This window comes from Synechococcus sp. WH 7805 (genome assembly GCF_000153285.1).
Classification (GTDB): Bacteria; Cyanobacteriota; Cyanobacteriia; order PCC-6307; family Cyanobiaceae; genus Synechococcus_C.
In genome coordinates this window covers 1911781-1969451 of sequence record NZ_CH724168.1, presented here as the reverse complement: position 1 = coordinate 1969451, position 57671 = coordinate 1911781, and the positions used below count along the sequence as shown (strand labels likewise).

The window sequence follows — 57671 nt, the reverse complement described above, 5'->3', positions numbered from 1 at the left end:
GGTCGTAGATCTTCTGGAACTCGCGCCGCGACTGATCGCAGAGCAGGCCCCAGGCCTTGAGCGACACCGGATCGCCACCCTGCAGCTTCACCACCTCCTCACGGGAGGTGAACTGGAAGGCTTCATCCTCATCGAAACGCTTCTTGGCCTCGCGGTAGAAGGCCACCAGATCACCGAGATCCACCGCATCGGCAGTCTCCAAAGCTTCCGGCGCCACCTGCTTGAGGTGGGTGATCAACATGCCGAACTGGGTGCCCCAATCGCCCACGTGATTGAGGCGCAGCACCGGATGGCCGCGGAACTCCAGCACCCTCGCCAGAGAATCGCCAATGATCGTGGAGCGCAGGTGCCCCACATGCATCTCCTTGGCGATGTTGGGGCTGGAAAAATCCACCACCACCGGTGCCTCGTTCACCACCGCCGGCACCCCCAACCGTTCGTCCCCAAGCCGAGCCGACACCTCGGCCGCCAGCCGCTCAGGGCGAATCGTGAGGTTGATAAAACCTGGGCCAGCGATCTGAGGCTCTAAACACAGGTCCGTGAAGGCGGGATCCGCCTGCAGCTGCTCCACAATCGCCGTGGCGATCTGCCGTGGGGCCTGCTTCAAGGGCTTGGCCAGGGGGAGGGCACCGTTGGCCTGAAAATCGCCGAACTCCGGCTTGCTGGCGGCGACCAGCTGGGGATCCAGCCCCGCATCCGCTTCAGGGAGGGCCCGCTGCATCGCATCGCGCAACTGGGTTTCAAGGGCCTGGGCGATGCGCAGCATGGAAGAAGCAGAAGGCTTGGCAGGCACCGATCATCCCGCGGCACTGTCAACCGCTGAATGACCACTGAGGCAAGAGCCTGTCTCCACAGCTAGAGCGAGGCAACGTTCACAGTTCCGCGATGGCGTCACCAGCGATTCCTTACTGGCGCGTCTGGGTGGATGCCGACGGCATCAGTCGGCAGGCACGGCATGCCCTGGAGGGCCATCAATTCACCCCTTTTGCTGAGGGTGCTGCTCCCCTTTGGTCAGCCCGCCATAGCAAGGAAACGACCACTCTCATCACCCTGGTACTGCCGGCGGGAAGCGTCTACGACTGGCACGAAAATCCCAAACCCCAATGGATCGTTCCCCTCCAGGGCTCCTGGGCCGTTGAAACCATGGACGGACAGACCGTGACGATGGGTGCCGGTGAGCTGTCCTTTGGAGGGGACCAGGGGACGCGCGCGGGTCGTGGTCACCGCTCATGGACGGTCGGTCCGGAGGACGCTGTGCTGCTGCTGCTTCAGGTGGACACCAGCCCGCCTTGGGCGCCCCTCTGCAACGAGGACTAAGACGCTCAAGCACAGAAGCGCATGCTGAGGTCGAGCCAGCGACTGCGGGTGACCGGTGCGCTCGTGGAGATCAGATCAATGCCAGTGACGGCATAGGCCTGCAACTGCTCGGGCTGAATGCCCGAGGCCTCCAGCACCACCCCGCAGGTGCTGGATTCCCGCAGACGCGGCACAAGGGCCATGAGCTGCTCAGGGGTGAACTCATCCAGCAGCACCCCATTGGCGCCCGCTCGCACCGCTTCAGTGGCCTGGGCCTCTGTCTCCGCTTCAACAATCACAGCCGTGGGCCATGGAGCCTGCTCGCGCACGGCCGCGATGGCCGCAGTGATGCCCCCCGCCCAGGCGATGTGGTTTTCCTTGAGCATGGCCGCGTCATCCAGCCCCATGCGGTGATTCACCCCACCGCCGCAGCGCACCGCGTATTTCTCCAGCACGCGCAACCCCGGCGTGGTCTTCCGGGTATCAGCGAGACGCGCACCGGTGCCCTGGAGCTGAGCCACCAAGGCCGCTGTGGCTGTGGCAATCCCGGACAAGCGCATGGCCAGGTTGAGAGCCGTGCGCTCAACGCCCACAAGGGCTGCAGCCGCACCTTCGACCTCCAACAGACGCTGCCCTGCCTCGACCCACTGACCTTCGCCCACCAGCAGATTCACCTCAGCCGCCGGGTCAAGCAGATGCACCAATGGCTCGAGCAACACACCACCGCAGAACTGGCCGTCTGCCTTGGCCATCCAATGAGCCGCACCACGACACCCCTGAAGTGCTGCAGCCGTGAGATCGCCTCGGCCGAGATCTTCCATCAGCCAGGCCTCGAGCTGCCTCTGGAGCTGCGGGGTGATCGGCAGAGCAGCCACCATCAGAGCCAGCTGGTGCCCGACGCCTCAAGGGCCGCGACCGAAGGCCAGGCTCCCCAGCCAAACAGCAATTGATTGAGACGATCGAGGAGAGCCGGCGTTTCCTTGAGAGCCTGGCGGGCAGCCCATTCCGCCTCCTGTACCTGGGCATCCGAGAGGTTGAGGACCTCTAGGAGGCGCCGATAAGCCACCCTCTCAGCGGCGTTGATGGCACTGTCATCGTCCGGCCCCTGGCTGCTGCAGGCCATCTGAAACGCCAGCGACACCATGGCCATCCGATCATCCGTGCCGTTCAGCTGGGCGACCCAGGCTTCCAGTTCGGCCTCCGACGACTCAGCCTGCAACGACGCAAGGGCATCCTCCGGATCTTCCAGAGGCAGCAGACGCTGCGACAGCTTGCTGAGGAGTGCCCGCTCTTCCGAAGCCACATCCCCATCCACACTTGCCAGCCAACAGAGCACTTTCAACTGGGCCCACTGCGAGGGCTTGAGAGCAGCCAGTGGATCAGTCACAGGACAGACCAAACAAGGAGATCTCATTCTGAAGGCACTTCGCTAGAGCCATCCCAATTGAAATGTCGGGGAGCAAGCTGAGGAAATTCCGACACAGGTTTGGTCATGGTTGGGTTCCCGGAACGCGTTCTCAAGGCCTGGCGCCCTGGTGATCTCGATGGGTTTCTCGCCCTGGCCCTCGACAATCTCATCAACATCCTGCTGATCCTCGGGCTGTGCAGAACCGTGCTCGGTTACCCCGACAGCCTTCTCTTCGGCGTGATCCTTCCAGCGACAGGAATCAGCCTGTTGGTGGGCAATCTTGCCTACGCCAATCAGGCCATGCAGCTGGCCCGGCGAGAGCAACGAACCGATTGCACGGCCCTGCCTTACGGCATCAACACCATCAGCCTGTTTGCCTACATTTTTTTGGTGATGTTGCCCGTCAAACTGGCTGCTCTCGGCGGTGGACTGAGCGAAGCGGAAGCGATCACGCGCTCCTGGCAGGCCGGGGTGATGGCATGCCTTGGCTCCGGCGTGATCGAGATAGCAGGGGCCTTCACGGTGACCCGACTGCAGCGTTGGCTTCCACGGGCAGCTTTGCTCTCCACTCTGGCGGGTATCGCGATGGGCTTTCTCGCCCTGGCCTTCTTTCTGCGCACGTACTCCTTTCCTTTGATCGGCCTGAGCAGCCTTGCGGTGATCCTCGTGGGCTATTTCGGCAACGTTCGCTGGCCCTTACCCACGGGATTGAGTGCCGTTCTGATCGGAGCGGTGCTGGCCTGGGGCAGCGGCATGATTCAGCCGGATTCAGACGCCATCAACAACGCTCTGACTGCGGTGAGCCTTCATCTCCCCACCCTCCAGCTCAGTACCCTCTGGCAGGGCCGTGGCGAGCTGATTCCCTGGATGGGCGTCATCCTGCCGATGGGCCTGTTCAACGTGATCGGATCTCTTCAAAATCTTGAAAGTGCGGCAGCCGCGGGAGATCGTTATCCGGCCAGGCCAGCCTTGCTGATCGATGGAATCGGCACCCTCTCTGCCGCGGTTCTGGGGTCCTGTTTTCCCACCACGATCTACATCGGCCATCCAGCCTGGAAAGCCCTCGGTGCCCGATCGGGATATTCCTTGCTGAATGGCTTGGTGATGGCAGCAGGCTGCCTGCTGGGTTTGTTTGGCCTTGTGGCCGAAGTGATCCCCATCGAAGCCGGAATGGCGATCATTTTGTATGTCGGCATCGCGGTCAGCGCTCAGGCCTTCCAGGCCACACCCCTGCGTCATGCGTCTGCTGTGGTGTTGGGACTGCTCCCTGGGCTCGCGGGCTGGGGAGCACAACTGTTGAAAGCTGGATTACGCGCCGGTGGTGCAGGCACGGTTCAAAACCCCTTTGGTCAAGATCTCGTGCAGACCCTGGCGAGGGCTGATATCTGGGCCGCCGGCGCCTTCGCCCTGGAACAGGGTCAAATCATCACCGCCATGCTGCTGGCCGCAATGCTGGTGTACGTGATCGAACAGCGATTCCTGGCAGCGGCAGCCACGAGCGCTCTTGCTTGCCTCCTGGCTTGGTTCGGTGTGATCCATGCCTGGACCTTCAGTGTGTCCGACACCACACTCGACCTTGGCTGGGGAACAGGGCAACAGTGGTCCGTCGGCTATGGAGCGGTCACCATCGTGATGCTGATCGCCCACTGGCTGCCGCAACACAGCGATGGTGGAGAGAGCACCTGACCCGCTTCACTTGCCGATGCAGAAGCGGGAGAAGATCCGATCGAGCACTGATTCGGTGAGCTCCTCGCCAGTGATCTCGCCAAGGCTGCGAATCGCCTGACGCAGATCGATCGTCCAGAAGTCCCAGGGCAACCCGTCGGCCGCCACCTGCGCACTGCGGGCCAGAGCATCGGCAGCCTGCTGAGCCAGATCCGCCTGGCGCTGGTTGAGGGAAAGCAGCAGAGAGCCGTCTGTGAGAGCCCCACAACGCTTCAGCATGGCCTGCACCAACTCAGCCTCCCCGGCGCCTGTATTGGCACTGAGACACACGTCGACAGCAGCGGAGCTGAGCCTCGCCAGAGCATCAGAACCAGCAAGATCCACTTTGTTGCCCACCAGCAGATGGGGCACAGCGTCGGGGACGCGCTGCCGAAGCGCCTCATCATCTGGCGTCCAGCCCACGCTCAGATCAAAAAGGAGCAGCACCAGATCAGCACTGGCCAGGGCGTCGTGACTGCGGGCAATGCCGAGCTGCTCCACCGCATCGGTCGTCGCCCGAATGCCCGCGGTATCGAGCAGGGTGATCGGCACCCCCTCAAGCACGATCTCGCTCTCCAGCAGATCACGGGTGGTGCCGGGCAGATCGGTCACGATCGCCCTCTCGCGCCGGCTGAGACGATTGAGCAAGGAGCTCTTGCCCACATTCGGACGTCCCACCAGGGCCACGCGCAGCCCCTGGCGCAGAGCGGCACCAACCTGCCCATCCTCCACCAGCTGCTGCAGCTGGCAGCGCACCATCTGCAACTCCTCGAGCAGGGCTGATCCATCCAGGGGCGGCAGGTCCTCCTCGAAATCCACCCGAGCCTCCAACTCGCTGAGCTGATCCAGCAGACGTTCACGCAGGGCTGTGATCCGTTTCTGAATTCCCCCATCCACGCCGGCCATCGCCAGCTGCGCAGCACGCTGACTGCGTGCCGCCACCAGATCACTGATGGCCTCCGCACGGGTGAGGTCAAGACGCCCATTGAGCACAGCCCGCTGGCTGAACTCACCAGGCAAAGCCCGTCGCACCCCAGGCTGATCCAGCACCCGGGCCAGCACCCGCTGCACGGCAATCACCCCGCCATGGCAATGGATCTCCACCACATCCTCCCCGGTGAAACTGCGCGGCGCCAGCATCAACAGCACCAGCACTTCATCAATCCGCTCGTCGCTCTCCGCCGCCAACACATGGCCGTAAAGCACGTGATGGCTCTCCCAGGGCTGCAGTCCTGGAATGCGCGTGACCGCCTTCACAGCGGACTGAGCCTGGGGGCCGGAGAGACGGATCACGGCGATCCCCCCCTGCGCGGGAGCCACAGCCGTGGCCACCGCGGCGATCGTTTGCGCGTCTCGATTGATCTCCTGCATCGAGCGGCTCTCCAGGCCCTGCGCTCCTTCCTACGATCGCAGTCCCACCACCTTGAAGAGACCGCTGTCAACTCCCATGGGCCGGATGCTGATCAAGGCAAGGGAACGCGTCCAAGACGCTTTGCAGTGGCTTTGGCAACAGGAGGGCACTCCCGGTCAGCGCGCCCGCGGGCTGGCTGCAGGGATCTTCTGCGGCTGCTTTCCGTTCTTTGGCTTCCAAACGCTTCTGGGCATCGCCCTGGCCAGCGTGGTGCGCGGCAATCACATCCTGGCCGCAGCGGGCACCTGGATCAGCAATCCCTTCACCTACGTGCCCCTTTACATGTTCAACTTCAAAGTCGGAGACCTCGTACTGGGTCCAGGACGTCCCTGGCCAGGGTTCGACACTCTTCGCCAGGAGGGCTTCAGCGAGGTGGGCTGGAGCGTTTTGAGCCGTCTGCTTCTTGGCTCCGCACTGACGGGTGCTGTCTGTGGTGCTGTCGGCTGGTGGCTGAGCCTGCGCTGGCTGCAGCGCTCCCAGTGATGACCATGAGCGCCGTGCTTCCGGCGGCCCTGATCGCCTCAGCACTGGCCCCCCAACCACTCGATCGACTCCCGGCTGATCTGAATCCTCTGATTCAGGCTTTGCAGAGCAAAGGGTTCAACGTGCGCATCGCCCTGCCTCCGGTGCGCGGCAGCTACGGACTGTTCCAGGCCAAAAGCAAAACACTGTGGATTTCTCCGCTCACCATTCCATTGGGCATCGTGCGGCAGACCGTTCTGCATGAAGCGGTTCATGCCGCTCAGAGTTGCCCCAGCGGCAGGCTCACGCCCCTCGGCTGGTCAGCCCAGTTGAATCCTGTGGTGGAGCGGGAAATCAGCGCCATCCTTCTCCGCAGCTACCACCACGGCGACCGCGTACTGGAACGGGAGGCCTTCATGCTGCAGGGCCAGCGGGATGCGGTTCCAAAACTTGTGAAAGCCATCCAGCAGCGCTGCAGTTGAACAGCAAGTCGAGGCCCTTGGTACACAACGTCAAACACCACTTCAATCGGATTTGCTCTGGAACGATTGAAGAAGGACATCATGCACGTCTTCAAAAGTATCGGGCTAGGCAATGCCAACAGCGAGCAACAAAGCTTCAACAGAAAAGGGCTTTGCTACCTACGGTGCATCACCTTGCAGCCTTACCGAGAGCGATTTTCCGAGAAGCCGGCCGCTTTACAGCATGCCTGCAAGCGCTGGGGCTCGCAGGCAAAGCCAGACTTCGCTGATGCAGCAAAAACTATCTCATTACAGCGAAGATTCATGCCCACAAACACCCTAAACAGAACAGACAAGAGCGACGCTTGTTCAACAATTATCGCGAGCGATTTACCACATGCCAACCACAACTCCTTGCGCACCAATCAACATTCAACCTCAACAGCGAAACGCTTCAACGCAAACCTTGCCACCCACGAAACCGGATAGCTCATTAACATCAAGCCTATCCTCGGCCAACCACCGATAGTCATCAAGGACAAATCGAATTGCAGCAGACTGGAATATACTCACTCTTCCAACGCTTTACGGCAGAATAGGAACAGGAACCCGGTCGAGTGATAATGCTTACCTGAAGCTGATAGAGAGATTAAACTCCGACAACCGTGCACGCAGAAGCTTCAAGAATACCCCTGCACTCAAAGACTTAGAAATAGAATAAAAGAGTTGAGATATCGCCATATCCAAGATGAGCCATCTTCATGAATCAGGCTCAAGTCAGCAGAACGCTGATCTGGTGCTAATTGTCTTTTGCATCGAGAACTCCAATCCGTAGAGACCCGACCAGATCATCACCAAGTGATCATGACCAAGCACCGATAAAACACCGATGGCGAAGTGAAGACGCTTTTTGGACCTCATTTCATCCGTTGCCGCAACCTCACTGACTGAACCTGGAACCCGCACCTGTGGATCGGTCGGATTCTGCTCCTGGGTGTTGGCTCGTCCTAAATCGCGCGCTGGGTTCTCAGTCCACAGCGCCATCGCAACTATGTGGCCGGCTGGCTGAAGGCCTTGCGCAACACCACTCGCTGGCTGCCGTGGGGGCGCCACAGGGTTCGCCGCTTCGGTCGACGCACCTTTATCGCGACCCTTAGTCGCTCGAACCGGCGCTGATGCGGCTCAGTTGGGAAAGAAGATCTGCCACTGGGTGCGGATCGTCCAGTCACCCAGCAACTCCTCACCCAACACCTGAGGCTTCACCGCGTTGTAGTAGCCCTCCACCGACACCTGCATGGGCTGACCGGCCAGTCGGAACGAGCGACCCACACCGCCGCCAACCGGCACGATCCAGCCTTTGCCATCCGGCTGGGTCCAATCGGCGGCGATGATCGGCGATGAAATCAGATACCAGTCGGGATTCAACTGGTAACGCAACAGACCTCGCACCACCATGCGGTTGACGTCGTCGCGATCGGACTGGCCACCCACCGACCACACATTGCGCATGCGAGCCCCCACGACCCAGGGGCCGCGATGAAAAAAGGCCAGGAGTGCAGGGCCGACGGACAACTTGCCGCTGTCAATCGCGCCATCACCGACCGGCACCACCAGCGATGAGCCCAGGCCGACGGTGAAGTCAGGGCCGAGATCCGGCACCAGAAAGGCGGTGGGGCTGATGTCGGCCAAGCCGGCCTGACTGCGCTGATCCCAGCCAAGCAGTACGGGCCCACCCTCTGGCGACAGCCCAATAAGGGGATCCGCCGTGGGCAAGGAGATGAAGCGAAAGATCGTGCGCGTCAGCACGGTCCAGTCGTCGTTGAGGCGGAAGGGAACGACGGGCTGAAATTTGAAGATCTGGATCGAGCGATCGGGCTGCGCCGATGGATCCACGGCCTTGGGAGCCCATTGCGTGTTCGGGACCACATCCCATTCACCCCACATGCGTGTGAAGGACGTGATCGGATTTGGCTGGGCAGAAGCCGACTCGGCGATCAACAGGCTGGCCGCAAGGCCAACAAGAAGAGAACGAGCAACCACTGGAAACGAACAGCGTGCAACGCGCGACACCAGTGTCTGTCCAAAACCTCAACAGCAGCCTCAACCACGCAGCCGCCATCCAGGAATGAACACAATCGCGTACGCATCGGCTCACCATCGCGAACGATCGGGCGCGTGAATAGCAACAGTTCCAGTAGGTCTTCAGCTCGTCGGTGATCCAGTTGGACAGCACGTTTTCCAGCTGTCAGGGCTTGCAGGAGCTCTTCCAACCACTGTCGCCCGATCTTGTGGCCCTGCAGATGAGCCCCGGCCCCTTGCAGGGTCGGCTGCGCAGCTTTCACCTGGGAGCAGTTCGCTGCAATCTGCTGGAAACCAACCAATGCCTGTTTCTCAGCGGAACCCGCCGGCCGAAACCCTGCACGGTGGCCATCCCTCTGGAAGAGCCCCAGGCGTCATCGCTGTATCGGGCACAGGGCATTTCCGTGGAGTGGCCTGCCTTGATGGGATACAACCGCCACCTCACCGACTTTGATCTGAGGCTGCCCGCCGGTGCCCGGCTGGCCACAATCGTGATTGGCAAGGAAGTGCTGCTGGAGCAGCTGAACCACCGAGGAGGAAGCCAGCGCACCCTGGAACGCTGGGAAGGCACCAATCAACTGGAACTACTGCCGGAGTTGCAACAACGCTTGCGGAATCAACTCCACCAACTGATTCAACGCAACGAACAGGGATGGAATCCCGAAGACCCCGATCAACTGATCGACAGCGTGATTCGCTGCTTTGAAGAACCCCAGGCACGCACAAAGCTCATCGCCAAACGCGAAGCACGCCATGAAGCCGCCATCGACCTGCTGCACTGGTGCGACAAAAACCCCACGAAGACAGTCACCGTTGAAGCACTCAGCGCCGAGCTGTTCCAATCGCGTACGTCGTTGTTCCGCGGATCCCGAGAACATTTCGACCGCACACCCCTAGAGCTGCAACGCGCGATCCGCATGGATCGCGTCAGGGAACTGCTACTAGACCCAGCTCGCCTCGCCAGCCAAGGCCTCACCGGTGTTGGCGACAGCGCTGCATCCATGGGCTTCACCAGCCGCAGCCACTTCGCTCGACGGTATCAGGACTACTACGGAGAACTACCGCAGGACACACTCAAACACGATCCCAAAAGAACACTCTGAGCAGGCTCGGGAGACGCGTACCAATGGGCTCTGACCCCTTCAAAAATCGCTGCTTTGTTCCTGAGAATTCGATGAGAAGCATCTAAGGGAATGGGTGGGTTCGACCTCTTGATGCCTGGCGGTGGTCTCATCGTGGTACCTAGCGGTGATCTGGGTGATGTCTTCATTGGATCCGATCGCTTCTCAGACATTGGCCAGGCAAGGTTTAACAACGCTGTCCTCAGACTCAATATTGACGACGTCCTCTTTGCTGACTTTCAAATCAACCTCAAAGGAGTCAACGACTTACCCGACAACTCCTTGATCCTCTGATCCACCCAAGCCAAAGAAGGAAGGAACAACATCACAATCGATCAACAGGAAAATTTCCATACCAAAGTTTTAATTGTTTCATTGATTGAGCGACCAAAACCGTTTCCAAAAAAGCGCACAATCACAAATCCACCCACCATTATCACTACTAGGAGCCTGCACAATCCTCATCATTGCCATAACATTCATACGATCGATCGCAGGTGCAGATCATTCACAACGCTGATCTCTCGATCCACATCGTCAGCGCCAGCCGATTTGCACCGGAAGACTTTGCCCAGAAGTCGTTACTCGGACGATGCCTAACCCGGCCAGAGCACAAGTCTTACGAGAGCACCATTCGTTGCGGCAACCACGAATCGCTCGCAATCACGTACAACACTGCGATCGAAAGTTCATCGCCAACCACGGTGCTGGTGTTTTGCCACGACGATGTGGACCTTGGCCCTGAACACCTCGGCTCACAACTGCAGAAGGCCTTAGCCCGCTTTGATGTGGTTGGGGTATGCGGCAACCAACGTCATCAACGGGGACAAGTTGCCTGGTGGCTGGACCCCACCAGCGGCCAGTGGGACCATGCCTACTTGAGCGGCGCCATCCGCCACGGATCGCTCGGGTCAGCGGTACCGACCGTCTTTGGTCCCACACCCATGCCGGTTGAATCCCTTGACGGCGTGTTCATCGCAGCGCGGGCCGACACGCTTCAGCGTTCAGGCGTGCGCTTTGACCCACGCTTTGCATTCCACCATTACGACCTGGATTTCTGCCGCTCGGCCCTCCAGGCGGGCCTGTGTCTCGGGACATGGCCGTTTCCGTTGATCCATGCCAGTGGCGGAATGGCCGCCGGTGCGCTCTGGGATCGTTCGGTGCAGGCTTATCTCGGCAAGTGGAGCGAGCCTCAAACCTTGTTTCGCTCGGCGCGGGCTCTTGAAAAGGCGCAGGCCTGGCCAGAGGCCGAACAGCTCTATCGCCAACTGCTGCAGCTCACACCGAACCATGGTCCTGCTCAGCTGCAGCTGGCCAACGTGCTGCACCGACAAAACCGACCACTCGAGGCCATCAGGAGCCTCGATGCCCTGCTGCAGACCACAGACAGTTCATGCTCCAACGGCCTGCGTGCCCGCGCCCAGACCAATCGCGGCGCCCTGCGTCAGCTCCAAGGTGATCTCGATGGCGCGGTCGCTGACCACAGCGAAGCACTGCGACTGGAGCCCAGCCTCACCATCGCCGGCGACAACCTGCTCGCGCTCGCCCTGCAACTGCGCAGCCTGGGGTTCACCCGCCAGGCCCTTGAAGCCTTACGGGTGATCCTGCGTGCCACGCCACAGCGTCCTGATCTGCTGCTGCAGCTGGGCAGCACCTTGATGGAACTGGGCCGAGTGGAGGCTGCCGTGCCCTGCTTTCGTCGCCTGCTGCGCCAGAGACCGGAGCTGCCAGAAGGTCACTACCAACTTGGGCAGGCCCTCGCGGCCCTGGGTCACACCGAAGCCGGTCTTCACGCACTGAACACAGCCCACACCCTCGCTCCAGAGGCCACCGACGTGCTCACAAGCCTCGAATGGCATCGCCTCAGCCTCTGCGACTGGGATGACTACGACCGCCGTGCTGCTCGGATGCTCAGGCAGTTGCAGCGCTACGCCGAGAGCAGTGATGGCCCCCTGGTTGCCCCCCTCACCGCATCTTTGTTTGCACTTCCACCCGCCCTTCACCGTCGCCTGGGTGAACGCTGGAGCGAACCCACCCGCGCCCGCATAGCCGGCCGGCACCTACCGCCACCACCCCGTCTAAACAGCCAACGCCTGCGCATCGGCTACCTCTCAGCCGATTTCCGCGACCATGCCATGGGCCATCTGATCCATGGCGTGTTCTCAAAACACGACCGAAGACGCTTCGAGGTGTTCGCCTATTCCCTCAGCGACATTTCCGATGCGGTCAGCGCTGCGATCCGCAAGGGCGTGGACCATTTCAAGATCGTGGCGGCAGACAGCAGCGAGGCGATCGCCCAGCAGATCCGGGCCGATGGCATCGATGTGCTGATCGACCTGATGGGCCATACCCACCATGGGCGTCCGGACGTGCTGGCCCGCAGGCCCGCGCCCTTGCAACTCCATTACCTCGGATACCCAGGCTCACTGGGGGCCGACTGGATCGATGGGCTGATCGCCGATACCTGGTTGATCCCACCAGAGCACGACTCCCACTACAGAGAAACAGTGCACCGCCTGCCTTGGGCATTCGTGAGCTCAAGCTCATTGAAGGAGTGCAGCGATGCAGCCCAGCCAGCACTGACTCGCAACGACATCGGCCTGCCGGAGGACGCCGTGGTGTTCGCCTGCTTCCACCGAGCCGAGAAGATCACACCGATGCGATTTCATTGTTGGCTGGAGATCCTGCAGCAGGTGCCGGATGCGCTGCTTTGGATCATCAATGATCAGCCTTTGGTGGAAGAGCGCCTGCGCAAGAAAGCCAGAGCAGCGGGGTTGGGGCCTCAGCGCCTGGTCTTCAGCCCAAAGCTGGAGAGCGCCTTGTTCTCTCAGGCCTGCAGCCTCGCCGATTTACTGCTCGACACCAGCCCTTACAGCTCTGGGGCCACGGCGGTGACTGCACTGGCAGCCGGCCTTCCCCTGTTGAGTTGCCCAGGCGAGAACTTTGCCTCGCGCATGGGCGCCAGTCTCTGCGCCGCCACAGGGCTCAATGAGCTGATCTGCTCAACACCCGAGGCCTACCAGCAAAAAGCCATCGCCCTGGGCCGTCAACCTGCCGAACTGAGGCGCCTGCGCCGCCATCTGCTTGATCAGCAACACAACCTGCCTCTGTTCAACACGGCTGCCTGGGTTGGGCACTTGGAAGGCCTGCTGGAACAACTCGTGCACTGAATGAGCAGACATCACCTTTGCCGAAAGATTCGCTTACCACGACAAATCATCAAAATGAGAGCCAAAAGAATTTCACCTCGCTAGAAGAAGTTGTTGATTGCAGGTTCGGCTCAACACCTGCAATGCGGAATCACCAAGCCTCTGAGTCTGTTTCGATCGCTTCCTCGTCGGGACTCGCCAGCTGGCTGCGAGAAGCCAACATCTCACTGGCCTTCAGCACGTACCGCGCCAATCGCCTGCTGCTGCTCGGAACCGACGCAACCGACCAGCCGCAGATCAAGCTGAACGAACGGCTCTTTGATCGGCCGATGGGACTGTTCGTTGCTGGCGAAAGCCTCTGGATGGCTGCTCGTTGCCAGCTCTGGCGCCTCGACAACCTCCTGGCGCCAGGCCAGCTCCATGAGGGCGGTGATCGCCTTTATGTACCCGCTGCCAGCTTCACCACCGGTGAGGTGAATGCGCACGAACTCGTGCTCGACGCCGACGACCAACCGATCTTTGTGAACACAGCCTTCAGCTGCCTGGCCACCATCAAGCCACGCTGCAGCTTTGCGCCCACCTGGGCTCCACCGTTCATCACCCAATTCGCTGGCGACGACCGCTGTCACCTCAACGGCCTTGCCCTCAAAGACGGCCTCCCCACCTGGGCGACCGCCTTCTGCAGCAGCGGGGATCCCTCCTCCTGGCGCAACCAGCGCAGTGAAGGCGGAGTGGTGATTCACATTCCATCGGGTGAGCTGGCGGCCACCGGTCTGGCCATGCCCCATTCTCCCCGCTGGCGCGATGGCAAACTCTGGCTGCTCAACTCCGGCACTGGCGAACTCGGCTGGATCGAGGACGGCCAATTTCGAGCACTCTGCTATCTCTCCGGCTTTGTGCGCGGACTCGCCTTTGCCGCAGGATTTGCCGTGGTGGGCCTCTCCAAGCTGCGTTCACCCGAGTTCACCGGCCTGCCGCTCGAGGAGCGATTGAATGCCGAGGGCAACCCCGGTGGCTGTTGTGGCTTGCGTGTGATTGATCTGGCCACTGGCGAGATCGTGCACAGCCTGGACCTCCCCGACCCCATTGATGAACTCTTTGATGTGGCCGTGCTGCCAGGAGTGCGCCAACCGCGGGCTCTTGGCCTGCAAGGCGAGGAGATCGATTGTCTGGTGAAAATTCCCGATCAGCCAGAACTGTTGCATGTGCGCCCCATGGCGCCCAGCGGCAAGCCACACCAAGGACCAACCCTGAGGCCCTTCGGGTTGCCGCAACCCTCCACTCCCACTGCCACAACCGACTCCCACCACGACACACCTGCATCACCCGGCACCCCGATCCGCTACCAGCGGGTGTTTCACCTCACCCCCGCCAACCTCGCCCCATACGCCGAGCTCACCTTCCCTTCCCTCGCACCAGGCAGCACGGCCATCACCCGCATCAAGGGTGAACTGCTGGGCCTTTCGGCCATGGCCTCTGGTGTGATGGTGGGATTGGCGATTGCCGAGCGCCAGGCTGATGGATCAGCCCAGCTGCTCTCCCTCAAGGTGGATGTGCCTTGGCGACGACGCGGCATCGGCACCGGCCTTTTGCGCCGGCTGATGGTCTTTCTGGCCAAGGAAGACATTGCCCCCCTCACCCTCCGCTACAAGGCCAGCCCGGAACTCAGCACCTGCTTTGAGCCGATCCTTGCCAGGCTCGGATGGAGTACGCCCCGCACTGATTTCGTGCTGCTCGAGGGCCGCAGCCACCAGATTGATGGCATCAACTGGGCTGATCGCTTTCCTATTGCAGCTCCCTACAGCCTCCTCCCATGGCACCAGCTCAGCGAAACGCAGGTCAACCAAGCCCGCGCCCTCGACGCTCCCACTGAACTGCAACCCCCTGTTGATCAACGCGAGCTCGAACCGTCCATCAGCCTCGCCCTGCTGCATCACGACGCCCCGGTGGGCTGGGTGCTGGCTCACCGCACCGGAGCTGGCAGTGTTCGCTACTCCAGCCTGTTCGTCGCCACGGGCCACCGCAGCCGCGCTCGCGCTCTGAGCCTGCTGGCTGAGGGCTTCCGCCGCCAGAACGCTGCTGCCATCCCCACCGGTCGTGCCGCAATTGATCACCGCAACACGGCAATGTTGCGCCTGCTCAAACGCCATCTCGGCGTTCACCTGCTCGCCATCGGCCGTTCCCGCCGATGTCAATCACCCCCGCTCAAGTCGCTTCAAGCCACACCCAACACAAGCGGATCGACTGAGCGATGACTCAACTACTCCTCACAGCCACCTCCACATCCACCAACGCCAACCTCCACGAGGCTCTGCTGCGGCTGGAAGATCGCCTGGCGACCTGGAGCAGCAATCAAGACGCCTTCAACAGCCTTCTTCTCAAGGTGTTTGGGGTGCCGCCCGGCACCAACCGCGATGCTCTGCTGGCCAACATCAGCGGACCAGGTCTTGGGATCAGCGTCCAGATCCTCGATGCCACAACGATGGATGGCCTGATTGCTGCTTACACCAGCGCAGCGCCGGAGGGTGGCGAACGCATCTACCTCAATGCCGCCTGGCTGGAGCTGGCCACCGCTGAGCAGATCGAGGCCGTGCTGCTCGAGGAACTCGGCCATGCCATCGATCGGCGCCTCAACGACTCAACCGACACGGCTGGTGATGAAGGCGCAATCTTCTCGTCCCTGTTGCGCGGAGAAACTCCCGATCCCTCCGCTGATCGAGAAAACGACCAACGCATCCTTATTCTTGATGGCATCGCCGTTGCGGTTGAGGCCTCACTCGACACCACCAGGCCCACCGGCAGCCTCCTGCGCGCGACAGCCCCTGATTTCGCACCAGCTGAAATCGATCCCTTCGGGATCGAGCGTGGTGTCGAACTCGCCAGACCTGAATTTGCCGATATCGACGGCGACGGCGATCTTGATCTTTTTATTGGCACTGTAGGTGGATCCGGCGACACCGTCTTCTTCCTTAACACCGCCGCCACACCCGTAGCCCCGGTCGAGTCAGCCACCGCTGATGGCTCCTACGGCATTGGCTCGGTCATCAATCTCACCGTTGCCTTTTCAGAGGCTGTTGTTGTCGACACCACAGTCGGCACACCCACCCTTCAGCTGGAAACCGGCAGCATCGATCGCAAAGCGATCTTCGTCTCCGGCTCAGGCACCAACACCCTCACCTTCCAATACACCGTTCAAGAAGGGGATACTTCCGCTGATCTTGATCAGCTGTCCTCAACAGCACTCGAACTCAATGGCGGCTCCATCGCCGATGCTGCAGGTAATAACGCCATCCTCACCCTCGCTGCTCCAGGCGATACGGGATCACTTGGCACCAATGCGGCTCTGGTGATCGACACCACCAGACCGACAGGCAGCCAGGGGAGTTTTGCGACAGCTCCCGCTTTCGCCGCAGCTGCAACCAATCCCTTCGGGATTACGGGTGTTGGCTCCTTCGCCAGCCCTGCCTTTGCTGATGCCGATAACGACGGTGATCTTGATCTCTTCATCGGCAATGAAGGCGGCGACACCGTCTTCTTCCGCAACACCGCCGCTCCAGGCAGCACCTCACCCGCTTACGCCGCAGCAGTCACGAATCCCTTCGGGATTACGGGTGTTGGCTCCTTCGCTAGCCCTGCCTTTGCTGATGCCGATAACGACGGTGATCTTGATCTCTTCATCGGCAATGTATTCGGCGACACCATCTTCTTCCGCAACACCGCCGCTCCAGGCAGCACCGAGCCCGAATTCGCCGCAGCTGAACCCAATCCCTTTGGGATCACGGTTGTAGATCCCGCCGCCAGTCCGGCCTTGGCTGACGCCGATGGCGACGGTGATCTTGATCTCTTCATCGGCAGCATCGACGGCGACACCATCTTCTTCCGCAACACCGCAGCTCCAGGCAGCACCGAGCCCGAATTCGCCGCAGCTGCATTCAATCCCTTCGGGATTACGCGTGTTGATGACTTTTCAACCCCGGCCATTGCTGATGCCGATGGAGACGGCGATCTTGATCTCTTCATCGGCAACAGACCCGCCAACACCCTCTTCTTCCGCAACACCGCCGCTCCAGGCAGCACCGAGCCCGAATTCGCCGCAGCTGAACCCAATCCTTTCGGGATCACGGAGCTTGATTCCAACGCCAGCCCGGCTTTGGCTGACGCCGATAACGACGGCGATCTTGATCTCGTCATCGGCAATGTCTCCGGCAACACCCTCTTCTTCCGCAACACCGCGCCCACACCCGTAGCACCGGTTGACTCCACAACCCAAGACGGCTCCTACGGCATCGGCGACGTCATAACCCTCACCGTTTCCTTCTCAGAACCCGTTGTTGTCGACACCTCAGGCGGCACACCCACACTTCAGCTTGAAACCGGCACCATCGATCGCAAAGCGACCTTTACCTCTGGCTCAGGCAGCACCACTCTCACCTTCCGATACATCGTTCAAGAAGGGGATACTTCCGCTGATCTTGATCAGCTTTCCTCAACAGCACTCGAACTCAACGGCGGCACCATCGCCGATGCCGCAGGGAACAACGCCATCCTCACTCTCGCTGAACCAGGCGAAGCCGGATCTCTAGGCTACAATGCCGCTCTAGTGATCGACACCACCAGACCTACCGGAAGCCAGGGGAGTTTTGCGACAGCTCCCGCTTTCGCCGCAGCTGAAATCAATCCCTTCGGGATTAGGGACATTGGGTTAGTCGCTAGCCCTGCCTTTGCTGATGCCGATAACGACGGTGATCTGGATCTTTTCATAGGCAATCTCGACGGCGATACCGTCTTTTTCCGCAACACTGCCGCTCCAGACAGCACCACGCCCGCTTACGCAACAGCCGTCACCAATCCCTTCGGGATTACAGATGTTGACGAAGCCAGCCCTGCCTTCGCTGACGCCGATAACGACGGCGATCTTGATCTCTTCATCGGCAGTGGCAACGGCGACACCGTCTTCTTCCGCAACACCGCCGCTCTAGGCGCCACCTCACCCGCTTACGCCGCATCTGAAAACAATCCCTTCGGGATTACGAATGTTGGCGGCCTTACGGGGCTTGGCGGCCGAGCCAACCCGGCCTTTACTGACGCCGATAACGACGGCGATCTTGATCTCTTCATCGGCAGTGGCAAAGGCGACACCGTCTTCTTCCGCAACACCGCCGCTCTAGGCGCCACCTCACCCGCTTACGCCGCATCTGAAAACAATCCCTTCGGGATTACGGGTGTTGGCTCCTCAGCTAGCCCGGCCTTTGCTGATGTCGATGGCGACGGCGATCTCGATCTTTTCATCAGTAATTTCGACGGCAACACCCTCTTCTTCCGAAACACCGCCGCTCCAGGCGCCACCTCGCCGGTTTACGCCGCAGTTGTCACCAACCCCTTCGGGATTGCGAGTGTTGTCTCTTCCGCAAACCCCGCCTTTGCCGATATCGATGGCGATGGCGATCTCGATCTCTTCATCGGCAGTGGATCCGGCGACACCGTCTTCTTCCTTAACACCGCCGCCACACCCGTAGCCCCGGTCGAGTCAGCCACCGCTGATGGCTCCTATGGCATCGGCGATGTCATCAACCTCACTGTTTCCTTCTCAGAAGCCGTTGTTGTCAACACCTCTGGCGGTACACCCACTCTTCAGCTGGAAACAGGAACCATCGATCGCAAAGCGATCTTTGAATCCGGCTCAGGCACCAACACCCTCACCTTCCAATACACCGTTCAAGAAGGGGATACTTCCGCTGATCTTGATCAGCTTTCCTCAACAGCACTCGAACTCAATGGCGGCTCCATCGCCGATGCTGCAGGTAATAACGCCATCCTCACCCTCGCTGCTCCAGGCGATACGGGATCACTTGGCGACAATGCGGCTCTGGTGATCGACACCACCAGGCCCACCGGCAGCCAAGGCAGCTTCGCGACGGCTCCCGCTTACGCCGCAGCAGTCACGAATCCCTTCGGGATTATGGATGTTGGCCAATCCTCCAGCCCTGAATTTGCCGATATCGACGGCGACGGTGATCTTGATCTTTTTATTGGCAATGAAGACGGCGACACCAACTTTTTCCGCAACACCGCCGCTCCAAGCGCCACCACTCCCGCTTTCGCACCAGCTGAAATCATTCCCTTCGGGATTACGAATGTTGGCTCCTCCGCCAGCCCTGAATTTGCCGATATCGACGGCGACGGTGATCTTGATCTTTTTATTAGCAACAGAACCGCCAACACCCTCTTCTTCCTTAACACCGCCGCTGCAAGCGCAACAGCTCCCGCTTTCGCTGGAGCTGCAACCAATCCTTTCGGGATTACGAATGTTGGCTCCTCCGCCAGCCCTGCTTTTGCTGATATCGACAATGACGGTGATTTTGATCTCTTCATCGGCAACAGACCCGCCAACACCCTCTTCTTCCGCAACACCGGTTCTGCGAGCGCTCCCGCTTACACCCAACAAGAAGGAACCACTCCCTTCGATATTCCGGATGTTGGCTCCTACGCCAAACCTGCTTTTGCTGATATCGACAATGACGGTGATTTTGATCTCTTCATCGGAATTGAGGATGGCGACACCCTCTTCTTCCGCAACACCGGTTCTGCAAACGCTCCCGCTTTCACCCAACAAGAAGGAACCACTCCCTTTGGGATCACGGATGTTGGCTTCATCTCCAGACCTGCCTTTGCCGATATCGATGACGACGGCGATCTCGATCTCTTCATCGGCAACAGTGGCGGCCTCACCAACTTCTTCCGCAACACCGCCGCCACACCCGTAGCCCCAGTGACTTCAGAAACGGCCAGTGGCACCTACGGCATCGGCGACGTCATAACCCTCACCGTTTCCTTCTCAGAACCCGTTGTTGTCGACACCTCAGGCGGCACACCCACACTTCAGCTTGAAACCGGCACCATCGATCGCAAAGCGATTTTTACCTCTGGCTCAGGCACCAACACCCTCACCTTCCAATACACCGTTCAAGAAGGGGATACTTCCGCTGATCTTGATCAGCTTTCCTCAACAGCACTCGAACTGAATGGCGGCTCCATCGCCGATGCTGCAGGTAATAACGCCATCCTCACCCTCGCTGCTCCAGGCGATACGGGATCACTTGGCGACAATGCGGCTCTGGTGATCGACACCACCAGGCCCACCGGCAGCCAAGGCAGCTTCGCGACGGCTCCCGCTTTCGCCGCAGCTGCAACCAATCCCTTCGGGATTACGGATGTGCGCTTGCAAGCCAGCCCAACCCTCACCGACATTGATGGAGACGGTGACTTCGATCTCTTCATCGGCGGTGCAGACGGCGAGATCCTCTTCTTCAGCAACACCGCCGTTCTAGGCGCCACTTCACCCGCTTTTGCAGCAGCTGAAACCAATCCCTTCGGGATTACGGAGGTTGCAGATAGATCTATCGCCAAACCTGAATTTGCCGACATTGATCGGGATGGCGATCTTGATCTCTTCATTGGTGACACCTTCGGAAGCACTTTCTTCTTCCGCAACACCGGCTCAGCCGACACTCCGGCGTTCATACAAGAAGGTGGAGACACCCCCTTCGGAATCCCCATTGTCATCAATGCCAGCCCTGCCTTTGCTGACGCCGATGGAGACGGGGATCTTGATCTCTTCATCGGCAACAGTGTTGCGAATAGAGGCGACACCTTCTTCTTCCGCAACATCGCCGCTCCAGGCAGCACCGAGCCCGAATTCGCCTCAGCTGTCACCAATCCCTTTGGAATTACAGATGTTGGCTTTTCTGCAACCCCGGCCTTTGCTGACGCCGATGGAGACGGCGACCTTGATCTCTTTATCGGCAACAGCGCCGGCAACACCCTCTTCTTCCGCAACACCGCCGCTCTAGGCGCCACCTCACCCGCTTACGCCGCATCTGAAAACAATCCCTTCGGAATCTCCAAAGAGGGCTTTGCTGCTAAGCCCGCCTTTGCGGATGCCGATAACGACGGTGATCTCGACCTCTTCATCGGCAATTTCAACGGCGACACCGCCTTCTTCCTCAACACCGCTGCAACACCCGTAGCCCCGGTCGCCTCCACCACACCAGATGGCACCTACGGCATCGGCGATGTCATCAACCTCACTGTTTCCTTCTCAGAACCCGTTGTTGTCGACACCTCAGGCGGCACACCCACACTTCAACTTGAAACCGGCACCATCGATCGCAAAGCGACCTTTACCTCTGGCTCAGGCACCAACACCCTCACCTTCCAATACACCGTTCAAGAAGGGGATACTTCCTCTGATCTTGATCAGCTTTCCTCAACAGCACTCGAACTCAATGGCGGCTCCATCGCCGATGCTGCAGGTAATAACGCCATCCTCACCCTCGCTGATCCAGGGGAACAAGGATCGCTTGGCGACAATGCCGCTCTGGTGATCGACGGCAACCAGCCCACTGTCACGGGCGTCGACTCCACCAACGCCGACGTCTCCTACGGCATCGGCGATTTCATCAACCTCACTGTTTCCTTTTCAGAAGCTGTTGTTGTCGACACCACAGTCGGCATACCCACTCTTCAGCTTGAAACCGGAACCATCGATCGCAAAGCGATCTTCGTCTCCGGCTCAGGCACCAACACCCTCACCTTCCAATACACCGTTCAAGAAGGGGATACTTCCGCTGATCTTGATCAGCTTTCCTCAACAGCACTCGAACTCAATGGCGGCTCCATCGCCGATGCTGCAGGTAATAACGCCATCCTCACCCTCGCTGCTCCAGGCGATACGGGATCACTTGGCGACAATGCGGCTCTGGTGATCGACACCACCAGGCCCACTGTCACGGGCGTGAGTTCAACCAACGCCGACGTCTCCTACGGCATCGGCGATTTCATCAACCTCACTGTTTCCTTTTCAGAAGCTGTTGTTGTCGACACCACAGTCGGCATACCCACTCTTCAGCTTGAAACCGGAACCATCGATCGCAAAGCGATCTTCGTCTCCGGCTCGGGCACCAACACCCTCACCTTCCAATACACCGTTCAAGAAGGGGATACTTCCGCTGATCTTGATCAGCTTTCCTCAACAGCACTCGAACTCAATGGCGGCTCCATCGCCGATGCTGCAGGTAATAACGCCATCCTCACCCTCGCTGCTCCAGGCGATACGGGATCACTTGGCGACAATGCGGCTCTGGTGATCGACACCACCAGGCCCACTGTCACGGGCGTGAGTTCAACCAACGCCGACGTCTCCTACGGCATCGGCGATTTCATCAACCTCACTGTTTCCTTTTCAGAAGCTGTTGTTGTCGACACCACAGTCGGCATACCCACTCTTCAGCTTGAAACCGGAACCATCGATCGCAAAGCGATCTTCGTCTCCGGCTCAGGCACCAACACCCTCACCTTCCAATACACCGTTCAAGAAGGGGATACTTCCGCTGATCTTGATCAGCTTTCCTCAACAGCACTCGAACTCAATGGCGGCTCCATCGCCGATGCTGCAGGTAATAACGCCATCCTCACCCTCGCTGCTCCAGGCGATACGGGATCACTTGGCACCAATGCGGCTCTGGTGATCGACGGTGTGGCGCCCACCATCTCTGTTGCCATCAATAACGGCGGCGATGGTTTCCTCAACGCAACAGAAGATTCCTCCGTCACCATCTCTGGCTCCACCACCGGCGCAGAAAACGGCCAGACCGTTTCCATCAACATCACCTCCTCTGGTGGTGGCACTCCCATCAACACCACCGCAACCGTCAACAGCAACAGCTATTCCGTCTCTGGCCTCGATCTCTCTTCCTTAAACGACGGCACCCTCAACATCACCGCCGATGTCAGCGACTTAGCCGGTAATTCAGCAACGCAAGCCACTGATTCCACCACCAAAGACACAACAGCCCCTCAAACCTCTCCGTCATTCGCCGCAGCTGTCACCAACCCCTTCGGGATTACGGGTGTTGGCTCCTTCGCAGGCCCAACCTTTGCCGATGTCGATAAGGACGGTGATCTCGATCTCTTCATTGGCGAGGGAGACGGCAACACCCTCTTCTTCCGCAACACCTCCCCTTCAGGCGCCACCACTCCTGCTTTCGCCGCAGCTGAAATCAATCCCTTCGGGATAACGAATGTTGACGCCACCGCAAGCCCTGCCTTTGCTGATGCCGATAACGACGGTGATCTTGATCTCTTCATCGGCAATGAAGACGGCGACACCTTCTCCTTCCTTAACACCGCCGCTGCAAGCGCAACAGCTCCCGCTTTCGCTGGAGCTGCAACCAATCTCTTCGGGATTACTGAGGTTGGCCTCTTCGTAAGCCCTGCCTTTGCTGACGCCGATGGCGACGGCGATCTTGATCTCTTCATCGGCAATGAAGACGGCGACAACCTTTTCTTCCGCAACACCGCCGCTCCAGGCGCCCCCACTCCTGCTTTCGCTGCAGCTGAAACCAATCCCTTCGGGATTACGGATGTTGGCTCCTTAGCTAGCCCGGCCTTTGCTGATGCCGATAACGACGGTGATCTTGATCTCTTTATCGGCAATCGAGATGGCAACACCCTCTTTTTCCGTAACACCGCCACTCCAGGCGCCACCACGCCCGCTTTCGCCGCAGCTGAAACCAATCCCTTCGGGATTACACAAGTTGCCTCCACCGCAAGCCCTGTCTTTGCTGATGCCGATAACGACGGTGATCTTGATCTCTTTATCGGCGATGAAGACGGCAACACTCTCTTCTTCCGTAACACCGCTGCCATCGCCCCGGTCAACTCTGCCACCGCTGATGGCACCTATGGAATCGGCTCGGTCATCAACCTCACCGTGACCTTCGATGAGGATGTTGTCGTCACAGGCACCCCAGCTCTCCAGCTCGAAACCGGAACCATCGATCGCAAAGCGATCTTCATTTCCGGCTCAGGCAGCACCACTCTCACTTTTCAATACACCGTTCAAGACGGTGACACCTCCGCTGATCTTGATCAGCTTTCCTCAACAGCACTCGAACTCAATGGCGGCTCCATCGCCGATGCTGCAGGTAACAATGCCATCCTCACCCTTGCTGAACCAGGCGATACCGGATCACTTGGCACCAATGCCGATCTGGTGATCGACGGCAACCAGCCCACTGTGACGGGCGTGAGTTCAACCACCGCCGACGGCTCCTACGGCATTGGCTCCGTCATCAACCTCACCGTGACCTTCGATGAGGATGTTGTCGTCACAGGCACGCCCACTCTTCAGCTCGAAACCGGAACCATCGATCGCAAAGCGATCTTCATTTCCGGCTCAGGCAGCACCACTCTCACTTTTCAATACACCGTTCAAGACGGTGACACCTCCGCTGATCTTGATCAGCTTTCCTCAACAGCACTCGAACTCAATGGCGGCTCCATCGCCGATGCTGCAGGTAACAATGCCATCCTCACCCTTGCTGAACCAGGCGATACCGGATCACTTGGCACCAATGCCGATCTGGTGATCGACGGCAACCAGCCCACTGTCACGGGCGTCGACTCCACCACCGCCGACGGCTCCTACGGCATCGGCTCCGTCATCAACCTCACCGTGACCTTCGATGAGGATGTTGTCGTCACAGGCACCCCAGCTCTCCAGCTCGAAACCGGAACCATCGATCGCAAAGCGATCTTCACCTCCGGTTCAGGCACCAACACCCTCACCTTCCAATACATCGTTCAAGACGGTGATTCCTCCGCTGATCTCGATCAGCTCTCCTCCTCCGCACTCGCCCTCAACGGCGGAACCATTCAGGATGCCGCAGGTAACAACGCCATCCTCAATCTCCCCAACCCAGGCGCAGCAGGCTCTCTCAGCAGCAATGCCGATCTGGTGATCGACGGCATCGCGCCCTTCGTCAGCACGGACACCCGCACATACGTTTTAGAAGCCAGCAATCCTTTCGGAATTTCCGATGTCGGCCTCTCCGCCAAACCCACCTTTGCCGACATTGATGGCGACGATGATCTTGATCTCTTCATCGGCAATCGAGCCGGCAACACCCTCTTCTTCCGCAACACCGCCGCTTCAGGCTCCACCGCTCCCGCCTACGCACCAGCAGTCACCAATCCTTTCGGGATTACTGATGTAGGTCGCGCCGCCAGCCCAACCCTCACCGACATTGATGACGATGGTGACCTTGATCTCTTCATCGGCAATCGAGCCGGCAACACCCTCTTCTTCCGCAACAACGCCCCTCCAGGCTCCACCGCTCCCGCCTACAGCCAAGAACGCGGGGCCAACGGTGAACCCAATCCTTTCGGAATCACCGACGTGGGCCGTTTCGCCAAGCCCGCCTTTACAGATACCGATAACGACGGCGATCTTGATCTCTTCATCGGCAACCTACGCGGTAAAACCCTTGTCTTCCGCAACAACGCCACTCCAGGAGCCACCACTCCCGCTTACGCACCAGCTGCCACCAATCCCTTTGGAATCAACGATGTAGGACTCTCCGCCGCCCCCGCCTTCACCGATGCCGATGGCGACGGTGATCTTGATCTCTTCATCGGCAATCGAGACGGCAACACCCTTGTCTTCCGCAACAACGCCCCTCCAGGCTCCACCGCTCCCGCCTACAGCCAAGAACGCGGGGCCAACGGTGAACCCAATCCCTTCGGAATTACTGATGTGGGCTTCAACGCAAGCCCGGCCTTTGCCGATCCTGATAACGACAGCGACCCTGATCTCTTCATTGGCAATGCCGCCGGTGACACCCTCTTCTTCCGCAACACGGGGGCTGCTCCTGGCGTGAACTCCTCCACCGTCAATGGCGTCTACACCATCGGTGCTGTCATCAACCTCACCATCGGCTTCTCAAAACCCGTTGTCGTTGACACCACTGGCGGCACACCCACTCTCCAGCTCGAAACCGGCACCACCGATCGCAAAGCGATCTTTACCTCCGGCTCCGGCACCAACACCCTCACCTTCCAATACACCGTTCAAGACGGTGACACCTCCGCTGATCTCGATCAGCTCTCTTCCACAGCACTCGCACTCAACGGCGGCAGCATCACTGATGCCAACGGCAATCCAGCCATCCTTTCACTCCCTCAGCCCGGAACTCAGGGTTCCCTCAGTGACAATGCTGATCTCATCATCGATACCAACGATCTCATCACCTCAACGATCAGGTCCTCCGAAAGCGTGACCCTTCCAGACGGTCTTGCAAACCTGATCCTCACGGGCACTGACAATCTCAATGGCACTGGCAATGACCTGGACAACAGAATTGAAGGCAATTCAGGTAAAAATCGCCTCAACGGCAAAGGCGGCAACGACACACTCATCGGCAAAGAAGACAAAGACAAACTCACCGGCGGCAGCAATGCCGATACTTTTCTCTTTCAATCCATCAATGACTCCGGCATAACCAATGCAACAAGAGATCAGATCACTGATTTCACAGCAGACGACACCATCGACCTCTCACGGATTGATGCCGATCCAAACACGAACGGTGATCAAGCCTTTGTCTTCATTGGATCCGATCGCTTCTCAGACATTGGCCAGGCAAGGTTTAACAACGCTGTCCTCAGACTCAATATTGACGACGACCTCTTTGCTGACTTTCAAATCAACCTCAAAGGAGTCAACGAACTATCCGCGGACTCCTTGATCCTCTGATCCGTCCAAACCACAACGGGCAGGGTCAGCGCAACCTTCAAAGCTGCGAATCACCCCTGACCCGTTCGCGCGATATCGAGCACATCCGCCATCGAACGGATCTGATCCATGGTGCGCTGCAACAGGTCGGCACCAGCCAGCTCCACGCGCAAATCGATCCGGGCTGGTTTGCCATAGGTCGTTTTCACACGCGCATCACTGACGTTGATCGATCCATCCGAAAGACGCATCAGGATGTCCTTGAGGATGCCCACTCGGTCGATCACCTCAATGCGCAACTGCACCGGGAAGCGCTGTCCATTGCGGGCATTGGCTGGATTCCAACGCAACGGTCGCCAAGCGCGAAGCTCGCCATGAAGCCGCCATCGACATGCTCCATTGGTGCGCCAGGCGCCCGATGAAAACAGTCCCCGCCGACGAGCTCAGCACTGAGCTATCTGAATCGCGAAGGTCATTGTTCAAGAGCTGCCAAGAGCATTTCGGGGTGACGCCCACACAGCTGCAAGGGTCCATGCACCTAGACGGAGTGCGCATTGACCGCAACCAATTCGGGGAGCTTCCCAAAAAAACGGCTTCAAAAGCGAAATACAGGCCGCGATGCAGCCTGCACTCACGCCAGCCAAAGCAGATTCGCGTACCGAGCGAGCACAAATCGTGCACTATCGGGCTCACACGGGGGCTAACCGCAACTGAAAAACCTTGAAAATTGGTGAGAGTTTTCTGAGAACTGGGTGTTAGCTGGTTCCTACCAAGCACAAATACCTAGCGAACAACGCATTGCGCGCCCTGAGGAGGTTCAGCAATGTCGATGACTCAGCTTGGTCCTGACGTCGATCGGAAAGCTGTCGACAACGACTTCTTGCGACCAGTCGGCCTCACCATCTTCGACACCACGGCTGCCACAGGTGCAATCAACAATCAGGGCACTGGCTCCAGCTCAGGTCACAAGCAAATCCAGTGGGATACAGCCACCTCCCGTAGCCGACTCGCCCTGGCAGACGATGCCGCTTCCCTAACAGCTGGCGAAACCACAACGCTCAGCTTCTTCCACTCAGGATCATCAATCAACTTCGCTGCTGAAGGCCACAAAGCATCTGACGGCACACTTTCCAATTCCTTTGAATCCAGCAGCCCCTATTCCACCATCCTCACTGCAATCCTGAGCAGGATAATCGTCGCTTTCATATCTGCAGCAACTAAGAACAGCGCAGCCGGGCAAACAGATTAGCAGCAATATTTACCAACATGTCAACGATTACGGCCGCCAATTTAATCAACACCCGACTTCTAAACGGCGGAACATTTGATGCAACTTTTGTAACCCGCATCACCGGGTCACTTTTCGATATTAATTCGATCTATGGCCTATCGGGAATAACCGGTCTTGGTGATGAAGACATCACCATTTCAGACACCTCGGTTGATGTTACGGGGCTCAACACTCTCGATAACAAAACCACAGGAAGCATCGATGCCAGCACCCTCAACACGCTCACTGGTGCAGCCGTCGATCTCAACACCGCCTTCGACTCAGGCGGCATCAGCAATCTCAGTGATCAGGACGTCACTCTCACTGACACATCTCTCACGGCTTCAGTCCTCAACGCCCTCAACGGCAAGACCACAGGAAGCATCGATGCCAGCACCCTCAACACACTCACTGGTGCAGCCGTCGATCTCAACACCGCCTTCGACTCAGGCGGCATCAGCAATCTCAGTGATCAGGACGTCACTCTCACTGACACATCTCTCACGGCTTCAGTCCTCAACGCCCTCAACGGCAAGACCACAGGAAGCATCGATGCCTCCTCCATCACCGCACTCACTGGTTCCGCCACGGACCTCATCGAGGCTGTTACAGCCAACGGCATCACAGGCTTAGGCGACGAGGCCATCACCGTCGACAGCGGCACCGCCACCACGGCTCAGGCCAATGACCTCGCTGCTGCCACATCCGGCATCGTCACCGCCACCATCGCTGAGGGCGATCTCGCCACACTCGCAGGCCTCACCGGAACAGGCAATGCCTATTCCATCACCATCGACGATGCCGCCGCTGATGCAGCAGCCCTCAACACGCTCGACGCAAAAACCACTGTTGCCATCGACGCCGCTGCCATCACCACACTCACTGGTGCAGCCGTCGATCTCAACACCGCCTTCGACTCAGGCGGCATTAGCAATCTCAGTGATCAGGACGTCACTCTCACTGACACCTCTCTCACGGCTTCAGTCCTCAACGCCCTCGATAACAACACCACAGGAATCATCGATGCCAGCACCCTCAACACACTCACTGGTGCAGCTGTAGATCTCAACACCGCCTTCGACTCAGGCGGCATCAGCAATCTCAGTGATCAGGACGTCACTCTCACTGACACCTCTCTCACGGCTTCAGTCCTCAACGCCCTCGATGACAACACATCCGGCACCATCAACGCCAACACCCTCAACACACTCACTGGTGCAGCTGTAGATCTCAACACCGCCTTCGACTCAGGCGGCATCAGCAATCTCGGTGACGAGGACGTCACTCTCACTGACACCTCTCTCACGGCTTCAGTCCTCAACGCCCTCAACGGCAAGACCACAGGAAGCATCGATGCCTCCGCCGTCACCACACTCACAGGTACAGCCGCGGAGCTCATTGAGGCTGTCACGTCAGACGGCATCACCGGCTTAGGCGACGAGGCCATCACCGTCGACAGCGGCACCGCCACCACTGCTCAGGCCAATGACCTCGCTGATGAAACATCCGGCATCATCACCGCCACCATCGCTGAGGGCGATCTCGCCACACTCGCCGCACTCAACGGAACCGGCAATGCCTATTCCATCACCATCAACGATGCCTCCGTTGATGCAGCAGCCCTCAACACGCTCGATGGAAAAACCACTGTTGCCATCAACGCCGCTGCCATCACCACACTCACTGGTGCAGCCGTCGATCTCAACACCGCCTTCGACTCAGGCGGCATCAGCAATCTCAGTGATCAGGACGTCACTCTCACTGACTCCTCCCTCACGGCTTCAGTCCTCAACGCCCTCAACGGCAAGACCACAGGAAGCATCGATGCCAGCACCCTCAACACACTCACTGGTGCAGCTGTAGATCTCAACACCGCCTTCGACTCAGGCGGCATCAGCAATCTCGGTGATCAGGACGTCACTCTCACTGACACCTCTCTCACTACTTCAGTCCTCAACGCCCTCGATAACAACACCACAGGAAGCATCGATGCCAGCACCCTCAACACGCTCTCCGGTGCAGCCGTCGATCTCAACACCGCCTTCGACTCAGGCGGCATCAGCAATCTCAGTGATCAGGACGTCACTCTCACTGACACCTCTCTCACGGCTTCAGTCCTCAACGCCCTCGATAACAACACCTCAGGAAGCATCGATGCCAGCACCCTCAACACACTCACTGGTGCAGCTGTAGATCTCAACACCGCCTTCGACTCAGGCGGCATCAGCAATCTCAGTGATCAGGACGTCACTCTCACTGACACCTCTCTCACGGCTTCAGTCCTCAACGCCCTCGATGACAACACATCCGGCACCATCAACGCCAACACCGTCAACACGCTCACTGGTTCCGCCGCGGAGCTCATTGAGGCTGTCACGTCAGACGGCATCACCGGCTTAGGCGACGAGGCCATCACCGTCGACAGCGGCACCGCCACCACTGCTCAGGCCAATGACCTCGCTGATGAAACATCCGGCATCATCACCGCCACCATCGCTGAGGGCGATCTCGCCACACTCGCCGCACTCAACGGAACCGGCAATGCCTATTCCATCACCATCAACGATGCCTCCGTTGATGCAGCAGCCCTCAACACGCTCGATGGAAAAACCACTGTTGCCATCAACGCCGCTGCCATCACCACACTCACTGGTGCAGCCGTCGATCTCAACACCGCCTTCGACTCAGGCGGCATCAGCAATCTCAGTGATCAGGACGTCACTCTCACTGACACCTCACTCACGGCTTCAGTCCTCAACGCCCTCGATAACAACACCACAGGAAGCATCGATGCCAACACCGTCAACACGCTCACTGGTTCCGCCGCGGAGCTCATTGAGGCTGTTGCCTCCAATGGCATCAGCAATCTCGGCGATGTAGACATCACCGTCGACAGCGGTACCGCCACCACTGCTCAGGCCAATGACCTCGCTGATGAAACATCCGGCATCGTCACCGCCACCATCGCTGAGGGTGATCTCACCACACTCGCCGGTCTCACCGGAACAGGCAATGCCTATGCCATCACCATCGACGATGCCTCCATTGATGCAGCAGCACTCAACACGCTCGATGGAAAAACCACTGTTGCCATCGACGCCGCTGCCGTCACCACACTCACTGGTGCAGCCACAGACCTAATCGAGGCTGTCACCTCCAACGGCATCACAGGCTTAGGCGACGAGGCCATCACCGTCGACAGCGGCACCGCCACCACTGCTCAGGCCAATGCCCTCGCTGATGAAACATCCGGCATCGTCACCGCCGCCATCGCTGAGGGCGATCTCACCACACTCGCCGCACTCAACGGAACCGGCAATGCCTATTCCATCACCATCGACGATGCCTCCGTTGATGCCGCAGCCCTCAACACGCTCGACGGCAAAACCACTGTTGCCATCGACGCCGCTGCCGTCACCACACTCACTGGTGCAGCCGCCGATCTCAACACCGCCTTCGACTCAGGCGGCATCAGCAATCTCAGTGATCAGGACGTCACTCTCACTGACACCTCTCTCACGGCTTCAGTCCTCAACGCCCTCGATAACAACACCACAGGAAGCATCGATGCCAACACCGTCAACACGCTCACTGGTTCCGCCACGGACCTCATCGAGGCTGTCACGTCAGACGGCATCACCGGCTTAGGCGACGAGGCCATCACCGTCGACAGCGGTACCGCCACCACTGCTCAGGCCAATGCCCTCGCTGATGAAACATCCGGCATCGTCACCGCCACCATCGCTGAGGGTGATCTCGCCACACTCGCAGGCCTCACCGGAACAGGCAATGCCTATTCCATCACCATCGACGATGCCTCCGTTGATGCAGCAGCACTCAACACGCTCGATGGAAAAACCACTGTTGCCATCGACGCCGCTGCCGTCACCACACTCACCGGTGCAGCCGTCGATCTCAACACCGCCTTCGACTCAGGCGGCATCAGCAATCTCAGTGATCAGGACGTCACTCTCACTGACTCCTCCCTCACGGCTTCAGTCCTCAACGCCCTCGATGGCAACACCACAGGAAGCATCGATGCCTCCGCCGTCACCACACTCACTGGTGCAGCCGTAGATCTCAACACCGCCTTCGACTCAGGCGGCATCAGCAATCTCGGTGATCAGGACGTCACTCTCACTGACACCTCCCTCACTACTTCAGTCCTCAACGCCCTCGATAACAACACCACAGGAAGCATCGATGCCAGCACCCTCAACACGCTCTCCGGTGCAGCCGTAGATCTCAACACCGCCTTCGACTCAGGCGGCATCAGCAATCTCAGTGATCAGGACGTCACTCTCACTGACACCTCTCTCACGGCTTCAGTCCTCAACGCCCTCGATAACAACACCTCAGGAAGCATCGATGCCAGCACCCTCAACACACTCACTGGTGCAGCTGTAGATCTCAACACCGCCTTCGACTCAGGCGGCATCAGCAATCTCGGTGACGAGGACGTCACTCTCACTGACACCTCTCTCACGGCTTCAGTCCTCAACGCCCTCGATGACAACACCACAGGAAGCATCGATGCCTCCTCCATCACCGCACTCACTGGTTCCGCCACGGACCTCATCGAGGCTGTTACAGCCAACGGCATCACAGGCTTAGGCGACGAGGCCATCACCGTCGACAGCGGTACCGCCACCACTGCTCAGGCCAATGACCTCGCTGATGAAACATCCGGCATCGTCACCGCCACCATCGCTGAGGGTGATCTCACCACACTCGCCGCACTCAACGGAACCGGCAATGCCTATTCCATCACCATCGACGATGCCTCCGTTGATGCAGCAGCACTCAACACGCTCGATGGAAAAACCACTGTTGCCATCGACGCCGCTGCCGTCACCACACTCACTGGTGCAGCCGTCGATCTCAACACCGCCTTCGACTCAGGCGGCATCAGCAATCTCAGTGATCAGGACGTCACTCTCACTGACACCTCACTCACCGCTTCGGTCCTCAACGCCCTCGATGGCAACACCACAGGAAGCATCGATGCCTCCTCCATCACCACACTCACAGGTACAGCCGCGGAGCTCATTGAGGCTGTCACGTCAGACGGCATCACCGGCTTAGGCGACGAGGCCATCACCGTCGACAGCGGCACCGCCACCACTGCTCAGGCCAATGCCCTCGCTGATGAAACATCCGGCATCGTCACCGCCACCATCGCTGAGGGCGATCTCGCCACACTCGCAGGCCTCACCGGAACCGGCAATGCCTATTCCATCACCATCAACGATGCCTCCGTTGATGCAGCAGCCCTCAACACGCTCGATGGAAAAACCACTGTTGCCATCAACGCCGCTGCCATCACCACACTCACTGGTGCAGCCGTCGATCTCAACACCGCCTTCGACTCAGGCGGCATCAGCAATCTCGGTGACGAGGACGTCACTCTCACTGACACCTCCCTCACGGCTTCAGTCCTCAACGCCCTCGATAACAACACCACAGGAAGCATCGATGCCAACACCCTCAACACACTCACTGGTGCAGCCGTCGATCTCAACACCGCCTTCGACTCAGGCGGCATCAGCAATCTCAGTGACGAGGACGTCACTCTCACTGACACCTCTCTCACTGCTTCAGTCCTCAACGCCCTCGATAACAACACCTCAGGAAGCATCGATGCCAGCACCCTCAACACACTCACTGGTGCAGCTGTAGATCTCAACACCGCCTTCGACTCAGGCGGCATCAGCAATCTCGTTGATCAGGACGTCACTCTCACTGACACCTCTCTCACGGCTTCAGTCCTCAACGCCCTCGATGACAACACCACAGGAAGCATCGATGCCTCCTCCATCACCGCACTCACTGGTTCCGCCACGGACCTCATCGAGGCTGTTACAGCCAACGGCATCACAGGCTTAGGCGACGAGGCCATCACCGTCGACAGCGGTACCGCCACCACTGCTCAGGCCAATGACCTCGCTGATGAAACATCCGGCATCGTCACCGCCACCATCGCTGAGGGTGATCTCACCACACTCGCCGCACTCAACGGAACCGGCAATGCCTATTCCATCACCATCGACGATGCCTCCGTTGATGCAGCAGCACTCAACACGCTCGATGGCAAAACCACTGTTGCCATCGACGCCGCTGCCGTCACCACACTCACTGGTTTAGCCACAGACCTAATCGAGGCTGTCACCTCCAACGGCATCACAGGCTTAGGCGACGAGGCCATCACCGTCGACAGCGGCACCGCCACCACTGCTCAGGCCAATGCCCTCGCTGATGAAACATCCGGCATCGTCACCGCCGCCATCGCTGAGGGCGATCTCACCACACTCGCCGCACTCAACGGAACCGGCAATGCCTATTCCATCACCATCGACGATGCCTCCGTTGATGCCGCAGCCCTCAACACGCTCGACGCAAAAACCACTGTTGCCATCGACGCCGCTGCCGTCACCACACTCGCCGGCGCAGCCATAGATCTCGACAATGCCTTCTCCTCAGCAGGCATCACAGGCCTCGGCAACGAGGCCGTCACTCTCTCCGACACCTCCCTCAACGCCGCTGTCCTCAACACGCTCGATGACAAAACCACAGGAATCATCGATGCCGGCTCCATCACCACACTCACTGGTGAGGCCTCAGAACTCAACACTGCCTTCGACTCCTCTGGTATCAGCAATCTCGACGATGTAAACGTCACCGTCGACATCGGTACCGCCACCACTGCTCAGGCCAATGCCCTCGCTGATGAAACATCCGGCATCGTCACCGCCACCATCGCTGAGGGTGATCTCGCCACACTCGCAGGCCTCACCGGAACAGGCAATGCCTATTCCATCACCATCGACGATGCCTCCGTTGATGCAGCAGCACTCAACACCCTCGATGGAAAAACCACTGTTGCCATCGACGCCGCTGCCGTCACCACACTCACCGGTGCAGCCGTCGATCTCAACACCGCCTTCGACTCAGGCGGCATAAGCAATCTCGGTGACGAGGACGTCACTCTCACTGACACCTCACTCACCGCTTCAGTCCTCAACGCCCTCGATAACAACACCACAGGAATCATCGATGCCAGCACCCTCAACACACTCACTGGTGCAGCCGTCGATCTCAACACCGCCTTCGACTCAGGCGGCATCAGCAATCTCGGTGACGAGGACGTCACTCTCACTGACACCTCTCTCACGGCTTCAGTCCTCAACGCCCTCGATGACAACACATCCGGCACCATCAACGCCAACACCCTCAACACACTCTCCGGCGCAGCCGTCGATCTCAACACCGCCTTCGACTCAGGCGGCATCAGCAATCTCGGTGACGAGGACGTCACTCTCACTGACACCTCTCTCACGGCTTCAGTTCTCAACGCCCTCGATAACAACACCACAGGAAGCATCGATGCCTCCTCCATCACCGCACTCACTGGTTCCGCCACGGACCTCATCGAGGCTGTCACCTCCAGCGGCATCACAGGCTTAGGCAACGAGGCCATCACCGTCGACAGCGGTACCGCCACCACTACTCAGGCCAATGCCCTCGCTGATGAAACATCCGGCATCGTCACCGCCACCATCGCTGAGGGTGATCTCGCCACACTCGCAGGCCTCACCGGAACAGGCAATGCCTATTCCATCACCATCGACGATGCCTCCATTGATGCAGCAGCACTCAACACGCTCGATGGAAAAACCACTGTTGCCATCGACGCCGCTGCCGTCACCACACTCACCGGTGCAGCCGTCGATCTCAACACCGCCTTCGACTCAGGCGGCATCAGCAATCTCAGTGATCAGGACGTCACTCTCACTGACACCTCCCTCACGGCTTCAGTCCTCAACGCCCTCGATGACAACACATCCGGCACCATCAACGCCAACACCGTCAACACGCTCACTGGTGCAGCCGTCGATCTCAACACCGCCTTCGACTCAGGCGGCATCACAGGCTTAGGCGACGAAGCAATCACTGTCGATAACAGAATTCGCGCTTCAGAAGCAAACACACTGAACAGCTTCACGTCGGGAATAATCACCGCAACAATCACGAACTCGGATGGGACGGGCAATCTCAACGTTTCCAATGCTCTGACCATAGAAGGAACAGGAAATGCTTATTCAATTCGCATTCGAGAAAGAACCGTCAGCGCTTCAGACCTACTGACCATTGATGGAATCACAACGACCACAGTTAATGCACAAAACATAAGAACACTCACGGGAAGCAATGCGGACATCAATTCCGCATACGCAGCCGAAACAGCCGGCTCGATTTCAGGGCTAGGCGGAAACGTCAATTTCGACGTCAGCGGATCAATTACCGTTGCAGAAGCCAATACACTATCTTCGCTAATTACGTCCAACAACCGAATACTTACCGCCACAATTTCGGACGGAGATTTATCTACATTAGCAGGCATTAGCGAGAGCGGAAACAGTCTAAGTGTCACAATCAGCGATACATCTGTTGATGCTGCAGCACTCAACACGCTCGACGGCAAAACCACTGTTGCCATCGACGCCGCTGCCATCACCACACTCACTGGTGCAGCCGTCGATCTCAACACTGCCTTCGACTCAGGCGGCATCAGCAATCTCGGTGACGAGGACGTCACTCTCACTGACACCTCTCTCACTACTTCCGTCCTCAACGCCCTCGATAACAACACCACAGGAAGCATCGATGCCAACACCCTCAACACACTCACTGGTGCAGCCGTCGATCTCAACACCGCCTTCAACTCAAGCGGCATCAGCAATCTCGGTGACGAGGACGTCACTCTCACTGACTCCTCCCTCACGGCTTCAGTCCTCAACGCCCTCGATAACAAAACCTCAGGAAGCATCGATGCCAGCACCCTCAACACACTCACTGGTGCAGCTGTAGATCTCAACACCGCCTTCGACTCAGGCGGCATCAGCAATCTCGGTGACGAGGACGTCACTCTCACTGACACCTCACTCACCGCTTCAGTCCTCAACGCCCTCGATAACAACACCACAGGAAGCATCGATGCCAGCACCCTCAACACACTCACTGGTGCAGCCGTCGATCTCAACACCGCCTTCGACTCAGGCGGCATCAGCAATCTCAGTGATCAGGACGTCACTCTCACTGACACCTCCCTCACGGCTTCAGTCCTCAACGCCCTCGATGGCAACACCACAGGAAGCATCGATGCCAACACCCTCAACACACTCACTGGTGCAGCCGTCGATCTCAACACCGCCTTCGACTCAGGCGGCATCAGCAATCTCAGTGATCAGGACGTCACTCTCACTGACTCCTTACTCACGGCTTCAGTCCTCAACGCCCTCGATAACAACACCACAGGAAGCATCGATGCCAACACCCTCAACACACTCACTGGTGCAGCCGTAGATCTCAACACCGCCTTCGACTCAGGCGGCATCAGCAATCTCAGTGATCAGGACGTCACTCTCACTGACACCTCTCTCACGGCTTCAGTCCTCAACGCCCTCGATGACAACACATCCGGCACCATCAACGCCAACACCCTCAACACGCTCACTGGTGCAGCCGTAAATCTCAACACCGCCTTCGACTCAGGCGGCATCAGCAATCTCGGTGACGAGGACGTCACTCTCACTGACACCTCTCTTACGGCTTCAGTCCTCAACGCCCTCGATAACAAAACCTCAGGAAGCATCGATGCCAGCACCCTCAACACACTCACTGGTGCAGCTGTAGATCTCAACACCGCCTTCGACTCAGGCGGCATCAGCAATCTCAGTGATCAGGACGTCACTCTCACTGACACCTCCCTCACGGCTTCAGTCCTCAACGCCCTCGATAACAACACCACAGGAATCATCGATGCCAGCACCGTCAACACACTCACTGGTGCAGCCGTCGATCTCAACACCGCCTTCGACTCAGGCGGCATCAGCAATCTCGGTGATCAGGACGTCACTCTCACTGACACCTCTCTCACTACTTCAGTCCTCAACGCCCTCGATAACAACACCACAGGAAGCATCGATGCCAGCACCCTCAACACGCTCTCCGGTGCAGCCGTAGATCTCAACACCGCCTTCGACTCAGGCGGCATCAGCAATCTCGGTGACGAGGACGTCACTCTCACTGACACCTCACTCACCGCTTCAGTCCTCAACGCCCTCGATGGCAACACCACAGGAAGCATCGATGCCAACACCCTCAACACACTCACTGGTGCAGCCACGGACCTCATCGAGGCTGTTACAGCCAACGACATCACAGGCTTAGGCGACGAGGCCATCACCGTCGACAGCGGTACCGCCACCACTGCTCAGGCCAATGCCCTCGCTGCTGCCACATCCGGCATCGTCACCGCCACCATCGCTGAGGGCGATCTCGCCACACTCGCCGCACTCAACGGAACCGGCAATGCCAATTCCATCACCATCGCCGATGCCTCCGTTGATGCAGCAGCTCTCAACACGCTCGATGGAAAAACCACTGTTGCCATCGACGCCGCTGCCGTCACCACACTCACTGGTGCAGCCGTCGATCTCAACACCGCCTTCGACTCAGGCGGCATCAGCAATCTCGGTGACGAGGACGTCACTCTCACTGACACCTCTCTCACTACTTCCGTCCTCAACGCCCTCGATAACAACACCACAGGAAGCATCGATGCCAACACCCTCAACACACTCACTGGTGCAGCCGTCGATCTCAACACCGCCTTCAACTCAAGCGGCATCAGCAATCTCGGTGACGAGGACGTCACTCTCACTGACTCCTCCCTCACGGCTTCAGTCCTCAACGCCCTCGATAACAAAACCTCAGGAAGCATCGATGCCAGCACCCTCAACACACTCACTGGTGCAGCCGTCGATCTCAACACCGCCTTCGACTCAGGCGGCATCAGCAATCTCAGTGATCAGGACGTCACTCTCACTGACTCCTCCCTCACGGCTTCAGTCCTCAACGCCCTCAACGGCAAGACCACAGGAAGCATCGATGCCAGCACCCTCAACACACTCACTGGTGCAGCTGTAGATCTCAACACCGCCTTCGACTCAGGCGGCATCAGCAATCTCGGTGATCAGGACGTCACTCTCACTGACACCTCTCTCACTACTTCAGTCCTCAACGCCCTCGATAACAACACCACAGGAAGCATCGATGCCAGCACCCTCAACACGCTCTCCGGTGCAGCCGTCGATCTCAACACCGCCTTCGACTCAGGCGGCATCAGCAATCTCAGTGATCAGGACGTCACTCTCACTGACACCTCTCTCACGGCTTCAGTCCTCAACGCCCTCGATAACAACACCTCAGGAAGCATCGATGCCAGCACCCTCAACACACTCACTGGTGCAGCTGTAGATCTCAACACCGCCTTCGACTCAGGCGGCATCAGCAATCTCAGTGATCAGGACGTCACTCTCACTGACACCTCCCTCACGGCTTCAGTCCTCAACGCCCTCGATGACAACACATCCGGCACCATCAACGCCAACACCGTCAACACGCTCACTGGTGCAGCCGTCGATCTCAACACCGCCTTCGACTCAGGCGGCATCAGCAATCTCGTTGATCAGGACGTCACTCTCACTGACTCCTCACTCACGGCTTCAGTCCTCAACGCCCTCGATGGCAACACCACAGGAAGCATCGATGCCTCCGCCGTCACCACACTCACTGGTGCAGCCGTCGATCTCAACACCGCCTTCGACTCAGGCGGCATCAGCAATCTCAGTGATCAGGACGTCACTCTCACTGACACCTCTCTCACGGCTTCAGTCCTCAACGCCCTCGATAACAACACCACAGGAAGCATCGATGCCTCCTCCATCACCGCACTCACTGGTGCAGCCGTCGATCTCAACACCGCCTTCGACTCAGGCGGCATCAGCAATCTCAGTGATCAGGACGTCACTCTCACTGACACCTCCCTCACTGCTTCAGTCCTCAACGCCCTCGATAACAACACCACAGGAAGCATCGATGCCTCCTCCATCACCGCACTCACTGGTGCAGCCGTCGATCTCAACACCGCCTTCGACTCAGGCGGCATCAGCAATCTCAGTGATCAGGACGTCACTCTCACTGACACCTCCCTCACTGCTTCAGTCCTCAACGCCCTCGATAACAAAACCTCAGGAAGCATCGATGCCTCCTCCATCACCACACTCTCCGGTACAGCCACGGATCTCATCGAGGCTGTCACCTCCAGCGGCATCACAGGCCTCGGGAATGAAGCCATCACCGTCAACAGCGGTACCGCCACCACTGCTCAGGCCAATGCCCTCGCTGATGAAACATCCGGCATCGTCACCGCCACCATCGCTGAGGGTGATCTCGCCACACTCGCCGGCCTCAACGGAACAGGCAATGCCTATTCCATCACCATCGACGATGCCGCCGTTGATGCCGCAGCCCTCAACACGCTCGACGCAAAAACCACTGTTGCCATCGACGCCGCTGCCGTCACCACACTCACTGGTTTAGCCACAGACCTCATCGAGGCTGTCACCTCCAACGGCATCACAGGCCTCGGGAATGAAGCCATCACCGTCAACAGCGGTACCGCCACCACTGCTCAGGCCAATGCCCTCGCTGATGAAACATCCGGCATCGTCACCGCCACCATCGCTGAGGGCGATCTCGCCACACTCGCCGCACTCAACGGAACCGGCAATGCCTATTCCATCACCATCGACGATGCCTCCGTTGATGCAGCAGCACTCAACACGCTCGATGGAAAAACCACTGTTGCCATCAACGCCGCTGCCGTCACCACACTCACTGGTGCAGCTGTAGATCTCAACACCGCCTTCGACTCAGGCGGCATCAGCAATCTCAGTGATCAGGACGTCACTCTCACTGACACCTCTCTCACGGCTTCAGTCCTCAACGCCCTCGATAACAACACCTCAGGAAGCATCGATGCCAGCACCCTCAACACACTCACTGGTGCAGCTGTAGATCTCAACACCGCCTTCGACTCAGGCGGCATCAGCAATCTCAGTGATCAGGACGTCACTCTCACTGACACCTCTCTCACGGCTTCAGTCCTCAACGCCCTCGATGACAACACATCCGGCACCATCAACGCCAACACCGTCAACACGCTCACTGGTTCCGCCGCGGAGCTCATTGAGGCTGTCACGTCAGACGGCATCACCGGCTTAGGCGACGAGGCCATCACCGTCGACAGCGGCACCGCCACCACTGCTCAGGCCAATGACCTCGCTGATGAAACATCCGGCATCATCACCGCCACCATCGCTGAGGGCGATCTCGCCACACTCGCCGCACTCAACGGAACCGGCAATGCCTATTCCATCACCATCAACGATGCCTCCGTTGATGCAGCAGCCCTCAACACGCTCGACGCAAAAACCACTGTTGCCATCAACGCCGCTGCCATCACCACACTCACTGGTGCAGCCGTCGATCTCAACACCGCCTTCGACTCAGGCGGCATCAGCAATCTCAGTGATCAGGACGTCACTCTCACTGACACCACACTCGCGGCCGCAGTCCTCAACGCCCTCGATAACAACACCACAGGAAGCATCGATGCCAACACCGTCAACACACTCACTGGTGCAGCCGTCGATCTCAACACCGCCTTCGACTCAGGCGGCATCAGCAATCTCGGTGATCAGGACGTCACTCTCACTGACACCTCACTCACGGCTTCAGTCCTCAACGCCCTCAACGGCAACACCACAGGAAGTATCGACGCCTCCTCCATCACCACACTCTCCGGTACAGCCACGGACCTCATCGAGGCTGTTACAGCCAGCGGCATCACTGGCCTCGGGAATGAAGCCATCACCGTCAACAGCGGCACCGCCTCCATTTCTCAGGCCAACACCCTTGCTGATGAAACATCCGGCATCGTCACCGCCACCATTGCTGAGGGCGATCTCGCCACACTCGCCGCACTCAACGGAACCGGCAATGCCTACGCCCTCACCATCACCAATACGCTGGTAAACGCAGCTGAATTAAATGCATTAAACATCAAAACAATCACCAATATTAATGGGGAAAACATAATTCAGATCTCAGGTGCAGTCGAAGACATCGCCGCAACATACACAGAGGGCGGAATTGACGGACTTGGTGATGAAGAAATTATTTTCACATTCTCGAATATCAACGCAGATAGCTTGGCTGCAATTGACGCGGCGAACAGCCGTGTCATCAATGCCATTGGCATTGAAGCTTTAACAGGTTCTGCTACAGACCTCAATACTGTCTACGAATCCGATGGAATCTCCGGCCTTGGCGATGAACCGGCAACTCTCACAGACACGTCACTCTCCGCATCAACACTGAATGCTCTCGATAGAAACACCTCAGGAAACATCGACAGCTCCAGCCTGACCACACTGACTGGCACAGCCACAGAGCTCAACACTGCCTTCTCCTCTACCGAGATCACAGGCCTCGGCAACGAAGACGTCACGCTTTCTGACACCACACTCGACGTCTCTATTCTCAACACCCTTGGTGATAAAACTTCGGGAACGATTGATGCTTCCGCAATCACCACGCTCACCGGCGCTGCGGCAGACCTCAACGACGCTTACGCAGTAGCCGGGCTCAGTACTACACCCCTTGATGGAGCAGCTCTCAACAACTCACTCATTCCAGTTGGCATTACCGGCCTAGGGAATGAGGACATCATCCTCTCCGACACCACCCTCGACGCTGCCATCCTCAACATCCTCGATGGCAACACCACAGGGACCATTGATGCCTCCTCCATCGCCACACTCACCGGCTTAGCCGCAGAGATCCACTCGGCATTCGCATCACCGGGCATCTCGGGGCTTCGTGATCAGGACATCATCCTCTCTGACAACACACTCGATGCCACAGACATCAACGCCCTCAAAAGCAAAACCACAGGAAGCATCGATGCCTCCTCCATCACCGCACTCACTGGTTCCGCCACGGACCTCATCGAGGCTGTTACAGCCAACGGCATCACAGGCTTAGGCGACGAGGCCATCACCGTCGACAGCGGTACCGCCACCACGGCTCAGGCCAATGCCCTCGCTGCTGCCACATCCGGCATCGTCACCGCCACCATCGCTGAGGGCGATCTCGCCACACTCGCAGGCCTCACCGGAGATGGCAATGCCTATTCCATCACCATCGACGATGCCTCCGTTGATGCAGCAGCCCTCAACACGCTCGACGAAAAAACAACCGTTGTTATCGATGCCTCCGCCACCATCACCCTTTCCGGCACATCCACAGAGATCAACACGGCATTCACCTCACCGGGCATCTCGGGCCTTCGTGATCAGGACGTCATCCTCTCCGACATCTCCCTCACTGCTTCAGTCCTCAACGCCCTCGATAACAACACCACAGGAAGCATCGATGCCAGCACCCTCAACACACTCACTGGTGCAGCCACGGACCTCATCGAGGCTGTTACCTCCAACGGCATCACAGGTTTAGGCGACGGGGCCATCACCGTCGACAGCGGTACCGCCACCACTGCTCAGGCCAATGCCCTCGCTGATGAAACATCCGGCATCGTTACCGCCACCATCGCCGAGGGCGATCTCGCCACACTCTCTGGTCTCACCGGAACCGGCAATGCCTACGCCATCACAATCTCTGATACAGCGGTCAATGCAGCAATTCTCAATGCAATCAACAACAAAACAATCAATGATATTAATGGCCAAAATATAATTCAAATTGAGGGTACAGCCGAAGATATCGCCACTGCATACACAGCAAGCGGGATCAATGGACTTGGCGACGAAGAAATTATCTTTACAGCCTCGAATATCAATGCTTCCGATTTAATTGCAATTGATTCAGCGAACAGCCAAGTCATCGATGCCAGCACCCTCAACACACTCACAGGTGCAGCCGTCGATCTCAACACCGCCTTCAACTCAGGCGGCATCAGCAATCTCAGTGATCAGGACGTCACTCTCACTGACACCTCCCTCACGGCTTCAGTCCTCAACGCCCTCGATAACAACACCACAGGAAGCATCGATGCCTCCTCCATCACCGCACTCACTGGTGCAGCCGTCGATCTCAACACCGCCTTCGACTCAGGCGGCATCAGCAATCTCAGTGATCAGGACGTCACTCTCACTGACACCTCCCTCACGGCTTCAGTCCTCAACGCCCTCAACGGCAAAACCTCAGGAAGCATCGATGCCAGCACCCTCAACACACTCACTGGTGCAGCCGTCGATCTCAACACCGCCTTCGACTCAGGCGGCATCAGCAATCTCAGTGATCAGGACGTCACTCTCACTGACTCCTCCCTCACGGCTTCAGTCCTCAACGACCTCGATGGCAACACCACAGGAAGCATCGATGCCAGCACCCTCAACACACTCACAGGTGCAGCCGTCGATCTCCACACCGCCTTCAACTCAGGCGGCATCAGCAATCTCAGTGATCAGGACGTCACTCTCACTGACACCTCCCTCACGGCTTCAGTCCTCAACGCCCTCAACGGCAACACCACAGGAAACATCGATGCCAGCACCGTCACCGCACTCACTGGTGCAGCCGTCGATCTCAACACCGCCTTCGACTCAGGCGGCATCAGCAATCTCGGTGATCAGGACGTCACTCTCACTGACTCCTCCCTCACTGCTTCAGTCCTCAACGCCCTCAACGGCAAAACCTCAGGAAGCATCGATGCCAGCACCCTCAACACACTCACTGGTGCAGCCGTCGATCTCAACACCGCCTTCGACTCAGTCAGCATCAGCAATCTCAGTGATCAGGACGTCACTCTCACTGACACCTCCCTCACGGCTTCAGTCCTCAACGCCCTCAACGGCAACACCACAGGAAGCATCAATGCCAACTCCATCACAACATTCATAGGCGCTGCCGCAGAGCTCAATTCCGTCTACGCATCAACAAACAATATCTCTGGCCTTGGCGACGAAAACGTCACCCTCTCCGACATCACCCTCGCCGCGACGGTTCTCAACAGCCTCGAGGGTAAAACGTCAGGCACCATCGATGCCAGCTCCATTTCTTCTCTCGCCGGTACGGCTGCTGATCTAATCGCTGTTTACAACTCAAACAAATTCTCAGGCCTGAATAACGAAGAAGTCACCCTCTCTGACACCACCCTCGATGCCGCTGTCCTCAACACCCTCGACGACAAAACCACAGGAACTATTGATGCCAGCACTGTCACCACACTCACTGGTACAGCCACAGAGCTCAACACTGCCTTCACCTCTACCGAAATCTCAGGCCTCGGCAATGAGAACGTCACCCTCTCAGACACCACCCTCACTGCTTCAGTCCTCAACGCCCTCGATGACAACACCACAGGAAGCATCGATGCCGCCTCCATCACCGCACTCACTGGTTCCGCCACGGACCTCATCGAGGCTGTTACAGCCAACGGCATCACAGGCTTAGGCGACGAGGCCATCACCGTCGACAGCGGCACCGCCACCACTGCTCAGGCCAATGACCTCGCTGCTGAAACATCCGGCATCGTCACCGCCACCATCGCTGAGGGCGATCTCGCCACACTCGCCGCACTCAACGGAACCGGCAATGCCTATTCCATCACCATCGACGATGCCTCTGTTGATACCGCAGCCCTCAACACGCTCGATGGAAAAACCACTGTTGCCATCGACGCCGCTGCCATCACCACACTCACTGGTGCAGCCGTCGATCTCAACACCGCCTTCGACTCAGGCGGCATCAGCAATCTCGGTGATCAGGACGTCACTCTCACTGACACCACCCTCGCGGCCGCAGTCCTCAACACCCTCGATGGCAACACCACAGGAACCATCGATGCCTCCGCCGTCACCACACTCACAGGTACAGCCGCGGAGCTCATTGAGGCTGTCACGTCAGACGGCATCACCGGCTTAGGCAGCGAGGCCATCACCGTCGACAGCGGTACCGCCACCACTGCTCAGGCCAATGACCTCGCTGCTGAAACATCCGGCATCGTCACCGCCACCATCGCTGAGGGCGATCTCGCCACACTCACAGGCCTCAACGGAGATGGCAATGCATATTCCATCACTATCGCCGATGCCTCCGTCGCTGCTGCAGCTCTCAACACGCTCGACAGAAAAACCACTGTTGTCATTAACGCCGCTGCGATCACGACCCTGACCGGGTTCCCCGCAGATATTCTCACCAGTCGACAGTCTCCTGGCATTGTTGGACTCAGCGATGAAAACGGCTTTCCAACAATTGGCATTATATCCAGCACCTCATCACTCAATATCGGTAAAACCGCATCACTAACTTTTGTTCTTTCAGACGATTCCTCAGACTTCACCGAATCCGATATCACCATCTCCGGAGGCACACTCTCCAACTTCTCTGGCTCTGGCTCCATCTACACCGCCACCTTCACTCCCAACGCCAACAGCACCATCGATGGCGTCATTGAAGTTGGCAGCAACGCTTTCTCAAGCAATGGAATCTTCAACAACGACGGCGATAACACCAACAACACACTCACTCTCTCCATCAACACCGTCAGACCCGTCATTGCTCTGACCTCCACTCTCTCCTCTCTCAAAGCAGGCGATACCACCACGCTCACCTTCACGCTTTCAGAACCCTCTTCCGATTTCTCAGAAGCCGATATCACTATCTCCGGAGGCACACTCTCCAACTTCTCAGGCTCTGGCTCCAGCTACACAGCCACCTTCACTCCTGATACCAACAGCACCTCTGACGCAGTCATCTCCGTCGCCTCTGGCACTTTCTCCAATTCAGCCGGCAACACCAACAACGACGGCGATAACACCAACAACACACTCACCCTCTCCATCAACACCGTCAGACCCGTCATTGCTCTGACCTCCACTCTCTCCTCTCTCAAAGCAGGCGATACCACCACGCTCACCTTCACTCTTTCAGAACCCTCTTCCGATTTCTCAGAAGCCGATATCACCGTCTCCGGAGGCACACTCTCCAACTTCTCTGGATCCGGCTCCAGCTACACCGCCACATTCACTCCTGACGCCAACAGCACCTCCGACGCAGTCATCTCCGTCGCCTCAGGCACTTTCTCCAATTCAGCCGGCAACACCAACAACAACGGCGATAACACCAACAACTCTCTCACTCTCTCCATCAACACCGTCAGACCCGTCATTGCTCTGACCTCCACTCTCTCCTCTCTCAAAGCAGGCGATACCACCACGCTCACCTTCACGCTCTCAGAACCCTCATCTGATTTCTTGCAATCCGATATCTCTGTCTCCGGAGGCACACTCTCCAACTTCTCCGGCTCTGGCTCCATCTACACAGCCACCTTCACTCCTGATACCAACAGCACCATCCATGGCGTCATTGAAGTTGGCAGCAACGCTTTCTCAAGCGATGGAATCTTCAACAACGACGGCGACGACACCAACAACACACTCACCCTCTCCATCAACACCGTCAGACCAACAATCGCTCTGACCTCCGATCGCTCCTCCCTTCAAGCAGGGGACACCGCCACGCTCACCTTCACTCTTTCAGAACCTTCTTCCGATTTCTCAGAAGCCGATATCACTATCTCCGGAGGCACACTCTCCAACTTCTCAGGCTCTGGCTCCAGCTACACAGCCACCTTCACTGCCAACGCCGACAGCACCTCTGACGCAGTCATCTCCGTTGCCTCAGGCACTTTTTCCAATTCAGCTGGCAACACCAATAACGACGGCGATAACACCAACAACACACTCACCCTCTCCATCAACACCGTCAGACCAACAATCGCTCTGACCTCCGATCGCTCCTCCCTTCAAGCAGGAGACACCGCCACGCTCACCTTCACGCTTTCAGAACCTTCTTCCGATTTCTCAGAAGCCGATATCACCGTCTCCGGAGGCACACTCTCCAACTTCTCCGGATCCGGATCCAGCTACACCGCCACCTTCACTGCCAACGCCGACAGCACCTCCGACGCTGTTATCTCCGTTGCCTCAGACACTTTTTCCAATTCAGCTGGCAACACCAATAACGACGGCGATAACACCAACAACACACTCACCCTCTCCATCAACACCGTCAGACCAACAATCGCTCTGACCTCCGATCGCTCCTCCCTTCAAGCAGGCGACACCGCCACGCTCACCTTCACGCTTTCAGAACCCTCTTCCGATTTCTCAGAAGCCGATATCACCGTCTCCGGAGGCACACTCTCCAACTTCTCCGGATCCGGATCCAGCTACACCGCCACCTTCACTGCTGACGCCAACAGCACCTCCGACGCTGTTATCTCCGTTGCCTCAGGCACTTTTTCCAATTCAGCTGGAAACACCAATAACGACGGCGATAACACCAACAACACACTCACCCTCTCCATCAACACCGTCAGACCAACAATCACTCTGACCTCCGATCGCTCCTCCCTTCAAGCAGGCGATACCACCACGCTCACCTTCACGCTTTCAGAACCTTCTTCCGATTTCTCAGAAGCCGATATCACCATCTCCGGAGGCACACTCTCCAACTTCTCCGGCTCCGGATCCAGCTACACCGCCACCTTCACTGCCAACGCCGACAGCACCTCCGACGCTGTTATCTCCGTTGCCTCAGACACTTTTTCCAATTCAGCTGGCAACACCAATAACGACGGCGATAACACCAACAACACACTCACCCTCTCCATCAACACCGTCAGACCAACAATCGCTCTGACCTCCGATCGCTCCTCCCTTCAAGCAGGCGACACCGCCACGCTCACCTTCACGCTTTCAGAACCCTCTTCCGATTTCTCAGAAGCCGATATCACCGTCTCCGGAGGCACACTCTCCAACTTCTCCGGATCCGGATCCAGCTACACCGCCACCTTCACTGCTGACGCCAACAGCACCTCCGACGCTGTTATCTCCGTTGCCTCAGGCACTTTTTCCAATTCAGCTGGAAACACCAATAACGACGGCGATAACACCAACAACACACTCACCCTCTCCATCAACACCGTCAGACCAACAATCACTCTGACCTCCGATCGCTCCTCCCTTCAAGCAGGCGATACCACCACGCTCACCTTCACGCTTTCAGAACCCTCTTCCGATTTCTCAGAAGCCGATATCACCATCTCCGGAGGCACACTCTCCAACTTTGCCGGCTCTGGCTCCAGCTACACCGCCACCTTCACTGCTGACGCCAACAGCACCTCCGACGCTGTCATCTCCGTGGCCTCAGGCACTTTCTCCAATTCAGCTGGAAACACCAACAACGACGGCGATAACACCAACAACACACTCACTCTCTCCATCAACACCGTCAGACCAACAATCGCTCTGACCTCCGATCGCTCCTCCCTTCAAGCAGGGGACACCGCCACGCTCACCTTCACGCTTTCAGAACCCTCTTCCGATTTCTCAGAAGCCGATATCTCTGTCTCCGGAGGCACACTCTCCAACTTTGCCGGCTCTGGCTCCAGCTACACCGCCACCTTCACTGCCAACGCCGACAGCACCTCTGACGCTGTTATCTCCGTTGCCTCAGGCACTTTCTCCAATTCAGCTGGCAACACCAACAACGACGGCGACGACACCAACAACACACTCACTCTCTCCATTAACACCGTCAGACCAACAATCTCAACCACCATCACTCGCGTCGACTCGACCACGCCTGACGGCATCTGTGTTGCTGGAGACGTCATCAACCTCTCCGTTTCCTTCTCAGAACCCGTTGTCGTTGACACCACCTCCGGCACACCAACCCTTCAGCTCGAAACCGGCACCATCGATCGCTTCGCTACTTATATCTCCGGCTCCGGCACAAGCACCCTCACCTTCCAATACATCGTTCAAGTCGGTGACACCTCCGCTGATCTCGATCAGCTTTCCTCATCCGCACTCGCCCTCAATGGCGGCAGCATCGCCGATACCGCTGGCAATTCAGCCATCCTCAATCTCCCCAACCCAGGCGCAGCAGGCTCTCTCAGCGCCAATAAAAACCTGGTCATCAAGACCACCATCCCCACCGTTTCCGTTGCCATCAACGATGGCGGCGACAGCATCCTCAACGCTGCAGAAGATTCCTCCGTCACCATCTCTGGCACCACCACCGGCGCAGAAGACGGCCAGACCGTTTCCATCTCCATTACCGATGGATCCAACACGATCAACACCACCGCCACCGTCAACAGCAACAGCTATTCCGTCTCTGGCCTCGATCTCTCTTCCCTCGCTGACGGCACCCTCAACATCAGCGCCGATGTCAGCGACTTAGCCGGTAATTCAGCAACACAAGCGACTGATTCCACAACCAAAGTCACCGCATCTCCCTCCATCACTCGCGTCGACTCGACCACCGCCGACGGCTCCTACGGCATCGGCTCCGTCATCAACCTCACCGTGACCTTCGATGAGGATGTTGTCGTCACAGGCACCCCAGCTCTCCAGCTCGAAACCGGAACCATCGATCGCAAAGCGATCTTCACCTCCGGTTCAGGCACCAACACCCTCACCTTCCAATACATCGTTCAAGACGGTGATTCCTCCGCTGATCTCGATCAGCTCTCCTCCTCCGCACTCGCCCTCAACGGCGGAACCATTCAGGATGCCGCAGGTAACAACGCCATCCTCAATCTCCCCAACCCAGGCGCAGCAGGCTCTCTCAGCAGCAATGCCGATCTGGTGATCGACGGCATCGCGCCCTTCGTCAGCACGGACACCCGCACATACGTTTTAGAAGCCAGCAATCCTTTCGGAATTTCCGATGTCGGCCTCTCCGCCAAACCCACCTTTGCCGACATTGATGGCGACGATGATCTTGATCTCTTCATCGGCAATCGAGCCGGCAACACCCTCTTCTTCCGCAACACCGCCGCTTCAGGCTCCACCGCTCCCGCCTACGCACCAGCAGTCACCAATCCTTTCGGGATTACTGATGTAGGTCGCGCCGCCAGCCCAACCCTCACCGACATTGATGACGATGGTGACCTTGATCTCTTCATCGGCAATCGAGCCGGCAACACCCTCTTCTTCCGCAACAACGCCCCTCCAGGCTCCACCGCTCCCGCCTACAGCCAAGAACGCGGGGCCAACGGTGAACCCAATCCTTTCGGAATCACCGACGTGGGCCGTTTCGCCAAGCCCGCCTTTACAGATACCGATAACGACGGCGATCTTGATCTCTTCATCGGCAACCTACGCGGTAAAACCCTTGTCTTCCGCAACAACGCCACTCCAGGAGCCACCACTCCCGCTTACGCACCAGCTGCCACCAATCCCTTTGGAATCAACGATGTAGGACTCTCCGCCGCCCCCGCCTTCACCGATGCCGATGGCGACGGTGATCTTGATCTCTTCATCGGCAATCGAGACGGCAACACCCTTGTCTTCCGCAACAACGCCCCTCCAGGCTCCACCGCTCCCGCCTACAGCCAAGAACGCGGGGCCAACGGTGAACCCAATCCCTTCGGAATTACTGATGTGGGCTTCAACGCAAGCCCGGCCTTTGCCGATCCTGATAACGACAGCGACCCTGATCTCTTCATTGGCAATGCCGCCGGTGACACCCTCTTCTTCCGCAACACGGGGGCTGCTCCTGGCGTGAACTCCTCCACCGTCAATGGCGTCTACACCATCGGTGCTGTCATCAACCTCACCATCGGCTTCTCAAAACCCGTTGTCGTTGACACCACTGGCGGCACACCCACTCTCCAGCTCGAAACCGGCACCACCGATCGCAAAGCGATCTTTACCTCCGGCTCCGGCACCAACACCCTCACCTTCCAATACACCGTTCAAGACGGTGACACCTCCGCTGATCTCGATCAGCTCTCTTCCACAGCACTCGCACTCAACGGCGGCAGCATCACTGATGCCAACGGCAATCCAGCCATCCTTTCACTCCCTCAGCCCGGAACTCAGGGTTCCCTCAGTGACAATGCTGATCTCATCATCGATACCAACGATCTCATCACCTCAACGATCAGGTCCTCCGAAAGCCTGACCCTTCCAGACGGTCTTGCAAACCTGATCCTCACGGGCACTGACAATCTCAATGGCACTGGCAATGACCTGGACAACAGAATTGAAGGCAATTCAGGTAAAAATCGCCTCAACGGCAAAGGCGGCAACGACACACTCATCGGCAAAGAAGACAAAGACAAACTCACCGGCGGCAGCAATGCCGATACTTTTCTCTTTCAATCCATCAATGACTCCGGCATAACCAATGCAACAAGAGATCAGATCACTGATTTCACAGCAGACGACACCATCGACCTCTCACGGATTGATGCCGATCCAAACACGAACGGTGATCAAGCCTTTGTCTTCATTGGATCCGATCGCTTCTCAGACATTGGCCAGGCAAGGTTTAACAACGCTGTCCTCAGACTCAATATTGACGACGACCTCTTTGCTGACTTTCAAATCAACCTCAAAGGAGTCAACGAACTATCCGCGGACTCCTTGATCCTCTGATCCGTCCAAACCACAACGGGCAGGGTCAGCGCAACCTTCAAAGCTGCGAATCACCCCTGACCCGTTCGCGCGATATCGAGCACATCCGCCATCGAACGGATCTGATCCATGGTGCGCTGCAACAGGTCGGCACCAGCCAGCTCCACGCGCAAATCGATCCGGGCTGGTTTGCCATAGGTCGTTTTCACACGCGCATCACTGACGTTGATCGATCCATCCGAAAGACGCATCAGGATGTCCTTGAGGATGCCCACTCGGTCGATCACCTCAATGCGCAACTGCACCGGGAAGCGCTGTCCATTGCGGGCATTGGCTGGATTCCAACGCACCGGCAGGCGCCGTTCACTGGGGATCGCCTCCACATTGGCGCACTCTTGCCGGTGAATGGTGATTCCATGGTTACCGAGTGCCACGGTGCCCACAATCGCCTCACCAGGCAGAGGGCTGCAGCAACCGCCCAGGCGATAGTCAAGTCCCTCCACTCCGAGAATCGGCACGGCGCCAGCATGGTCTTGCCGAACCGGCGCTGATTCCGCCTGTTCCACCAGCTTGCGGGCCACATCCTCATTGCTGAGGGGCTGAGTCTCCGCATCGGCTTGCAAACGGATTTCCTCCCGCAGCCGATTGAGCACCTGATGAAGAGTGACGGCACCGAATCCAAGGGCCGCCAGGAGATCATCGGTGCAGTGCAGGTTGCAGCGTTCAGAGACACGGGTCATCGCTTCGCTGTTCAGCAGAGCGTCAAAACCACTGCGCCCCAACTCTCGCTCCAGCAGCTCCTTGCCGCGTTGAATCGTTTCATCGCGATGGCTTCGTTTGTACCACTGGCGAATGCGATTCCGTGCCGTTGGTGTGGCTACAAAGTTGAGCCAATCCAGGCTGGGGTGCGCCGTTTTGCTGGTGAGAATGTTGATGAAATCCCCGTTCTGCAGCGGTGTGGAGAGTGGGCAGAGGCGATCGTTGATCCTGACGCCATGGCAATGATTGCCCACCTCGGAATGAATGCGATAGGCAAAATCCACAGCCGTTGAGCCCTTGCGCAAACCGAGAACATCACCCTTGGGGGTAAACACGAACACCTCCTCATCGAAAAGATCTTCCTTGATCGAAGCCAGGTAGTCGTTGTGATCATCGGAGCCCCCTTCCTGCTGCCAATCGACCAGTTGCCGCAGCCAGTTGAACCGTTCGGTGTCGCCCCCCGCGGCGGGTGACCCCCCCTCCTTGTATTTCCAATGGGCGGCAATCCCGAACTCCGACACCTGGTGCATCTCCAGGGTGCGGATCTGTACCTCGATCGGCCGGTGGCGACCGATCACCGCCGTGTGCAGCGACTGATAGCCGTTGGGCTTGGGCAGACCGATGTAATCCTTGAATCGTCCAGGAATGGGCCGGAAGGTGTCATGCACCACGGCCAGAGCCCGATAGCAGGCTTCCACACTCGGCGTGAGGATGCGCAGGGCCGCGACGTCGTAGATCTCGTGGAACGCTTTCTGCTGCCGTTGCATCTTGGTCCAGATGCCGTAAAGGTGTTTGGGGCGTCCATTCACATCGCAGTTTTCTAGGCCCGCCGCCGCCAGACGGTCACGGAGCAGCTGCACGGTCACCCCAAGGCGCTCCTCACGCTCGCTGCGCTTGGTGGCCACCTCCTGCTGCATCTCCCGAAAGGCCTCGGGCTCGAGCAACTTGAATGAAAGATCCTCCAATTCCCACTTGAAGCGACCGATACCCAGGCGATTCGCCAGTGGGGCATAGATCTCGCGGGTTTCACGGGCGATGCGCTGCCGCTTCTCTTCCCGCAAAGCCCCGAGAGTGCGCATGTTGTGCAGGCGATCGGCCAGTTTCACCAGCACGACCCGGATGTCGCTGGCCATGGCCAGAAACATCTTGCGCAGGTTCTCGGCCTGAGCCTCCGTGCGATTGGTGAAATGCAATCCTCCGAGCTTGGTGACTCCTTCCACCAGCCCCCTCACTTCAGGCCCGAAATGACTCTCCAGCTGCTCTGGAGTCACATCGGTGTCTTCCACGACATCGTGAAGGAAGCCGGCAGCGATCACGCTGGCACTGGCACCGATGTCGCGCAGCAGATCAGCGACCGCCACGGGGTGCACGATGTAGGGATCACCACTGGCGCGGAATTGTCCTTCGTGCAGCTGAAAGGCGAAATCAAAAGCCGCTGCTAGTAAGGCTTCCGAATCGGTCGGGCAGCTGTGGCCGATGCCCGGGGGGACATGGTTGATGCATTCGCGCAACCAGCACGGCAGCTCAATGCCGTAATCGTCAGGCGAACGGATCTGACGGTCACGTAACGCCACCAAACCGCAGGCAGGGCTAGCGGATCGTTGATCGATCGGCTGAACATCCGGTGCGGAGGTGGCGTTGAGCATCCGTCCAGGCAGTTGAATCCATGGTATGTAGCCGTGAGCCCTAGCGCTTCCTTCTGCCATGACCGACGCACCTGGGGCCGTACTGGAACTCCAGCAGCTGCGCCTGCGTTATCCGGGCAGCCCCGTCTGGACCCTCGATGGACTGGACCTTCGCCTGGACCCTGGAGAGCGCCTGGCGCTGGTAGGGCCCTCCGGATGCGGCAAAAGCACGGTTGCGCGAGCCGCCCTGCAACTGCTGCCTCAAGGAAGCCAATGCGAAGGCGGTCTCCGACTGAATGGCCGTGATCCACGTCGCCTGGCGATTCCTGATCTGCGCGCACTCCGTGGGGAATCGGTCGGCCTGGTCTTTCAGGATCCGATGACCCGACTGAATCCTCTGATGACCGTGGGGGGACACCTTCTGGACACCCTGCGGGCCCACCGACCGGAGATGAATGCTCAATCCCGACGGGAACGGGCCGAGGAACTGCTGGAGCAGGTTGGCATCGGTGCTGGACGCTTCAACGCCTATCCCCACGAATTCAGCGGCGGCATGCGCCAGCGCCTGGCCATTGCCTTGGCCATCGTTCTGAGCCCACCGCTGGTGATCGCGGATGAACCCACCACAAGCCTGGATGTAGCTGTGGCCGGTCAGGTGATGGCCGCCCTGCGCGACCTCTGCGACGACCTCGGCAGTGCCCTGCTGCTGATCACCCACGACCTTGCCATGGCCTGCCGATGGTGTGACCGCATGGCGGTTGTGGACGGAGGCCAGGTGGCAGAGGTCAATCGCAGTGACGTGGTGCTCACTTACCCGAGTTCGCGGGTGGGGCAGCGACTACTGGCGGCGGCCCGAGCTCGGGAGGGGGGCACGACCCCAGAAGCCCCTCCGGCAGCCATGGTGCTGGACGTACAGGAGCTCCGCTGCTGGCACAACCTGGGGGGGCCGCCCTGGGCGCCTAACTGGCTGAAAGCTGTGGATGGCGTGAGCTTTCAGTTGAAAGCAGGAGAAACCCTGGGAGTGGTGGGTGGCTCGGGCTGCGGCAAAAGCACGCTCTGCCGCGCCCTGATGGGCTTGACGCCGATTCGCGGCGGACAGGTCCAGCTGTTTGAGCGCAACTTGCTTCTGGCGCGCGGCCGGGAGGCCAGAGCCCTGCGCCGTTCCATCCAGATGGTGTTTCAGGATCCTCTGGCCTGCCTGAATCCCGCCATGACAGTGGCGGATGCCATTGCCGATCCTTTGCTGATCCATGGCTTGACCTCCCGTGCCTCAGCAAGGGAACGGGCCCGGGAGCTACTGGAGAAGGTGGGACTCGGACCAGCGGAACGTTTTCAGAACCGCCTGCCTCGCCAACTATCTGGGGGCCAGCAGCAACGGGTGGCGATCGCAAGGGCGCTGGCCCTGAACCCGAAGGTTCTGATCTGCGATGAGAGCGTGAGCATGCTTGATGCGGAAATCCAGGCTGAGGTGCTGGCTCTGCTTCGCCAGCTGCAGCAAGAGCTGGGGCTGGCGATGATCTTCGTGACCCACGACCTCTCGGTGGCCAGCGGCTTCTGTCACCGCCTGATCGTTCTCGATCGCGGCCACATCGTGGAAAGCGGTCCCGGCGATCAGCTTCTGACCACCCCGAAGACAGAGATCACCCGAACTCTGGTGGATGCCTGTCCTCGGCTGCCGGTCTGACGCCTGAGCCGCTAGGAGCGAACACAATCCAGTCAAGACCTGTCACACATCCGGAAAGGGCATTGCTATTTCGTTCATATCCGATGGCTGCACTGAGGCTGTTGACGCCCCTTGGATTCCATGACTCCATCCAACACGCTGCAGGTCACGGTTAACGGAGAGCTCTGGTGGGGCGGCTTCACCGCCGAACTCACCGTAAGCAATCCCTCGGATCAAGCGCTGGACAACTGGAGTATCAGTTTCATCAGTTCTCATGACCTCGATCCAGAAGCCTGGGGAGTGGAGATCAGCAGAGAACTCCTTGACGATGGCCAAAGCCGCTACATCCTCAGTGGCTCGTCGTGGGGACAGAGCATTCCTGCCGGTGGCGATGTCCGCATCGGATTCAATGGCAGGCAGGGGTTCGATCTCGGCCGGGAAGGCGCCTTGACCGAGGCGATGCTGATGACGGAATTGGCGAGCAACTCCGTGATACCGCAGGAGGCTGCTGACATGTCCGTGCCCCACGACCACAGCGGCGTCACTGGTTTGCACACAGACATAACCACCTGGGGAAGCTTCCACGGCTCGAACCACAATTCAGAACACAACGAGCTGGTGGGGGGCCGCACAGCCATCACCACTGAAGCGATGGTGGCTTACAACGGCTTACGGGCCTTTGCCGGCCTTGAAGCAGTGGAGTTGGAAGTCGTTGGTGCGTGGGCTTTTGCCCAGGGTCTGACGAATAACACGCAACCCTGGGGGGATGACCTGCGCGGCGTCGGACTTTGGTACGCGATGCAAGGAGCGAAGGTGGGCTGGATCGCTGATGAGGCCTACAACCCGCAGATCTTGGCCGACATCCAACACAGCGCCCGACAAGGCGATGCCGATGCGGTGATGACGATGGTGGAAACGTTCGGCCATGAAGGATTCGCAAGCTACCTGCGCAGCCATGCGCTGGAGGGCACCTTCATCAACACCTTGAAGATGGAACCCCACTACGGCGGCTGGATGCACGGCCGGGCCCATGGATTCCTCAACATTGAGGGCGTGGCCATCAACCATGACATCAATCATCTGACGGTTCTGGATTGGGAGCAGACCAAGCCGTTCATGAATGACACGTTCAACTACCCGCAGTGGCCAGCACTGGAGGTGAGTGATGACACGGTCATTAATTACTTCCAATCAATGGTCACCTTGGGAAACCCTCTCGAAGGCAATCTCAATCAGCTGCAAACAACTCTGACATCAGATACAGACGAAGACCAATGGAACGAGTTCAACAGAATTGAACCCAAAACCACAAAGACAGGCCGTTC

20 protein-coding genes and 1 pseudogene (2 of these 21 only partly in view) are annotated in these 57671 nt (G+C 58.4%); 14 read left to right on the top strand and 7 right to left on the bottom strand.

Going from position 1 to position 57671, the window contains the following annotated elements:
• Positions 1 to 766: the beginning of an arginine--tRNA ligase gene (argS, locus tag WH7805_RS09935; protein WP_006042944.1), read on the bottom strand. Its footprint begins 1007 nt before the window's first position; 766 of the gene's 1773 nt are visible here — the first part of the coding sequence; the start codon lies at positions 764 to 766; its stop codon lies off the left edge, out of view.
• 119 nt (positions 767 to 885) lie between these two features.
• On the opposite strand from argS, the gene WH7805_RS09930 reads away from it, so the two are divergent.
• On the top strand, positions 886 to 1317 hold the full coding sequence (locus tag WH7805_RS09930) for a hypothetical protein (RefSeq protein WP_006042942.1): 432 nt from the start codon (positions 886 to 888) through the stop codon (positions 1315 to 1317).
• Positions 1318 to 1322: 5 nt separating this feature from the next.
• On the opposite strand, the gene nadC is transcribed toward WH7805_RS09930, so the two are convergent.
• Both nadC and WH7805_RS09920 read right to left on the bottom strand, forming a co-directional pair.
• Positions 1323 to 2174 (bottom strand): carboxylating nicotinate-nucleotide diphosphorylase, encoded by an 852-nt coding sequence (gene nadC, locus WH7805_RS09925; RefSeq protein ID WP_006042941.1) that lies wholly within the window; start codon positions 2172 to 2174, stop codon positions 1323 to 1325.
• Positions 2174 to 2683 (bottom strand): TerB family tellurite resistance protein, encoded by a 510-nt coding sequence (locus tag WH7805_RS09920; RefSeq protein ID WP_156783669.1) that lies wholly within the window; start codon positions 2681 to 2683, stop codon positions 2174 to 2176. Before WH7805_RS09920 ends, nadC begins: the two co-directional genes overlap by 1 nt.
• Before the next feature lie 105 nt (positions 2684 to 2788).
• On the opposite strand from WH7805_RS09920, the gene WH7805_RS09915 reads away from it, so the two are divergent.
• The gene (locus WH7805_RS09915) at positions 2789 to 4390 is read left to right on the top strand and encodes a hypothetical protein (protein ID WP_006042939.1); all 1602 of its coding nucleotides are present in this window, start codon (positions 2789 to 2791) and stop codon (positions 4388 to 4390) included.
• Between the two features lie 6 nt (positions 4391 to 4396).
• On the opposite strand, the gene mnmE is transcribed toward WH7805_RS09915, so the two are convergent.
• Positions 4397 to 5779, bottom strand: coding sequence for a tRNA uridine-5-carboxymethylaminomethyl(34) synthesis GTPase MnmE (mnmE, locus tag WH7805_RS09910; RefSeq protein WP_006042938.1), 1383 nt, complete (start codon positions 5777 to 5779; stop codon positions 4397 to 4399).
• Positions 5780 to 5855: 76 nt separating this feature from the next.
• On the opposite strand from mnmE, the gene WH7805_RS09905 reads away from it, so the two are divergent.
• The 3 genes from WH7805_RS09905 to WH7805_RS14460 all read left to right on the top strand — a co-directional run bounded on the left by WH7805_RS09905 (position 5856) and on the right by WH7805_RS14460 (position 7231).
• A complete protein-coding gene (locus tag WH7805_RS09905; protein WP_006042937.1) occupies positions 5856 to 6302 on the top strand; it encodes a DUF2062 domain-containing protein in 447 nt (148 codons plus the stop codon).
• Positions 6266 to 6763 carry a hypothetical protein gene (locus WH7805_RS09900; protein WP_156783668.1) on the top strand — a complete coding sequence of 166 codons (498 nt, stop codon included), beginning with the start codon at positions 6266 to 6268 and terminating at the stop codon, positions 6761 to 6763. The genes WH7805_RS09905 and WH7805_RS09900 overlap by 37 nt, the downstream gene beginning before the upstream one ends.
• Positions 6764 to 6844: 81 nt before the next feature.
• A complete protein-coding gene (locus tag WH7805_RS14460; protein WP_156783667.1) occupies positions 6845 to 7231 on the top strand; it encodes a hypothetical protein in 387 nt (128 codons plus the stop codon).
• 693 nt (positions 7232 to 7924) lie between these two features.
• Here WH7805_RS14460 and WH7805_RS09890 read toward each other — a convergent pair.
• Positions 7925 to 8812, bottom strand: a complete 888-nt coding sequence (locus WH7805_RS09890) for a hypothetical protein (RefSeq protein WP_006042933.1) — start codon at positions 8810 to 8812, stop codon at positions 7925 to 7927.
• A gap of 143 nt (positions 8813 to 8955) precedes the next feature.
• Here WH7805_RS09890 and WH7805_RS09885 point away from each other — a divergent pair, with 143 nt between their 5' ends.
• The 5 genes from WH7805_RS09885 (at position 8956) to WH7805_RS09865 (ending at position 26685) form a co-directional block, all read left to right on the top strand.
• The gene (locus WH7805_RS09885; protein ID WP_006042932.1) at positions 8956 to 9924 is read left to right on the top strand and encodes an AraC family transcriptional regulator; all 969 of its coding nucleotides are present in this window, start codon (positions 8956 to 8958) and stop codon (positions 9922 to 9924) included.
• Between the two features lie 90 nt (positions 9925 to 10014).
• Positions 10015 to 10236: a hypothetical protein gene (locus tag WH7805_RS09880; protein WP_006042931.1), complete on the top strand. Its 222-nt coding sequence runs from the start codon at positions 10015 to 10017 to the stop codon at positions 10234 to 10236.
• Between the two features lie 203 nt (positions 10237 to 10439).
• Entirely contained in the window at positions 10440 to 13112 is a 2673-nt protein-coding gene (locus WH7805_RS13575) for a tetratricopeptide repeat protein (protein WP_006042930.1), read from the top strand.
• A 122-nt stretch (positions 13113 to 13234) separates the two neighbouring features.
• A complete protein-coding gene (locus tag WH7805_RS09870) occupies positions 13235 to 15346 on the top strand; it encodes a TIGR03032 family protein (RefSeq protein ID WP_006042929.1) in 2112 nt (703 codons plus the stop codon).
• Positions 15343 to 26685 carry an FG-GAP-like repeat-containing protein gene (locus WH7805_RS09865; protein ID WP_006042928.1) on the top strand — a complete coding sequence of 3781 codons (11343 nt, stop codon included), beginning with the start codon at positions 15343 to 15345 and terminating at the stop codon, positions 26683 to 26685. The genes WH7805_RS09870 and WH7805_RS09865 overlap by 4 nt, the downstream gene beginning before the upstream one ends.
• Before the next feature lie 50 nt (positions 26686 to 26735).
• Here the strand turns inward: WH7805_RS09865 and WH7805_RS09860 are convergent.
• Positions 26736 to 27017 (bottom strand): annotated as a pseudogene (locus tag WH7805_RS09860) (ACT domain-containing protein); the annotation flags it as partial.
• 470 nt (positions 27018 to 27487) lie between these two features.
• Between WH7805_RS09860 and WH7805_RS09855 the strand changes: the two are divergent.
• Both WH7805_RS09855 and WH7805_RS09850 read left to right on the top strand, forming a co-directional pair.
• Positions 27488 to 27913 carry a hypothetical protein gene (locus tag WH7805_RS09855; RefSeq protein WP_156783666.1) on the top strand — a complete coding sequence of 142 codons (426 nt, stop codon included), beginning with the start codon at positions 27488 to 27490 and terminating at the stop codon, positions 27911 to 27913.
• 17 nt (positions 27914 to 27930) lie between these two features.
• Positions 27931 to 52320 (top strand): Ig-like domain-containing protein, encoded by a 24390-nt coding sequence (locus WH7805_RS09850; RefSeq protein WP_006042925.1) that lies wholly within the window; start codon positions 27931 to 27933, stop codon positions 52318 to 52320.
• A 50-nt stretch (positions 52321 to 52370) separates the two neighbouring features.
• Here WH7805_RS09850 and WH7805_RS09845 read toward each other — a convergent pair whose 3' ends face one another.
• Positions 52371 to 54704: a bifunctional (p)ppGpp synthetase/guanosine-3',5'-bis(diphosphate) 3'-pyrophosphohydrolase gene (locus tag WH7805_RS09845; RefSeq protein WP_006042924.1), complete on the bottom strand. Its 2334-nt coding sequence runs from the start codon at positions 54702 to 54704 to the stop codon at positions 52371 to 52373.
• Between the two features lie 58 nt (positions 54705 to 54762).
• Here WH7805_RS09845 and WH7805_RS09840 point away from each other — a divergent pair, with 58 nt between their 5' ends.
• Positions 54763 to 56367, top strand: a complete 1605-nt coding sequence (locus WH7805_RS09840; protein WP_006042923.1) for an ABC transporter ATP-binding protein — start codon at positions 54763 to 54765, stop codon at positions 56365 to 56367.
• A 120-nt stretch (positions 56368 to 56487) separates the two neighbouring features.
• Positions 56488 to 57671: the 5' end (the start) of a glycoside hydrolase family 9 protein gene (locus WH7805_RS14995; protein ID WP_006042922.1), read on the top strand. It continues 1879 nt past the right edge of the window; only the first 1184 of its 3063 coding nucleotides appear in the window; the start codon lies at positions 56488 to 56490; the stop codon falls past the right edge of the window.

Bases quoted from the DNA above. Each gene is read 5' to 3' on its own strand.
- WH7805_RS09930 (WP_006042942.1), top strand. From the start codon at position 886: ATGGCGTCACCAGCGATTCCTTACTGGCGCGTCTGGGTGGATGCCGAC.
- WH7805_RS09850 (WP_006042925.1), top strand. From the start codon at position 27,931: ATGTCAACGATTACGGCCGCCAATTTAATCAACACCCGACTTCTAAAC.
- WH7805_RS09845 (WP_006042924.1), bottom strand. From the start codon at position 54,704: ATGCTCAACGCCACCTCCGCACCGGATGTTCAGCCGATCGATCAACGA.
- WH7805_RS09855 (WP_156783666.1), top strand. From the start codon at position 27,488: ATGTCGATGACTCAGCTTGGTCCTGACGTCGATCGGAAAGCTGTCGAC.
- WH7805_RS14460 (WP_156783667.1), top strand. From the start codon at position 6,845: ATGCACGTCTTCAAAAGTATCGGGCTAGGCAATGCCAACAGCGAGCAA.
- WH7805_RS09880 (WP_006042931.1), top strand. From the start codon at position 10,015: ATGGGTGGGTTCGACCTCTTGATGCCTGGCGGTGGTCTCATCGTGGTA.
- WH7805_RS09915 (WP_006042939.1), top strand. From the start codon at position 2,789: ATGGTTGGGTTCCCGGAACGCGTTCTCAAGGCCTGGCGCCCTGGTGAT.
- nadC (WP_006042941.1), bottom strand. From the start codon at position 2,174: ATGGTGGCTGCTCTGCCGATCACCCCGCAGCTCCAGAGGCAGCTCGAG.
- WH7805_RS09865 (WP_006042928.1), top strand. From the start codon at position 15,343: ATGACTCAACTACTCCTCACAGCCACCTCCACATCCACCAACGCCAAC.
- WH7805_RS09905 (WP_006042937.1), top strand. From the start codon at position 5,856: ATGGGCCGGATGCTGATCAAGGCAAGGGAACGCGTCCAAGACGCTTTG.
- WH7805_RS09840 (WP_006042923.1), top strand. From the start codon at position 54,763: ATGACCGACGCACCTGGGGCCGTACTGGAACTCCAGCAGCTGCGCCTG.
- WH7805_RS09870 (WP_006042929.1), top strand. From the start codon at position 13,235: ATGCGGAATCACCAAGCCTCTGAGTCTGTTTCGATCGCTTCCTCGTCG.
- mnmE (WP_006042938.1), bottom strand. From the start codon at position 5,779: ATGCAGGAGATCAATCGAGACGCGCAAACGATCGCCGCGGTGGCCACG.